Origin of the sequence: Streptomyces lasiicapitis (assembly GCF_014646335.1) — a bacterium.
GTDB lineage: Bacteria > Actinomycetota > Actinomycetes > Streptomycetales > Streptomycetaceae > Streptomyces > Streptomyces lasiicapitis.
The window spans coordinates 478,787-536,325 of the sequence record NZ_BMNG01000001.1 but is presented as its reverse complement, the minus strand read 5'-3'; the positions used below and the strand labels follow the sequence as shown (position 1 = coordinate 536,325).

At 71.8% G+C, this 57,539-nt stretch carries 49 protein-coding genes and 1 pseudogene (1 of these 50 cut by a window edge); 29 read left to right on the top strand and 21 right to left on the bottom strand.

All coding sequences use genetic code 11. The features are described from left to right. Nucleotides 1-18: 18 nt before the first annotated feature. Both IEY91_RS02380 and IEY91_RS02375 read left to right on the top strand, forming a co-directional pair. The gene (locus tag IEY91_RS02380; protein ID WP_164321257.1) at nt 19-405 is read left to right on the top strand and encodes a hypothetical protein; all 387 of its coding nucleotides are present in this window, start codon (nt 19-21) and stop codon (nt 403-405) included. Nucleotides 406-437: 32 nt separating this feature from the next. Continuing rightward, the gene (locus tag IEY91_RS02375) at nt 438-818 is read left to right on the top strand and encodes a hypothetical protein (protein ID WP_189172604.1); all 381 of its coding nucleotides are present in this window, start codon (nt 438-440) and stop codon (nt 816-818) included. A gap of 59 nt (nt 819-877) precedes the next feature. Here IEY91_RS02375 and greA read toward each other — a convergent pair whose 3' ends face one another. Together greA and IEY91_RS02365 are read right to left on the bottom strand one after the other, a co-directional pair. Next, complete coding sequence (gene greA, locus IEY91_RS02370; protein ID WP_164321253.1) at nt 878-1,375, bottom strand: transcription elongation factor GreA; 498 nt, start codon at nt 1,373-1,375, stop codon at nt 878-880. A 211-nt stretch (nt 1,376-1,586) separates the two neighbouring features. Beyond that, a complete protein-coding gene (locus tag IEY91_RS02365) occupies nt 1,587-2,012 on the bottom strand; it encodes a DUF4307 domain-containing protein (protein ID WP_164321251.1) in 426 nt (141 codons plus the stop codon). Between the two features lie 240 nt (nt 2,013-2,252). Here IEY91_RS02365 and mca point away from each other — a divergent pair, with 240 nt between their 5' ends. Continuing rightward, nucleotides 2,253-3,134 (top strand): mycothiol conjugate amidase Mca, encoded by an 882-nt coding sequence (mca, locus tag IEY91_RS02360; protein WP_189172603.1) that lies wholly within the window; start codon nt 2,253-2,255, stop codon nt 3,132-3,134. Next, complete coding sequence (locus IEY91_RS02355; RefSeq protein WP_164321247.1) at nt 3,127-3,414, top strand: hypothetical protein; 288 nt, start codon at nt 3,127-3,129, stop codon at nt 3,412-3,414. Before mca ends, IEY91_RS02355 begins: the two co-directional genes overlap by 8 nt. Nucleotides 3,415-3,534: 120 nt before the next feature. Here IEY91_RS02355 and IEY91_RS02350 read toward each other — a convergent pair whose 3' ends face one another. The 4 genes from IEY91_RS02350 to IEY91_RS02335 all read right to left on the bottom strand — a co-directional run bounded on the left by IEY91_RS02350 (nt 3,535) and on the right by IEY91_RS02335 (nt 11,770). Continuing rightward, on the bottom strand, nt 3,535-4,584 hold the full coding sequence (locus IEY91_RS02350; RefSeq protein WP_229696633.1) for a hypothetical protein: 1,050 nt from the start codon (nt 4,582-4,584) through the stop codon (nt 3,535-3,537). Then, entirely contained in the window at nt 4,581-5,885 is a 1,305-nt protein-coding gene (locus IEY91_RS02345) for a CHAT domain-containing protein (RefSeq protein WP_189172602.1), read from the bottom strand. Before IEY91_RS02345 ends, IEY91_RS02350 begins: the two co-directional genes overlap by 4 nt. Before the next feature lie 5 nt (nt 5,886-5,890). Then, the gene (locus IEY91_RS02340) at nt 5,891-8,431 is read right to left on the bottom strand and encodes a tetratricopeptide repeat protein (RefSeq protein WP_189172601.1); all 2,541 of its coding nucleotides are present in this window, start codon (nt 8,429-8,431) and stop codon (nt 5,891-5,893) included. Between the two features lie 69 nt (nt 8,432-8,500). Continuing rightward, complete coding sequence (locus IEY91_RS02335; protein WP_189172600.1) at nt 8,501-11,770, bottom strand: tetratricopeptide repeat protein; 3,270 nt, start codon at nt 11,768-11,770, stop codon at nt 8,501-8,503. Nucleotides 11,771-11,984: 214 nt separating this feature from the next. Between IEY91_RS02335 and IEY91_RS02330 the strand changes: the two genes are divergently transcribed. Together IEY91_RS02330 and IEY91_RS02325 are read left to right on the top strand one after the other, a co-directional pair. After that, a complete protein-coding gene (locus IEY91_RS02330; protein WP_189172599.1) occupies nt 11,985-14,045 on the top strand; it encodes a thioredoxin domain-containing protein in 2,061 nt (686 codons plus the stop codon). 124 nt (nt 14,046-14,169) lie between these two features. Then, entirely contained in the window at nt 14,170-15,291 is a 1,122-nt protein-coding gene (locus IEY91_RS02325; protein ID WP_189172598.1) for a hypothetical protein, read from the top strand. Nucleotides 15,292-15,387: 96 nt separating this feature from the next. Here the strand turns inward: IEY91_RS02325 and IEY91_RS02320 are convergent, their stop codons facing one another. The 3 genes from IEY91_RS02320 to trhA all read right to left on the bottom strand — a co-directional run bounded on the left by IEY91_RS02320 (nt 15,388) and on the right by trhA (nt 18,502). Continuing rightward, nucleotides 15,388-16,047, bottom strand: a complete 660-nt coding sequence (locus IEY91_RS02320) for a TetR/AcrR family transcriptional regulator (RefSeq protein ID WP_189172597.1) — start codon at nt 16,045-16,047, stop codon at nt 15,388-15,390. A 4-nt stretch (nt 16,048-16,051) separates the two neighbouring features. Next, nucleotides 16,052-17,608: an MFS transporter gene (locus IEY91_RS02315; protein ID WP_189172596.1), complete on the bottom strand. Its 1,557-nt coding sequence runs from the start codon at nt 17,606-17,608 to the stop codon at nt 16,052-16,054. Between the two features lie 159 nt (nt 17,609-17,767). Beyond that, nucleotides 17,768-18,502: a PAQR family membrane homeostasis protein TrhA gene (gene trhA / locus IEY91_RS02310; RefSeq protein ID WP_164321233.1), complete on the bottom strand. Its 735-nt coding sequence runs from the start codon at nt 18,500-18,502 to the stop codon at nt 17,768-17,770. A gap of 294 nt (nt 18,503-18,796) precedes the next feature. On the opposite strand from trhA, the gene IEY91_RS02305 reads away from it, so the two are divergent. After that, nucleotides 18,797-20,647, top strand: coding sequence for a phosphoenolpyruvate carboxykinase (GTP) (locus tag IEY91_RS02305; protein WP_189172595.1), 1,851 nt, complete (start codon nt 18,797-18,799; stop codon nt 20,645-20,647). A gap of 164 nt (nt 20,648-20,811) precedes the next feature. On the opposite strand, the gene IEY91_RS02300 is transcribed toward IEY91_RS02305, so the two are convergent. Together IEY91_RS02300 and IEY91_RS02295 are read right to left on the bottom strand one after the other, a co-directional pair. Beyond that, entirely contained in the window at nt 20,812-21,216 is a 405-nt protein-coding gene (locus IEY91_RS02300) for an SCO4983 family protein (RefSeq protein WP_189172594.1), read from the bottom strand. Nucleotides 21,217-21,310: 94 nt separating this feature from the next. Next, entirely contained in the window at nt 21,311-22,522 is a 1,212-nt protein-coding gene (locus tag IEY91_RS02295) for a pyridoxal phosphate-dependent aminotransferase (protein WP_164321228.1), read from the bottom strand. Between the two features lie 179 nt (nt 22,523-22,701). Between IEY91_RS02295 and IEY91_RS02290 the strand changes: the two genes are divergently transcribed. Further along, on the top strand, nt 22,702-23,571 hold the full coding sequence (locus IEY91_RS02290; protein WP_189172593.1) for a S1 family peptidase: 870 nt from the start codon (nt 22,702-22,704) through the stop codon (nt 23,569-23,571). A 25-nt stretch (nt 23,572-23,596) separates the two neighbouring features. Here IEY91_RS02290 and IEY91_RS02285 read toward each other — a convergent pair whose 3' ends face one another. Both IEY91_RS02285 and IEY91_RS02280 read right to left on the bottom strand, forming a co-directional pair. Beyond that, nucleotides 23,597-25,207, bottom strand: a complete 1,611-nt coding sequence (locus tag IEY91_RS02285; RefSeq protein WP_189172592.1) for an N-acyl-D-amino-acid deacylase family protein — start codon at nt 25,205-25,207, stop codon at nt 23,597-23,599. A 246-nt stretch (nt 25,208-25,453) separates the two neighbouring features. Further along, nucleotides 25,454-26,779 (bottom strand): alanine racemase, encoded by a 1,326-nt coding sequence (locus tag IEY91_RS02280; RefSeq protein ID WP_189172591.1) that lies wholly within the window; start codon nt 26,777-26,779, stop codon nt 25,454-25,456. 243 nt (nt 26,780-27,022) lie between these two features. Between IEY91_RS02280 and IEY91_RS02275 the strand changes: the two genes are divergently transcribed. The 9 genes from IEY91_RS02275 (at nt 27,023) to IEY91_RS02235 (ending at nt 38,885) form a co-directional block, all read left to right on the top strand. Next, a complete protein-coding gene (locus IEY91_RS02275) occupies nt 27,023-28,117 on the top strand; it encodes a sugar kinase (protein ID WP_189172590.1) in 1,095 nt (364 codons plus the stop codon). Next, the gene (locus IEY91_RS02270; RefSeq protein WP_189172589.1) at nt 28,114-28,866 is read left to right on the top strand and encodes an IclR family transcriptional regulator; all 753 of its coding nucleotides are present in this window, start codon (nt 28,114-28,116) and stop codon (nt 28,864-28,866) included. Before IEY91_RS02275 ends, IEY91_RS02270 begins: the two co-directional genes overlap by 4 nt. A gap of 48 nt (nt 28,867-28,914) precedes the next feature. After that, a complete protein-coding gene (locus tag IEY91_RS02265; RefSeq protein WP_164321216.1) occupies nt 28,915-29,325 on the top strand; it encodes a RidA family protein in 411 nt (136 codons plus the stop codon). Nucleotides 29,326-29,527: 202 nt separating this feature from the next. Beyond that, nucleotides 29,528-31,033 (top strand): GntP family permease, encoded by a 1,506-nt coding sequence (locus IEY91_RS02260; RefSeq protein WP_189172588.1) that lies wholly within the window; start codon nt 29,528-29,530, stop codon nt 31,031-31,033. A gap of 204 nt (nt 31,034-31,237) precedes the next feature. Continuing rightward, complete coding sequence (locus IEY91_RS02255; RefSeq protein WP_189172587.1) at nt 31,238-31,738, top strand: hypothetical protein; 501 nt, start codon at nt 31,238-31,240, stop codon at nt 31,736-31,738. Nucleotides 31,739-31,904: 166 nt separating this feature from the next. Further along, complete coding sequence (locus IEY91_RS02250; RefSeq protein ID WP_189172586.1) at nt 31,905-33,050, top strand: macro domain-containing protein; 1,146 nt, start codon at nt 31,905-31,907, stop codon at nt 33,048-33,050. 412 nt (nt 33,051-33,462) lie between these two features. After that, nucleotides 33,463-34,146, top strand: coding sequence for a hypothetical protein (locus tag IEY91_RS02245; protein WP_189172585.1), 684 nt, complete (start codon nt 33,463-33,465; stop codon nt 34,144-34,146). 2 nt (nt 34,147-34,148) lie between these two features. Next, complete coding sequence (locus tag IEY91_RS02240) at nt 34,149-34,802, top strand: RES family NAD+ phosphorylase (RefSeq protein WP_229696632.1); 654 nt, start codon at nt 34,149-34,151, stop codon at nt 34,800-34,802. Nucleotides 34,803-34,889: 87 nt separating this feature from the next. Further along, nucleotides 34,890-38,885: a CHAT domain-containing protein gene (locus IEY91_RS02235; RefSeq protein WP_189172584.1), complete on the top strand. Its 3,996-nt coding sequence runs from the start codon at nt 34,890-34,892 to the stop codon at nt 38,883-38,885. Here the strand turns inward: IEY91_RS02235 and IEY91_RS41505 are convergent. Beyond that, nucleotides 38,879-41,386, bottom strand: a complete 2,508-nt coding sequence (locus tag IEY91_RS41505; protein WP_229696631.1) for a caspase family protein — start codon at nt 41,384-41,386, stop codon at nt 38,879-38,881. The two genes, IEY91_RS02235 and IEY91_RS41505, sit on opposite strands and share 7 nt — an antisense overlap. Nucleotides 41,387-41,644: 258 nt before the next feature. On the opposite strand from IEY91_RS41505, the gene IEY91_RS02225 reads away from it, so the two are divergent. The 6 genes from IEY91_RS02225 (at nt 41,645) to IEY91_RS02200 (ending at nt 47,658) form a co-directional block, all read left to right on the top strand. Then, nucleotides 41,645-42,112, top strand: coding sequence for a hypothetical protein (locus IEY91_RS02225; RefSeq protein ID WP_229696630.1), 468 nt, complete (start codon nt 41,645-41,647; stop codon nt 42,110-42,112). A gap of 91 nt (nt 42,113-42,203) precedes the next feature. Beyond that, nucleotides 42,204-44,003 carry a hypothetical protein gene (locus tag IEY91_RS02220; protein ID WP_189172583.1) on the top strand — a complete coding sequence of 600 codons (1,800 nt, stop codon included), beginning with the start codon at nt 42,204-42,206 and terminating at the stop codon, nt 44,001-44,003. Then, nucleotides 44,000-44,230 (top strand): hypothetical protein, encoded by a 231-nt coding sequence (locus tag IEY91_RS02215; RefSeq protein WP_189172820.1) that lies wholly within the window; start codon nt 44,000-44,002, stop codon nt 44,228-44,230. Before IEY91_RS02220 ends, IEY91_RS02215 begins: the two co-directional genes overlap by 4 nt. Then, nucleotides 44,227-44,889 (top strand): hypothetical protein, encoded by a 663-nt coding sequence (locus IEY91_RS02210; RefSeq protein WP_229696629.1) that lies wholly within the window; start codon nt 44,227-44,229, stop codon nt 44,887-44,889. Before IEY91_RS02215 ends, IEY91_RS02210 begins: the two co-directional genes overlap by 4 nt. 29 nt (nt 44,890-44,918) lie before the next feature. Further along, nucleotides 44,919-46,487, top strand: coding sequence for an AAA family ATPase (locus IEY91_RS02205; RefSeq protein ID WP_189172582.1), 1,569 nt, complete (start codon nt 44,919-44,921; stop codon nt 46,485-46,487). A gap of 112 nt (nt 46,488-46,599) precedes the next feature. After that, the gene (locus tag IEY91_RS02200) at nt 46,600-47,658 is read left to right on the top strand and encodes a vWA domain-containing protein (RefSeq protein ID WP_189172581.1); all 1,059 of its coding nucleotides are present in this window, start codon (nt 46,600-46,602) and stop codon (nt 47,656-47,658) included. 101 nt (nt 47,659-47,759) lie between these two features. Here IEY91_RS02200 and IEY91_RS02195 read toward each other — a convergent pair whose 3' ends face one another. The 7 genes and pseudogenes from IEY91_RS02195 to IEY91_RS02170 form a co-directional block, all read right to left on the bottom strand. Further along, nucleotides 47,760-48,410, bottom strand: coding sequence for a dihydrofolate reductase family protein (locus IEY91_RS02195; protein ID WP_229696628.1), 651 nt, complete (start codon nt 48,408-48,410; stop codon nt 47,760-47,762). 91 nt (nt 48,411-48,501) lie between these two features. Then, the gene (locus IEY91_RS02190; protein WP_164321194.1) at nt 48,502-48,696 is read right to left on the bottom strand and encodes a hypothetical protein; all 195 of its coding nucleotides are present in this window, start codon (nt 48,694-48,696) and stop codon (nt 48,502-48,504) included. A gap of 11 nt (nt 48,697-48,707) precedes the next feature. Then, nucleotides 48,708-48,946, bottom strand: a pseudogene (locus IEY91_RS42570) (Scr1 family TA system antitoxin-like transcriptional regulator); the annotation flags it as partial. A 418-nt stretch (nt 48,947-49,364) separates the two neighbouring features. Next, the gene (locus tag IEY91_RS02185) at nt 49,365-49,874 is read right to left on the bottom strand and encodes a hypothetical protein (protein WP_189172580.1); all 510 of its coding nucleotides are present in this window, start codon (nt 49,872-49,874) and stop codon (nt 49,365-49,367) included. Between the two features lie 4 nt (nt 49,875-49,878). Beyond that, nucleotides 49,879-50,373, bottom strand: a complete 495-nt coding sequence (locus IEY91_RS02180) for a hypothetical protein (protein ID WP_189172579.1) — start codon at nt 50,371-50,373, stop codon at nt 49,879-49,881. Between the two features lie 48 nt (nt 50,374-50,421). After that, entirely contained in the window at nt 50,422-51,702 is a 1,281-nt protein-coding gene (locus IEY91_RS02175) for a hypothetical protein (RefSeq protein WP_189172578.1), read from the bottom strand. Nucleotides 51,703-51,751: 49 nt separating this feature from the next. Next, nucleotides 51,752-52,189: a hypothetical protein gene (locus IEY91_RS02170; RefSeq protein WP_164321186.1), complete on the bottom strand. Its 438-nt coding sequence runs from the start codon at nt 52,187-52,189 to the stop codon at nt 51,752-51,754. 263 nt (nt 52,190-52,452) lie between these two features. Here IEY91_RS02170 and IEY91_RS02165 point away from each other — a divergent pair, with 263 nt between their 5' ends. From IEY91_RS02165 to IEY91_RS02140, 6 genes are all read left to right on the top strand, one after another. Next, nucleotides 52,453-52,926 (top strand): DUF3592 domain-containing protein, encoded by a 474-nt coding sequence (locus tag IEY91_RS02165; RefSeq protein WP_189172577.1) that lies wholly within the window; start codon nt 52,453-52,455, stop codon nt 52,924-52,926. A gap of 379 nt (nt 52,927-53,305) precedes the next feature. Next, nucleotides 53,306-53,773 carry a DUF2563 family protein gene (locus tag IEY91_RS02160; protein ID WP_229696627.1) on the top strand — a complete coding sequence of 156 codons (468 nt, stop codon included), beginning with the start codon at nt 53,306-53,308 and terminating at the stop codon, nt 53,771-53,773. Next, nucleotides 53,773-55,380, top strand: coding sequence for a translation initiation factor IF-2 (locus IEY91_RS02155; protein ID WP_189172576.1), 1,608 nt, complete (start codon nt 53,773-53,775; stop codon nt 55,378-55,380). Before IEY91_RS02160 ends, IEY91_RS02155 begins: the two co-directional genes overlap by 1 nt. 29 nt (nt 55,381-55,409) lie before the next feature. Beyond that, nucleotides 55,410-56,666 carry a type VII secretion-associated serine protease mycosin gene (mycP, locus tag IEY91_RS02150; RefSeq protein ID WP_189172575.1) on the top strand — a complete coding sequence of 419 codons (1,257 nt, stop codon included), beginning with the start codon at nt 55,410-55,412 and terminating at the stop codon, nt 56,664-56,666. Nucleotide 56,667: 1 nt separating this feature from the next. Next, on the top strand, nt 56,668-57,084 hold the full coding sequence (locus IEY91_RS02145) for a hypothetical protein (protein WP_189172574.1): 417 nt from the start codon (nt 56,668-56,670) through the stop codon (nt 57,082-57,084). A gap of 31 nt (nt 57,085-57,115) precedes the next feature. Then, on the top strand, nt 57,116-57,539 hold the beginning of the coding sequence (locus IEY91_RS02140) for an FUSC family protein (protein WP_189172573.1). 1,754 nt of this gene lie beyond the right edge of the window; the window shows 424 of its 2,178 coding nt (coding positions 1-424); the start codon lies at nt 57,116-57,118; its stop codon lies beyond the right edge, outside the window.

The following is a 57,539-nucleotide window of genomic DNA, read 5'->3' as shown; positions in this document are numbered from 1 at the left end:
CCGAACGAGGGGAACACCATGTCCAAGGTGCGAATGGGTGCGGCCGCGGCCGTGATGGCGGCCGGAATGCTGGTGTCGGTGGCGCCGGCGTCGTCGGCGGCCGCGCAGGAGCTGGAGCTGGTCGCGTACCAGCCGAAGGCGCAGAGCGGCAAGGTCTGGGCCTCGGGCTTCTACGAGGGTTACAAGAAGGTCTGCGTCACGCTGCTCCAGGAGAGCTTCGGGACCATCCCGCCGATCCCGGTGACGAGCAAGTGCCAGAACGTGTCCCCCAACTCGCTTGGCAGCATCAGCATCGGCGCCAAGTGTCCCCGGGAGGGCATCTTCCGCACCCTGCTCTCGGGCACCCGGACCAACAACCGCAAGGACATCAAGGACTCGGCGCCGCGCTTCGTCAAGTGCCGCTGACCGCCACGCCGCAGCCGAACGAGGGGAACACCATGTCCAAGGTGCGCATGGGAGCGGCCGCGGCCGTGATGGCGGCCGGAATGCTGGCGGCCACGGTGCCGCAGTCGTCGGCGGCCGCGCAGGAGCTGGAGCTGATCGCGTACACCCCGAAGGTCCAGAGCGGAAAGGTCTGGGGCAACGGGTTCTACGAGGGCTACAAGAAGGTCTGCATCTCGCTGCTCGGGCAGACGCTCTCGGGCTGGGTGCAGCTCACCAACAAGTGCCAGAACGTGTCGCCCAGTTCGCTGGGCAGCATCAACACGTCCGTGAAGTGCCCCACCCGCGGCGCGTTCAAGACCTTTGTGTCGGGCACCAGGACCAACAACAGGGTGGACGTGAAGCAGTCCGGCGGCATCTACCTCGAGTGCCGCTGACGCCAGCCGCACGCACGAGACCCCCGGCGCGACGGCGCCGGGGGTCTTCGCATCCGCTCTCAGGCCCGGTACGGCGTGGCCTCGAGGATCTTGACGGAGGCCAGCTTGCCGTTCGGCAGCTCGTACTGCGCGTCCTCGCCGACCTTCTTGCCGTTGACGCCGCTGCCGAGCGGGGACTGCGGCGAGTACGTCTCGATGTCGTCGCCGGCGTACTCACGGGAGGCGAGCAGGAAGGTCACGGTGTCGTCCTCGTCGCCGTCGAAGGCGATGGTGACGACCATGCCGGGGGCGACGACGCCCGACTCGGCGGGCGCCTCACCGACCTTGGCATGCTCCAGGAGCTGCGTCAGCTGGCGGACGCGGAGCTCCTGCTTGCCCTGCTCCTCCTTGGCCGCGTGGTACCCGCCGTTCTCGCGCAGGTCGCCCTCCTCACGCGCCGCCGCGATCTTGGTTGCGATCTCGGTGCGCGCGGGACCAGACAGGTACTCAAGCTCGGACCGGAGCTTGTCGTACGCCTCCTGGGTCAGCCAGGTGACGTTGTCGCTGGTCTGGGTCACAGGTGCTCCTCGTAGGTACTGGGAATACAAAGCATCGCCCTACCCAGAAGGATGTTCCCTAACGGGTGGGCGAAACCACGAGCCTAACAATTCCGGTGCCGAAGGGGGAGGACGTACGTCATCAGAAAGGCGTTAGCGCAGGTGAACGACTGTGCGCCGGGCGTGGGCGCCGTGCACCACCAGAGAGAGCGCCCCCGGGCCGCGGCGGGCCTCAGTCCTTGTGGCAGCCCACGAGCTCCGCGCTCGTGGCGCGCTTGGTGGTCCGCAGCGTGACGGTCTTGTCGACGCGTCCCTTGTCCTGGTCGAAGCGGAAGTCCGCGCGGCCGACCTCGGCGCCGTTCTCGGCCTGCGAGCGGATCGTGCAGTAGCCGTTCGCGTCCGCGTCCTTGCGCACCTCGAGGTGCACCTCGACGGCCTTGTCCGAGACCACGTCGAACTTGATGATCTCGCCGCTGACCTTGGACCCCGCGATGGAGTCGTAGCCGAACCAGCCGACGACACCGAGCAGCAGCACACCGAGGGCGGCGCCCACGATCTTGAGCTTGCGGTCCGCGCGCTCGTCCGCCGACCGGCCGTAGCGGCCCTCGGGGGCCCGCAGGGCCGTGCCGCCGCTGTCGCCGCCGCTCACCGCGGTCATGATCGTCCTCCACATGGACAGGGGTTCGCAGGCCGCGAGCCGATCGCGGGCCACCTATGGGCCGAGCCGACTACGGGCCGAGACGACCACGAGCCGAGCCGACTCCGAGCCGACCGCGAGACAGTACGGTCCGCCGGAATTTTCCGCCCCCCGGTTCCGTCACTATAGAAGCCCCGCACAACGCCTGATGACCGAGGGCGCCACAGCAGACACAGGCGCCGGACACCTGAGGATCGAGTCTTGACTGAGCAGCTTCGACTGATGGCCGTTCACGCCCACCCCGACGACGAGTCGAGCAAGGGCGCGGCCACCATGGCCAAGTACGTGTCCGAGGGGGTGGACGTGCTCGTCGTGACCTGCACGGGCGGGGAGCGCGGCGACATCCTCAACCCCAAGCTCCAGGGCGACACGTACATCCAGGAGCACATCCACGAGGTGCGCAAGAAGGAGATGGACGAGGCGCGCGAGATCCTCGGCGTCAAGCAGGAGTGGCTCGGCTTCGTCGACTCGGGCCTGCCCGAGGGCGACCCGCTGCCGCCGCTGCCCGAGGGCTGCTTCGCCCTGGAGGACGTCGACAAGGCGGCCGGTGAGCTGGTGCGCCAGATCCGTACGTTCCGTCCGCAGGTGATCACGACGTACGACGAGAACGGCGGCTATCCGCACCCCGACCACATCATGACCCACAAGATCTCGATGGTGGCCTTCGAGGGCGCGGCGGACGCGGAGAAGTACCCGGAGAGCGAGTTCGGCCCGGTCTTCACGCCGCGGAAGCTCTACTACAACCAGGGCTTCAACCGCCCGCGCACCGAGGCCCTGCACCACGCCATGCTGGACCGTGGCATGGAGTCGCCCTACGGGGAGTGGCTGAAGCGCTGGGACGAGTTCGAGCGCGTGGAGCGCACGCTCACCACCCACGTCCCGTGCGCCGACTTCTATGAGATCCGTGACAAGGCGCTGATCGCGCACGCCACGCAGATCGACCCCGACGGCGGCTGGTTCCGGGTCCCGATGGAGCTCCAGAAGGAGGTCTGGCCCACGGAGGAGTACGAGCTCGCGAAGTCTCTCGTCGATACGTCCCTCCCCGAGGACGACCTCTTCGCGGGCATCCGCGACAATGCCTGACATGAGCGGAAGCGCAAGCCTGGCAATGACGCACCTCGCCCCCCTCGCCAAGGAGGTGGACGAGAACAAGGTGACCCCCGGTGTCCTGGGGTTCATCGTGTTCGCGGTGATGGCGCTCGCGGTGTGGCGACTGATGAAGTCCATGAACAAGCACATGGGGAAGGTGGACTTCAAGGAGTCCCCCGACACCCCCGACTCCTCGGGTGCCCCTGAGGACGCCGAGCCCGCGACCTCCGGGGCGGCTCGCGCCTCCGGCGCCGCGGGTGCGAAGGAAGCCTGAGGCTTCTGGTGGGGGCGCCTGGGCAGGTACGCCTGCGCGCCCCTTTCGGGGGCTTCGCCCCCGGACCCCCTTGATCGGCGCTTCGCGCCTCGTCCTCAAACGCCGGACGGGCTGAAGTGGTCACCGTGAGTGGTCGGCGAGCGACAGCAGCAAATGCGCCGACTCCGGGCGCAAGTGGTCCGAGTGCGCGCCCGCCGGGCCGCGGCCGCGCACGAAGATCTCGCCCGCGTCGACGCTGACGAAGCGGTGGTCGAGGGCATCGTGCGGGTACGGCTCGCCGGTGCCCCGCATGCGTATCCCCGACACGGGTGCGGGCGCCGTGCCGATCCCCGCGTACCCGACGCCCGCCCGCCGCTCGGCCCGCAGGTGCCAGAAGCCGGTGGCGCGGTCGTGTTGTGAGTACGTCGCCACGACGGGGCCGCGCAGCGGCGCGCCCGCGAGCGCGGTGAACGTCTCCGCGAAGGCGTCGCGCGGCGCCGCCATCTGCAACAGCAGCATCGAGTCGACGGTGAACGGCCGCCCCGGCGGCGCGGGCGTGCTCCACCCGAGCGTCCCGCCCGCCCCCAGCGTCCCACCCGGCGGCGCGGCGGCCCACTGCACCGCCTCGCACAGGAACCGGCAGCCGAACGAGTGCCCCACGAGGTGCAGGTACTGCCCGCCCCTGTTGGCCAGGACGGGCGCGGCGTGCGGGTCGCCCCGCAGGGTGTCCAGATAGCCCAGGAGCTGGGCGATGACGCGCGCGGCGTGCCCGTGGGTGCCCATGGCGTGGGCGCGGTCGCGGATACGGCGGTAGCCGCCGAGGGAGGGCAGCGAGCGGGAGGGCCAGCGGACGAGGACGGGCCAGGGGGCGAAGGGACGGCCTCCGTTCCGCGCGGATTGCCTCCGCACAAGGCCGGGATACAGCTCCGGCCGCTCCCCGTGCTGCCGCTCGGCAAGATCCATCAGGGTGCGCAGCGCCGACAGCGCCGATGTCTGCGAGGTCTGCCACCCGTGGACGTACACGATGATGTCGGTCGCCCATGCCGGCGGAGTCAGCCGCTCCGCGAGGTGGGCGGAGAGGCCGGGCGCCGGGACGGGACGCGGTCCTTCGCGGGTGGCCCGCAGCGGCCAGCCGGTCGCGTCGAGATCGATGAAAGCGCCGCTGCAGATGTCGCTGTAAGTGTCGCTCACGCCGTCCGCTCCAGTCGGCTGTCCATCCCGCTGTGCAGCGCGTACGCGAAGGCGAGCGGGTTGCGGCAGGTGTCCGCGAAGTGGCGGGCGAGGCCGTGGGCGATGTCGCCCGCCGTCTCACGCCCCGCGAGGTAGCGCGTCACGAAGGCGAGCGCGTACTCGGCCGCGAAGCGCTGCGGCATCTCGATCTGCGGCCCGAGGATCCCGCAGGCGCCCGCGTCGAACAGGGCCCGGCCGAGGTAGGCGAGGTCGGCGTTGCCAGGGAGCCCGGCGTAGCAGGCGTTCAGCAGGACGAAGGGCCGGAAGGGCACGCAGGCGTGCGGGGGCGGGCGGTGGGCGCGCAGCGTGTACGCGTCGATGGCCTGCTGGTCGGTCAACCGCAGTACGAGGTACGGGGGTTCGTCGCCGCCGGCGGTGAAGTGGCCGTGGCACCAGAAGTACATGAGCTGCTCGTCGAGGAGGTGGTCGCGCAGGGCGTGCTCCAGTTCGTCGCGGGTGGTGCGTTCCACGAACGCGTTGCCGTCGGCGAGGGCGGTGGCGACCTCCGTGGCCCTGGTCCGGCCCTCCGCGTCCACGCCGGTGTCGTGGTTGAGACTGACCGCGGGGGACTCGCGGGGCGGGGGATCGCGGTCGTCGGCGACGCGGGCGTAGGCGTCGCCGCCGGTGTGCTCCAGTTGGTGGCGGTAGCCGAGGAAGCGGGCGAACACCGCGTCCAGGCCCTCGCCCGCCGCACCCGCCGTGCCCGCCGCGTCCGGCAGGCACAGCATCGGCCAGGGCAGGAACAGGTCCGAGTGGAAGCGGACGCGCAGCGCCCGGTCCTGGCTCAGTACGTCGGTGAGGAAGCCGCGGAACAGCTTCAGCTCCTCGCTCTCGCCGCCGAGGAGCACGTCGTACAGCAACTGGGCGCCGTTGAGGGCGAGTCGGGAGAGGGCGGCGCGCAGCTCTGCCTCGGGCTCGGCGGTGAGGTCGACGAGGTTCGCGTACGGGAACGGGGTGCGGCCGGGGCTCGGCCGGCCCGAGCCGTCCAGCGGCTGGAGGGCCACAAACTCGTCCTTCCACACCTGCCGCAGCCGCGCGGCGACCGAACGCACCTCGCGGGGGCGGACGTTGAGCGTGACCGTGTGCTCGGAGCCGCTGAGGGAGGGGACGGCGGGGCCGTACATCCGCGCCCGCACGTTCTCGTCCTCGCGGCGCGCGTCGAGGCCGACGACCAGGTCGGGGTGGCGGATCACCCGCCGCGGCAGCCGGGTGAAGCCGAGGCTCGGGTCGTGGGTGATGTGGGTGGGGAGCTCGTGGACCATCTCCGCTAGGCCCTCCGCAGCGCTTCCGGCGACAGGGCGTCGTCGGGGGCGCCGTGTTCGCCGTCGGTGACGTCGATGTACGTCTCGACCTGCTGGAGGACGGTCGCCGTGGCGGAGTCCTCGATGGTGAGGAGGAGGCGGTGGCGGCCTGCCCGGCGGGGGGTGAAGAGGAATTCGGCGCCGTCCGGGTCGGGCGGCGACGGCTTGAGCGTGACGGCGTGGACGGGCTCGATGTCGGCGGCCGTGAGGGGGGTGGCGCGGGCGGTGAGCCAGGGGAGGACGGCGGCGGGGGTGGACCAGGGATGGTCGGGGCCGGGGGTGATGTGGAGGGCGATGCGGGATGCGGTGCCGGTGGTGGCCTTGTCGTTGTCGAGGAGGAGCAGGCGGACGTGGGACTCGGCGGCGGCGGGGGTGCCTCTGCCGACGTGGACGCCCCGCTCGGGGATGGTGTAGCGGGCGGCGAACGGAATGGCTGCGTCCGGGGCCTGGGTGTAGTCCCTGAGCACGTGCGGCGGGTAGAAGTCGCTCAGCTGCCGTGACTTGCGGCGCGGAAAGGCGAGGGACGCCGGGGCGTCGGCGTAGCGCGCCGAGGCGACCCACTGTTCTCCCGCCCGGTCGTCGATGGCTTCGAACTCCACCCGGGCCGCCCCGTACTCCTCGTCGAGGGCCTGCCTCGGGCGGGTCCGCGCGTGCCGCCTGAACTCCGCGAGTTCCAGCGTGCTCCACGCCAGACCGTGCGGGCATCCGAGGGCGTTGAAGTCCGTGTGGGCCCTGCGGAGGAACAGCTCGGCGTTGGACCACGGCGCCTCGCCGCCGAACCACGGCAGGATCCCGAGGAAGTGCTCCGCCCAGGCCGCGCCGAGCAGGTCGGGGATCCCACGGAACTCCATGAACGCCTGGGTGAAGACGTCCTTGGCCCGCTCGGGACGCCCCAGGTCCACCCTCGCCAGGCCGGTGTACAGCAGGGTCCAGGCGGCACCCCGCACGTCCCGGTTGCTCTTGTGCAGGGCGCGGGCCGCCCTGAGCCCTTCGATCGCTTCTTCGCAGGCGCCGCCGAAGAGTTGGACCCGGCCGAGCTCGGTCTTCACCCAGGCCTCGCCCCGCAGGTCACCGATGCCGATGAACATGTGCAGCGCGGTCTCGAGGCGCTTGCGCGCCTCCTCCGGATCGCCGCGCAGCAGCCGCAGCCGCCCGTAGTGGTGGACGGCCCACGCCTCGCCCCGCGGATCACCTTTGACCTGGTGGGCCTCGACGGCGCGCCGCAACAGCCGGTCGGCGCCTTGGAGGTCGCCCATGTCGCAGAGGATCGCGGCCCGCGTGTGCAGCACCCAGCCGTTCGGTACGTCGGCGGGGATCTCGTCGAGCGCGGTGGCGGCGACGGCAAGGCGTCCCGTGTGGTGCTGGGTCACCGCGTCCTCCAGCGCGGCACGGGGGGAGCGCTGCGGCTTCAGCGCGTGGGACGCCTGCAAGGGGTTGCCCGTCTCGCGGGCCGACACGGCGGCGAGGATCCGCACCGGCTCCCAGTCGCCCGTCGCGTGCCACAGGGACTGCTTCAGCCGCAGCAGCCGGAACAGTCCGCGCTTGCCGGTCAGGTGGGGCTCCAGGACGCCCATGAGCGCCGGGGCCTCCGGCGCTCTGCGGCACAGGAGGCGCAGGGCCAGATCGGCGTACGCGTCGGTGCCCTCGCGTACGTCCGCGTGGCCCTCGATGACGGTCCTCGCCAGGGCGGTGTCCAGGGAAGCCGCGGATTCCGCTTCCTGGGAGGCATCGGATTCCGGGTGCGTCTCGGGACGCAGGGCCGGGTGCAGCCGGTACCGGCCTGGCCACGGCTGCTGGAGCAGCCCGTCGATGTGCAGTGACCGCACTGCCTCACGGCAGTCGACCGAGCACAGCGCGGTCGCGACCGGCACTGTGAACTCCTCGCCCTGCCAGCGCCCGAGGGCGTCCAGGAGCGAGCGAGCGGTCCCGCCGCGCCGTGTCCGCGCCTCCTCGTACCGCTCGTCGAACCGCGGTCGGGTCCAGACCCTGTGACTCGTCAGGCGCAGCCCCGGCACCGCATGGCGGCTCCTCGACGTCGCGACGGCCCGGGAGTTCGTACCCTGCAGGGTCCGCGCGACAAGCCGCAGCAGGGCGATTCCGGGCTCCCCCCGCGGAACGCCGTCGAGCACGACGACGGACCGCAGCATCAGTTGCTCGCGACACAGGGCGGTCAGCATGGGGGCCAAGTCGTCGGGTGCGGCCAACAGCATGCCGAACAGCGGCTCCGGCGTGGCGCCCAGGGTTTCGAGCAGGCGCAGCAGCACCAGTTCCGGCGCGGTGTCGCAGCGGAGGACCGGCACCCAGCGGGCGGCGACCCGCCCCTTCCTGTCCGCGGCACGGACCACCTTGGCCGCCGCCAGCGAATTCCCGGCGCCGGAAGGGCCGTACAGCTCCAGGATGGGGCGCCCGACGTGCTCCTTGAGCAGCCACTTCGTGTCGCGCGGCAGCGTGTGCCGCCAGTGGGGATCGACGAAGAACATCGGCTCATCCGGCAGCCGGTCGGTCATCGGCGCGTCACCCCCGTCCGAGCGTCAACCACCCACTATCCCGGCCGAGTTGGAAGTCCGCCATCGATCTCACTGAGAAGCCCCCACCGTCACCCCCATGACCTCCCGAGCATGCCGATTGGGCGTCATGCCCAGCCGCCACGCCTGCCACCCCGCGTCCAGCTCCGCCCCCCGCTCCAGCAACAGCAGATACGCCTCCACGTACTCGTCGAGCTTGCCGTCCCGCAAGGGGTGGGCGACGCGGGCCAGTTGGACGAGTTCCTCCTGGGCGACCGCCGTGCCGATCTCCCAGCCACCGGGGGATGCGTAGGGGAGGAGGGTGGCGCGCAGGAAGTGGGCCCAGTCCTCGCCGCGGCGGTCGCCGTAGGAGGCGAACAGGGCGATGGCCTCGTCGCAGAGGGAGAGGGCCGCCTGCGTGCGGGCGTTCCCCGCGTCCACGACGGCCAGTTCCAGGCACGTCCAGGCCTCGCCGTGGGCCACCCCGATGCGGCTGAAGTCGGCGCGGGCGTCCATCAGGAGCTGGCGGGCGAAGCCGGAGTTGCGCAGGGAGCCGGTCTGCGCGGCGCGCTGGTCGCGGGTGACGCGGGCGGAGTGGTGGCGGGCGCAGGCGAGGCCGTAGACGTCCCGCATGCGGGAGAACATCGTGCGGGCCCGCTCCAGGTCGCGCACGGCCTGTTCGAGGTTGCCGGTCTCCTCCAGGGCCTGGCCCAGGTAGTACAGGGACCAGGCCTCCCCGCGGGCGTCCTCGTTGTCGCGGTGGCGCGAGACGGCCTGGCGCAGACCGTCGACGGCGGGCGCCGGGTCGCCCGCGACGAGCCGGGCGCGGGACAGCTGGGTGAGCGCCCACGCCTCCCCGCGGGCGTCACGGGTGGTCGAGTACAGATCGAGGGCACGGCGCAGCTCCTCCTCCGCGCGCGGCACCTCGCCCATGCGCAGGCACACCTGCCCGAGCTGGAAGTGGGCCCACGCCTCGCCGTGCACGGACTCGCTCTCGCGGTGCAGGACGAGGGCGGTGCGCAGCATGTCCTGGGCCTCGCCGAGGCGGGAGCGGTCGCGTTCGACGGCGGCCAGGGCGTGCAGCGTCCAGGCGCGGTCGCCCGCGAGCTGCTCGGACACCTGGAGGTCGAGCGCCTCGCGCAGGCGGGCGGCGGCCTCGGACAGGTTGCCCTGGTGGTGCAGGGTGATGCCGAGGGAGCCGAGCGCGCGGGCCGCGCCCGCGTCCTGGTGGGCCTCGAAGTACAGGTCGACGACGGAGGACAGGGTGGAGCGTGCCTGGTCCAGGTCGCCGATCTGGCGGGCCGCTATGCCGGTGCGCCACTGCACGCTGCGCTCCATCCGGCCCTGCCCGGACCGGCCCCCGGCACTGGCCCCGCCCTTCTCCAGGGACTGCGCGAACTCGCTGATCTCGCCCAGGCGGTAGAGGTCGCCGCGCAGCAGGCAGTAGTCGCACAGGGCGCCGAGCAGATTGAGGACGGCCTGCGGGTCCACGCCCTCGGCGTGCCGCAGCGCCGCCGTGATGAAGCTGGACTCGTCGTCCAGCCAGCGCAGGGCGGAGTCCAGGGACGTGAAGCCGTGCTGGCCGAAGTGGTCGGCGCGGGTGGAGGTCTTGCCGTCGACCAGGCGGATCACGGAGTCGGCGAGCTCGCCGTAGCTGACGATGAGACGTTCCTGCGCGGCGGTGCGCTCGGCGGGCTCCTCCTCGTCGGCGAGCCGGGCCTGCGCGAAGGAGCGGACGAGGTCGTGCAGCCGGTAGCGGCTGCCCCGGACGTGGTCGACGAGGCCCGCCCGCGACAGCGCGGTGAGCTGCCGGCCCGCCTCGGCCTCGTCCGTGGCGAGCAGCGCGGCGGCGGCCGCCGCGCCCAGCGAGGCCCGCCCGGCGAGCGCGAGCCGCCGCAACAGCCGCCGCGCGGGCTCCGCCTGGTCGGCGTAGCGCAGCGAGAGCGCCCGCTCGACCGGGGCCACGGCGTCCACGGGACCGTACGCGGACAGATCGGCGACCAGTTGCAGTGGCGTACGCGGCCCGAGTGAGGAACCGGCCGCACGCAGCGCCAGCGGAAGCCCGCCGCACAGCTCGCCCACGGACTCCAGTGACGCCGCGTCGTAGGGGCCCGTCAGCTCCTCGGCCGACTCGCGCAGCAACTGCTCGGCGCCCGCCGCGTCCAGCGCCTCCACCGGGAGCTGGTGCACCCACGCGGGCAGGTCCTCGGGCAGGTCGAGGGGCTTGCGGGCGGTGACGAGGACGAGGCTGTCGGAGCGCTCGGGGATCAGCGTGCGCACCTGGTCGGCATCGCAGGCGTCGTCGAGCACGACGACCACCTCAAGGCCCGTCAGATGCTGGTGGTACAGCTCGCTGAGCCGTTTGACCTGCTGTTCCTGGGTGGAGCGCTCCCGGTGCAGGAGCTGTTCGCGGGGTGCGCCCAGGCGGTTGAGGAGGTGCAGGAGGGCGTCGCGGGTCGACAGGGGCGGGGTGTCGGGGCTCTCGCCGCGCAGGTCCACCAGGCACGCCCCGCGGAACTGGTCCTTCACGTCGAGCGCCGCCCGCACCGCGAGCGAGGACCGGCCCGCCCCTGCCGCGCCGTGCAGCACGACGACGGTCGGCTTCGTCTGCGTGCTCGCGCGCCCCGCGTGCACCCACTGCGCGATCCCCGCCAGCTCGGCCCGCCGCCCGGCGAACTTCCGCTCCGAACGCGGCAGTTGACCGAACGACTGTTCCAGAACGGTACGCCGCCGCGCGGCCGCGCTCTTGTCGGTGCGGCGCAACTGCGGTGCCGCCTTCTTCTGCCCGCCCGACCCGCCCGACACACCGCCGCCCGACGCGGCCGTGAGCACCCGCTGCTGGTCAAGGAACGGCCGGATCCCGCGCACCTCAAGCGCCGTCAGCCATTGCAGCCGCAACTGCTCGGGCCCGCCCGGCTGGCTCACCGCGCCCGCGTGCCGCTGCGCCGCGGGGACGTGCGACGCCGTCACCTTCGCCACCGTCGCCGCCGCGCCCGCCACCGCGACGGCCGCGGCCGTGACGAGCGCCGTGCCGCCGCCCGTGCCGAGCGCGAGGTCGGCCGCCGTGGCCGCGACGGCCGCGACACCCGCGACCAGCAGCGGAGTTCCGGCGCCTTCCTTCGCGTACCGCTGCGCGAACGTCAGCTGCCCGGCCGCCGCCTCGTCCAGGGCCCGGGTGTACGCCTCGTACTCCTCGCCCGCCGTCCGCGCCATGGCGTCGAGCGCGCCGCGCGCCCGCGAGAGCAGCACCCCGCCGTCCGCGCGCCCACCCGTGCGCCGGACCTCCTCCTCGACCGCCCGTGCCAACAGCCGCTCGGCTTCGGCCCGATGGCTGTCCCGCATGTGGTCCCCCTCCGAGAGCGGCACGTGCCGACGACACGTGTCCGTGCGTGAGCCCCGTACCCACATACGGCTGCCCCGTACACGGGTACGTCTGCCCCATACCTCTACATGTACGTGTCAGTGTCCTGCGTACGAGGCGCCGACGCGAGGGAGTCGGCGGATCAGGGGCCCGTGTGCGCGCGGATCGGGGACCCCTGTGCGCGAGGATGGGACCATGCCGAACCGACTGGCCCATGAGACGTCCCCCTACCTCCTCCAGCACGCCGACAACCCGGTCGACTGGTGGCCGTGGTCGGCCGAGGCGTTCACCGCCGCCCGTGAACGCGGCGTGCCCGTGCTGCTCTCCGTCGGGTATTCGAGCTGCCACTGGTGTCACGTCATGGCTCACGAATCGTTCGAGGACGGCGCGACGGCCGCGCTCATGAACGAGCACTTCGTGAACATCAAGGTCGACCGGGAGGAGCGGCCCGACGTCGACGCCGTGTACATGGAGGCCGTGCAGGCCGCGACCGGGCAGGGCGGGTGGCCCATGACGGTCTTCCTCACCGCCGACGCCGAGCCCTTCTACTTCGGCACGTACTTCCCGCCCGAGCCGCGCCAGGGCCTTCCGTCGTTCCCGCAGGTGCTCGACGGGGTGCGGCGGGCGTGGACGGAGCGGCGCGACGAGGTCGGCGAGGTCGCCGCGAAGATCGTGCAGGACCTGTCGGAGCGTCAGCTGGCCGCCGGGGACGGGCAGCGGCCCGGCGAGGAGGAGCTGGCGGCCGCGCTGCTCGGGCTGACCAGGGACTACGACGAGAAGCACGGCGGCTTCGGCGGCGCGCCCAAGTTCCCGCCGTCCATGGTGGTCGAGTTCCTGCTGCGCACGTACGCCCGCACCGGCTCCGAGGGCGCCCTGCAGATGGCCGCCGACACCTGCGAGCGGATGGCGCGCGGCGGCATCTACGACCAGCTCGGCGGCGGCTTCGCCCGCTACTCCGTCGACCGCGAGTGGGTCGTGCCGCACTTCGAGAAGATGCTGTACGACAACGCGCTGCTGTGCCGCGTGTACGCCCACCTGTGGCGGACCACGGGCTCGGATCTGGCCCGCCGCGTCGCCCTGGAGACGGCCGACTTCATGGTGCGGGAACTGCGCACCAACGAGGGCGGGTTCGCCTCCGCCCTGGACGCCGACAGCCTCGACAGCTCCGACGCGAACGGCAAGCTCGTCGAGGGCGCGTACTACGTATGGACGGCCGCGCAACTGCGCGAGGTCCTGGGCGAGGCCGACGGCGACCTCGCGGCCGCGTACTTCGGCGTCACCGAGGAGGGCACCTTCGAGGAGGGCGCCTCCGTCCTCCAGCTCCCGCACCGCGACGGCGACGGCGACAGCGGCATCGTCGGCGGCGTCGTCGATGAATCCCGCATCGCCGGCATCCGCGCACGCCTCCTCGCCGCCCGCGCCGAGCGCCCCGCGCCCGGCCGCGACGACAAGGTGGTCGCCGCGTGGAACGGCCTCGCGATCGCCGCGCTCGCCGAGACCGGCGCCCTCTTCGACCGGCCCGACCTGGTCACGGCCGCCGTGGGGGCCGCGGATCTTCTCGTACGACTCCACATGGACGACCGCGCGCGGCTCGCCCGCACCTCCAAGGACGGGCACGTGGGCGCCAACGCCGGGGTCCTGGAGGACTACGCCGACGTCGCCGAGGGCTTCCTCGCGCTCGCCTCCGTGACGGGCGAGGGCGTGTGGCTGGAGTTCGCCGGGTTCCTGCTCGACCACGTGCTCGCGCAGTTCGTGGACCCCGAGTCGGGGGCGCTGTACGACACGGCCTCCGACGGGGAGCAACTGATCCGGCGGCCCCAGGACCCCACCGACAACGCCGCCCCCTCCGGGTGGACGGCCGCCGCGGGCGCGCTGCTCTCGTACGCCGCGCACACCGGGGCCGCGCCGCACCGGGAGGCGGCCGAGCGGGCGCTCGGCGTCGTCAAGGCGCTGGGGCCGCGGGTGCCGCGGTTCATCGGGCACGGGCTCGCCGTCGCGGAGGCGGCGGTGGACGGGCCGCGGGAGGTGGCGGTCGCCGGGGAGATCGGCGGCGCGCTGCACCGGGTGGCGCTCCTCGGCACGGCGCCCGGAGCGGTCGTCGCCGCGGGGCCGCCGGACGGCGAACTTCCGCTGCTCGCGGGGCGGTCCCTGGTGGACGGCAAGGAGACCGCGTACGTGTGCCGGGGGTTCGTGTGCGACCGGCCGACCACGGACGCGCAGGAGTTGGCGGAGGCTCTGGGGGCGGCCGCCCGATAGCCGACGCCCCTCCGTCAGCGGACCGTCAGCGCACTGCCGAAAGGATCGGCATCGTCACGAAGGCGATCCCGGACGGCACTCGAGCTGGTTTCGCCTGCCATCAGCACACCTTTCTGGAGGTCTCATGGCAGTCAGCCGGCGAAACCTGCTGCGCTCCGCCGCGGCCGTCGTACCCGCGCTCGCGCTCGGCAGCGCCCTGCCGGGCGGCGCGTCCGCCGCGGGCGGCGCCTTGCCGGAGTGGCGGGTCTTCCCGTTCACCACGTCGAGCGACTGGTACGGGTTCAAGCGGCTCGCCTTCGCCCCCGGCGGCGGTGCCATGGCGGCCGGCTCCCATTACCACTGGGACGAGATCGTCAAGGAGGAACCGGCTGCCTTCGCGTTCGACGGCACGGACTGGAAGTCGTACGAGTTCAGCAAGTTCCCCAAGGACACCAGACCCCTGACGGGGATCTCGGTGGGCGCCGCCGACGACGTCTGGGCCGTGGGCGAGAGGATCAACCGGCCGACGATGCTCGACGAGGCCCAGATCCTGCACTGGGACGGCACGGCCTGGTCGGACCGGACGGGGGCGGCGGGCTCCGCCATCGGACGGCCCGAGCAGATCGACGGCACCGGCGGTGCCCTCTGGGTGGTCGGCAACGCGAAGTACCCGGCCACCGGGGCGGTCGCGCTGCGCCGCAGCGGCTCCGCCTGGACGTCGGTGCCCCTGCCCGCCACGCTCGGCGCCCACTCGGGGCTGCTCACCGTCCGGGTCGTGGCGGCCGACGACGTCTGGGTCGGCGGCTATACGGCCACCGAGGCGCGCGGGACGAGGACGCCCCTGGTCATGCACTGGAACGGGACGGCCTGGAAGGTGCTGCCCACGCCGTTCGGTTCGGCGCTGGGACAGGTGTCCGCGTTGCTGGTGCGCGACGGGGTCTGCTGGGCCGGCGGGGCCGCGGGTGCTCGCGCCGCCGTCGCCACCTGGTCGGGGGGCGCGTGGTCGCTGCGGTCCCCGGAGGGCCAGGACGCCTCCGAGGTCACGCAGTTGGCTGCGTACGGAGCGGAGGTGTGGTCCGTCGGCACCCGTGTGGCGCTGCAGCGCTGGACCGGCGCGTCGTGGTCCGCCGCGCCGAGCCCCACGTCCGCGCCGCTGACCTCGGGCGCGCTGGCCAACGGGCCGGACGGCTCGCTGTGGCTGGCGGGCAGCACGAGCGCGGCCGGTGGCGTCCCCGCCTTCTTCGCCCAGCTCCCGGCGGCCGCCTGACCGGGGTCCTTATGGGGGCTGCGCCCCCTCTCCCCCCGCCTTTCGGCCCTTCGGGCCTCGTCCTCAATCGCCGGACGGGCTTGAAGCGGGCCGCCTCTAGGCCCTGAATCCCGCCGACAGCATGTCCAGCGTGCGGTCCACCAAGTCGCCCAAGTCGTCCTCGTGGTCGTGTTCGGCCCAGTAGGCCGAGGCCTCTGTGAGGGCGCCGATGAGGGCCATGGAGAACGTCCTGACCTCCAGGTCGTCCGCGTCTCGGCCCGTGCGTTCCGCGATGACGCGGCACAGCATCCGGCCGGTGACGGACATGCTCTCCAGCATGCGGGAGCGCACCGCGGGGACCTCGACCATGAGTGTGGTGCGCAGCCGGGAGACTTCCGGTTCCTCCGTGAAGCCGAGGCGGACGGCCCGGCGGAGGACGTGCCGCAGGGACTCGACGATCGGCTCGTCGGCGGGGCGGGCGCGCAGTTCTACCTCAAGGAGCGGGTCGTACTCGTCGGTGAGGACGATGTCCTCCTTGGTCGGGAAGTAGCGGAACACGGTCGACGGCGAGACCTCCGCCGCCTCCGCGATCTGCTCGACCGTCGTCGCCTCGTACCCCTGCTCGCGGATCAGCCGGTACGTCGCGTCCCTGATCGCGACGCGCGTCTTGAGCTTCTTGCGCTCGCGCAGCCCCATCCGGGCGGGGACGGCCGGACCGGCTGCCGGGTCCGTCGGGGCGGCGGCGGGCTCTGGGGTCTTGGTGCGTGCGGCCGTCATGACGTCATTGTCGGACATCGGCGGGCGCCGGAGCCATGTCGGCGCCGGACGCCGTGCCGCGCCCCGACCGCGGCAGGAACGCCGCCACGAGCAGCGCGGCCACCAGCGCCGCGACGCCGCCGACCAGCAGGACGACGTCCATGCCGTGCGCGTACGCGGAGTTCGCGGACTCCACGAGGCCGGGCGCGCCCGTCCGCTCGGCCACCAGGTGCGCGGCCACCACCGAGTCGCTCGCCGCGTCGGCCGCGGGGCCCGGCAGGCCGCCGGTGTCGAGGCGGTCCGCGTACACGCCGGACAGGAGCGAGCCGAGCAGCGCGATGCCGACGGCGCTGCCCACCTGACGTACCGTCATCAAAAGCCCGGAGCCCGACCCGGCCCGGTCCACCGGCAGTGCGCCGAGCGCCGCGTCCATCGCGGGCACGACCGCGAAGCCGAAGCCGAGCCCGGCGATCGAGAGCCACAGCGCGACGAAGCCGTAGCCGGAGCCGGCCGTCGTGCGGCTGCCGAGGATGGCGGCGAAGGCGAGCACCGTCAGGCCCGCGCTGATCACGGCGGGCGCGCCGAAGCGGCGTACGAGCGGCTCGGTGCCCCTGGCCGCGACGACGAGCCCGCCCATCATCGGCAGCAGCCGCAGCCCGGTGCCGAGCGCGTCGTTGCCCTGCACGGCCTGGAGGTAGGGCGGAAGGACGAACATCAGCCCGGAGAGCACGAACATCACCAGCGTCGCCGCGAGCGTGTTCAGCAGGAAGCCGCGGTGCGCGAGGAGCGACAGATCGAGCATGGGGCGTACGAGGCGGCGCTCGCGCAGCACCAGCGCGCCGATCAGGACCACGGAGGCGGAAAGCGCGCCGACCACCAGCGGGTCGGACCAGCCGCGGCCCGGCGCCTCGATGATCCCGTAGACGAGCGCGGCGAGGCCGGTCGCGGTGAGCGCCGTGGAGAGCGCGTCGACCTTCGGCGCGGACGGGTCGCGGGTCTCGGGGAGCAGCAGCACGCACGCGGTGATGCCGATGGCGACCATCGGCACGTTGATCAGGAAGATCGAGCCCCACCAGAAGTGGTCGAGCAGGAAGCCGCCGACGATCGGTCCGAGCGGCAGGCCGAGCGCGGAGGCCGCCGAGACGATGCCTATCGCCTTCGTACGCTCGCCAGGACCGAACAGCGCGGGCAGCACGGACATCGCAAGGGGCATCACGAGCGCGGCGCCCAGGCCCATGACGGCACGCGCCGCGACGACCAGCGCGACGGAGCCGACGAGCGCGCCGATCAGCGAGCCGACGAGGAAGATCCCGAGCCCGGTGATCAGCATGCGACGGCGCCCGAACCGATCGCCGAGCAGCCCGGTGGGCAGCATCAGCGCCGCGAACACGACGACGTACGCGTCCGCCATCCACTGTTGCTCGCCGGTGCTCGCGTCGAGCTGGTCGGCCATCGTCGGCAGCGCGACGTTGAGGATCGTCATGTCGAAGCCGAGCACGAGCATGCTCGTGACCAGGGCGCCGAGCGCCCACCAGCGCCGGGGGTCCGGCGCGACGCTCTTCTCTGAAGTGACAGCAGCCATGAAATGAGAGTAACTGTCAAAAGGTGGTGACTGTCAATGTGGCGGCCGGTGTCTGCGGGCATGGCAAGTCGGTGTCCGCGGGCATGAAAAAGGGCCGCGGCACTGAGCCGCGGCCCCGAAGGCCTGTCTTGAGGGAGTGAGTCCGCCCCCTCGGGGGCGTCAGGCGTGTTGGTACGCCACCAGCGAGATCCCCACGTAGTGCACCGCGAACGCCGCGAGCGTGAAGGAGTGGAAGACCTCGTGGAAGCCGAACCAGCGGGGGGAGGGGTTGGGGCGTTTGAAGCCGTAGACCACGCCGCCCGCGCTGTAGAGGAGGCCGCCTACGACGACCAGGACGAGGACCGCGATGCCGCCCGTGCGCAGGAAGTCGGGGAGGAAGAAGACGGCGGCCCAGCCCATCGCGAGGTAGCACGGGGTGTAGAGCCAGCGGGGGGCGCCGACCCAGAAGACGCGGAAGATTATGCCCGCGGCGGCGGCCGCCCAGATGCCCCACATCAGCCACTGACCCTTGGCGTCGGGCAGGAGCAGCAGGGTCAGCGGGGTGTACGTGCCCGCGATGATCAGGAAGATGTTGGCGTGGTCGAGTCTGCGGAGCACTCCGTCGGCGCGGGGGCTCCAGTTGCCGCGGTGGTAGAGCGCGCTCACGCCGAACAGCAGGCAGGCCGTGAGGACGTAGATCCCGCAGGCTATGCGGCCGCGCGTGGAGTCCGCGAGGGCGGTGAGGAACACGCCTGAGATCACCACCGCCGGGAACATGCCGGCGTGCAGCCAGCCCCGCAGCTTGGGCTTCGCGGGGAGCGCGGGCAGGGGCGCGGGCCCGGACGCTTCGGCCGCGGCCGGATCCGGGACACCTGCGGGGGAGTTCGCGATCGCGTCGGGGACGGGTGCGGTCATGCCTGGCATCGTACCTACGGAACCGTAAGTTAAGTGTCAAAGGCGACGTCCCAGAAGGTTACAAGTGGTGAGGCTCACGGTCACGGGTGTGAGCGGGCCCGGATGTGGGAACAGCGAGTGGCAATGCTCACGCCGCTCAGGTGTGAGGCACTCTGGACAGATGCGCAAACGCGTCGGATGATCAAATGAGTGCGGTCGGCACCGGATGAGCGCCAAGAGGTTCGAAGCAGTGAAGCATCCGGGTCGCAGCCCCCACGGGGCCCCAACCACAAAAACCCTCGTATAGGAGCAATCGTGGCGCGCGATATCGCGGCTCCCCTGTCAGTGAAGTCCGTGGGCACCGTTCCCACCGAGCACCAGGAGCTCGTCTCCTGGGTGAACGAGATCGCCGAACTGACACAGCCGGACAGTGTGGTCTGGTGTGACGGCTCCGAGGCCGAGTACGAGCGCCTGTGCGAGGAGCTCGTGGCCAAGGGCACCTTCAAGAAGCTGGACCCGATCAAGCGGCCCAACTCCTACTACGCGGCCTCCGACCCGACCGACGTCGCGCGCGTCGAGGACCGCACGTTCATCTGCTCCGAGAAGGAGGCGGACGCCGGGCCCACCAACCACTGGAAGGCCCCCGCGGAGATGCGGAAGATCTTCGCCGGCGAGGGCGGCGAGGGTGGTGTCTTCCGCGGGTCGATGCGCGGCCGGACCATGTACGTCGTGCCGTTCTGCATGGGCCCGCTGGGCTCGCCGCTGTCCGCGATCGGCGTCGAGATCACCGACTCCGCGTATGTCGCCGTGTCCATGCGCACCATGACCCGCATGGGGCAGCCGGTCCTGGACGAGCTCGGCTCCGACGGCTTCTTCGTGAAGGCCGTGCACACCCTCGGCGCCCCGCTGGAGGCAGGCCAGGCGGACGTGCCGTGGCCGTGCAACTCCACGAAGTACATCTCGCACTTCCCGGAGTCCCGCGAGATCTGGTCGTACGGATCCGGCTACGGCGGCAACGCCCTGCTCGGCAAGAAGTGCTACGCCCTGCGCATCGCGTCCGTCATGGCGCGCGACGAGGGCTGGCTCGCCGAGCACATGCTGATCCTCAAGCTGACGCCGCCCACCGGTGAGTCGAAGTACGTCGCCGCCGCGTTCCCGTCGGCCTGCGGCAAGACCAACCTCGCCATGCTGGAGCCCACGATCTCCGGCTGGACCGTCGAGACCATCGGCGACGACATCGCCTGGATGCGGTTCGGCGAGGACGGCCGCCTCTACGCGATCAACCCCGAGGCGGGCTTCTTCGGCGTCGCGCCCGGCACCGGCGAGCACACCAACGCCAACGCGATGAAGACGCTCTGGGGCAACTCCGTCTTCACCAACGTCGCGCTGACGGACGACGGTGACGTCTGGTGGGAGGGCATGACGGAGGAGACTCCGAAGCACCTCACCGACTGGAAGGGCAACGACTGGACCCCGGACTCAGGCGTCCCGGCCGCGCACCCCAACGCCCGCTTCACCACCCCGGCCGCGCAGTGCCCGATCATCGCGCCCGAGTGGGAGGACCCCAAGGGCGTGCCGATCTCCGCGATCCTCTTCGGCGGCCGCCGCGCCTCCGCGGTGCCGCTGGTCACGGAGTCCCTCACCTGGAACCACGGCGTCTTCCTCGGCGCGAACGTCGCCTCCGAGAAGACGGCTGCCGCCGAGGGCAAGGTCGGCGAGCTCCGCCGGGACCCGTTCGCGATGCTGCCGTTCTGCGGCTACAACATGGGCGATTACATGGCCCACTGGGTCAAGGTCGGGGCGGACAAGGACCAGTCCAAGCTGCCGAAGATCTACTACGTGAACTGGTTCCGCAAGAACGCGGACGGCAAGTTCGTGTGGCCCGGGTTCGGTGAGAACTCCCGCGTCCTGAAGTGGATCGTCGACCGGCTCGACGGCCGCGCGGACGGCGTCGAGACCCCCATCGGCATCCTGCCGACGCCCGAGTCCCTCGACACCAACGGCCTCGAACTGCCCGCCGCCGACCTGGAGTTCCTCCTCACGGTCGACAAGGAGGTCTGGCGCGAGGAGGCCTCGCTCGTCCCGGACCACCTCAACACCTTCGGGGACCACACCCCGAAGGAACTGTGGGACGAGTACCACGCGCTGGTGGAGCGCCTGGGCTAGCCCTTCGCACCTCAAGGCCGGGCCCCGCACAAAGGCGTGCGGGGCCCGGCCTTTTTCGTTCGGCGGGAGTGAATCAGCCCGTCCGGCGTTTGAGGACGAGGCCCGGAGGGCCGAAAGGCGGGGGAGAGGGGCGCAGCCCCATAGGCGGGGGCGCCGCCCAAGGACTACGCGGCGCCGACGAATTGGGCGGCCGCGTGCGCGTCCATGCGCTGAGCGGCCAAGATCGCCGCAGCCGTATCCGCGCGGGACGCGGCCACCACCAGGGCTCGGCCCGCCAGGGCGTGCGCGCGCTGGTGCAGAGCGGACAGGTGCGGCTCGTGAATGGCAGTGACCACGGACGCCCTGGCCGGCGCCAGGCCTCGTAGTCGGGTCACCTGGGCGGCAAGCTGCTCTGCGGCAGCGCCAAGGCCCGGGTCGGCGGAGAGCACTCGCAACTCATCCGTCACGGCGAGCAGCGCGGCGAGATGCCCCGCGAGCTGGATGTCCAGCTCCTCCTCGCGGGAGCGGTGCGGAAAGTCGCCCGGGTCGGCCAGAGCGTGGACCGACTTGGTGCGGATCGGCTCGTACATGGGATGGCCTCCAAGCGGGTTACTTGAAAGCCATCCTAGCTTAGATTCTGTCTAAAGTTGAGTCGAGCGGGGCCGCGGCGGCGCCAAGAAGGCGTTACGGCTGGCTGTAGCCGTCGAGGAAGGTCCCGATCCGGGTCACCGCGTCCGTGAGGTCCGTCGCGGTGGGCAGCGTGACGATGCGGAAGTGGTCGGGCTCCGGCCAGTTGAAGCCGGTGCCGTGGACGACCATGATCTTCTCCGCGCGGAGCAGGTCGAGGACGAGCTGCCGGTCGTCCTTGACCTTGAAGACCTTGGGGTCCAGGCGCGGGAAGAGGTACAGGGAGCCTTTGGGCTTGACGCAGGTCACGCCGGGGATCTGGGTCAGTACGTCGTACGCCGCGTCGCGCTGCTCAAGGAGCCGCCCGCCCGGCAGCACCAGATCACCGATGGTCTGCCGCCCGCTGAGCGCGGCGACGACCCCGTGCTGCCCCGGCATGTTCGCGCACAGGCGCATGTTCGCCAGGATCGTCAGGCCCTCGATGTACGAGGAGGCGTGGGCCTTCGGCCCGGAGACCGACATCCAGCCGACGCGGTAACCGGCCACGCGGTACGCCTTCGACATGCCGTTGAAGGTGAGCGTGAGCAGGTCAGGGGCGACGGCGGCGGTCGGCGTGTGCGTCGCGCCGTCGTACAGGATCTTGTCGTAGATCTCGTCCGAGCAGACCAGGAGGTTGTGGCGGCGGGCGATGTCGGTCAGACCGCGGACCATCGCCTCGTCGTAGACCGCGCCGGTCGGGTTGTTCGGGTTGATGATCACCATCGCCTTGGTGCGGTCGGTGATCTTGCGCTCGATGTCGGCGAGGTCCGGCATCCAGTCGGCCTGCTCGTCGCAGCGGTAGTGCACGGCGGTGCCGCCGGAGAGGGAGACCGCGGCGGTCCACAGCGGGTAGTCCGGCGCGGGTACGAGCACCTCGTCGCCGTCGTCGAGCAGGCCCTGCATGGCCATCACGATCAGCTCGGAGACGCCGTTGCCGATGAAGACGTGCTCGACGTCGGTCTCGATGCCGAGGGTCTGGTTGTGCATGACGACCGCGCGGCGCGCCGCCAGCAGGCCCTTCGCGTCGCCGTAGCCGTGCGCGGCGCCGACGTTGCGGAGGATGTCCTCCAGGATCTCGGGCGGGCACTCGAAGCCGAAGGCCGCGGGGTTGCCGGTGTTGAGCTTGAGGATGCGGTGGCCCGCGGCCTCCAGCCGCATCGCCTCCTCGAGTACCGGGCCCCGGATCTCGTAACAGACGTTGGCGAGCTTGGTCGACTGGATCACCTGCATGCCCGCGAGCTTACTCGGGCGGGGGTGCCTTGAGCGGGAGAGCTCGGTCACCCGCGCCGTCCGACGGGGGTGCGTTCTTGGCTGTACGCGGTCTTGTGGTGGGGCCCGGTGACCCCAACAATGCGCATGACAAAACCGAAGGACCTTCGGTCACACAGTCATCCAGAGGGGACCCCCACATGAACAAGCCTCTCGTCGGAGCCGCACTCACCGCCGTACTCCTCGGCGCGGCGAGTGTGCCCGCGGCGGCCGTCAGCAATGACGCGCCGTCGTCCGACAAGCGGACTGCGGCCGCCGTCAAGGCACCGGCCGCCAAGGCCGTGAGCTTCGCCGGCACCGTGGCGCTCAGCAACTGTTCCGGCTCCGTCGTCCGCGTACCGTCCTCGCAGCCGACCGACCCCGCGCTCGTGATGTCCAACGGCCACTGCCTGGAGACCGGCTTCCCGGCGCCCGGCCAGGTCATCGTCGACCGCGCGTCGACCCGCAGCTTCACGCTCCTGAACGCGAGCGGCGGCAACGCGGGCACCGTCCGCGCCAGCAAGATCGCGTACGGCACGATGACCGACACCGACGTCTCGCTCTACCAGCTCACCAGCACGTACAAGGACATCGAGACCCGCTACGGCATCAAGGCGCTGGAACTGGACTCCGCGCGTCCGGCGCAGGGCAAGGCCATCACGGTCGTGTCCGGCTACTGGAAGCGGATGTACAAGTGCAACGTCGACGGCTTCGCGTACCGGCTGAAGGAAGGCCGCTGGACCTGGAAGGACTCGGTCCGCTACACCTCCGCGTGCCAGACGATCGGCGGCACGTCGGGCTCGCCGGTGGTCGACGACGCGACCGGCAAGGTCGTCGCCGTCAACAACACGGGCAACGAGAACGGCGAGCGGTGCACCGACAACAACCCGTGCGAGGTCGACGAGAACGGCAAGGTGACCGTGCGCGAGGGCATCAACTACGGCCAGCAGACGTACAACATCGTCCCGTGCGTCGGCGCGGGCAACAAGATCGACCTGAACCGTCCCGGCTGCACGCTGCCCAAGCCCTGACCCCGGACCTTTTGAGTACCGGGACCTAGGCGGTCCGGCGCACGGCACGTCCCGCGAGGACGTCCGTGCGCCGGCCGCCCTCGATCACCGGCTTGCCGTCGATGAGGACGTGCGGCATGCCGACGGGGAGCGTGCGCGGCGCCTCGAAGGTGGAGCCCGCCGCGACCGTGTCCGGGTCGAAGAGGACGAGGTCGGCGCGGTAGCCCTCGCGGACGAGGCCGCGGTCGGGCAGGCGCAGGCGGGCGGCGGGCCGCGAGGTGAGGTGCGCGACGCACTCCTCCAGGGACAGCACCCCCAACTCCCGTACGTACTTGCCCAGATACTGCGGGAACGTGCCGTACGCACGCGGGTGCGGCTTGAAGCCCTGCAGGATGCCGTCGCTGCCACCCGTGTGGACGGGGTGGCGCATGATCGCCCGGACGTTCTCCTCGTGGCCCACGTGCTGGAGGATCGTCGAGCCCAGGCGGTCGTTGATCAGCAGTCGGCGTGCCGTCACCCACGGCTCCTCGCCGCGCATGTCGGCCGACTGCTGGATCGTCTTGCCCACGCAGGAGGCGAGGCCCGGGTCGGAGACGCCGGAGATCTCGATGGTGTCCCACTCGATGGGCACGCCGTGGCAGCCGTCCGCGCCGATGACCTCCATGTGGTGCCGGATCCGCGCGGCCGTCCCGTCGTCCTGGAGCCGGGCGAGGATCGCGTCCGGGCCGCCCTCGCTCGCCCAACTCGGCAGCATCGCCACGAGGGTGGTGCAGCCGGGTGTGTACGGGTACGTGTCGAGGGTGATGTCCGCGCCGTCGGCAAGCGCGGTGTCCAGGAGCGCGAGGAGGTCCGGGGCCTTGCCCTTGTTCACGCCGAAGTTCATGGTGGCGTGGGCGAGATGGAGGGGGCAGTTCGCGGAGCGCGTCAGCTCCACCATCTCCTCGTACGCCTCCAGCGCGCCCGCGCCGTAACTGCGGTGGTGGGGGCAGTAGTAGCCGTCGTACGACGCCACCACCCGGCACAGCTCGGTCAGTTCGGCGTCCTTCGCGTACATGCCCGGGGTGTACGTCAGACCCGACGACATGCCGACGGCGCCCTGCTCCATGCCCTCGGCCACCAGCCGCTTCATCCGCTCCAGCTCGGCCCCGGTCGCCTCCCGGTCGTCCCAGCCCACCGCGTACATCCGGACCGTGCCCTGCGGGATCAGGTACGCCGCGTTCACCGCGATGCCGTGGCCGCCGTGGGCCCCGTCCAGGCGGTCCAGGTACTCGCCGACCGTGCGCCAGTCGAAGTCGATGTCGCTGCCGTCTCCGTTCCAGCCCGTGATGGCCTGGCGGACCTGGGTGAGGGTGCGGTCGTCGACCGGGGCGTAGGAGAGGCCGTCCTGGCCGATGACCTCCAGGGTTACGCCCTGGGCTGCCTTCGCACTGTGGTCGGGGTCCCTGAGGAGGGCCAGGTCGCTGTGGGCGTGCATGTCGATGAAGCCGGGAGTGAGGGCGAGGCCGTCGGCCTCGATGGTCCTCGCCCCTGTGGGGCGGGTGCCCGTGCCCTCCCGGCGGATCTCGGCGATGCGGCCGTCTTGTACGGCGACGTCGGCGTTGTACGAGGTGTCGCCGCTGCCGTCGATGACGCGGGCGCCGCGGATGACCAGGTCCATGGGGTGGGTTCCTCTCTGCGGGTGGGTGGGGCCTCGCGGTGCGCCCCAGTCCCGCCCCTGGACCCCGCTTGTCGCCGCTCCGCGGCTCGTCCTCAAACGCCGGACGGGCTGAAATTGTGCTGGTTGCGGCAGGTATCCAGCCCGTCCGGCGTTTGAGGACGAGGCCGTTCAGGCCGATCGGGGGTCCAGGGGGCGGAGCCCCCTGGTTACGGGAAGGGGCGGGGTTGGGGAGGGCTCAGCGCAGGGTCAGAAGTACGTGCGGATGTAGTCCGTGACCGTCCCGTCCGCCTCGACGAGAGGGATCAGCTGCCACTTGTCGAAGGACGTGCAGGGGTGGGAGAGGCCGAGGCCCACCCAGTCGCCGACCTCAAGGTCGGCGCCCGGGGCGGTCCGAAGCCACCCGTGCTGATCGGAGAGCCCGGTCACGGTCACCCCGTCGGCGGCCACCTCCGTACCGTCGGCACGGCGGACGACCTGCGCGGCCGGCAGATCGAGGTCGTACGCCGCGTCCCGCTTCCCGGCGTTCACGAACGCCTGCTCGGCGGTGGGCCGCGACACGACCTGCGTCCACAGCCGGAAGGCGGGGTGAAGGGCCCCCTCCTCGGGGACGCGGTTGAAGGGCGTGAGGTGCTTGTAGTGCCCGTCGTCGTGCGAGACGTACGCACCGGAACGGAGCAATTTCAGGACGGGGAGCGACAGTTGGGGGATTGCGGCGAACTCGTCCGCCACCGCGTCGAACCACGCCGAACCCCCGGCGCTGACCACGATCTCGTCCAGCGCCCCGGGAACACCGTCCCCCTTGAACCGCCCCGCCGCGTCGAACTCCGCCGCAAGAGCGATGAGCCGCCGCAGCCACGCGTGCACCCGCTCGGGCGTCGCGTCCGGCACCTCCCCCTCGTACCCCGCGACACCGACAAGCCGCAGCGTCCCCGCCGAGGCCACCGCGTCGGCGACGGCCGCGCAGTCGGCCTCGGTGCGCGCACCGGTACGGGCCCCGTCACCCGCGGCGAGCTCGACGACGACGTCCACGGCACGGCGCGCGCCGGCCGAGCGGAGGGCCGCGTCCATGAGCTCCACGCCGCGTACCGAGTCGACGTAACAGATGAAGTGGAAATCGGGGTCGGAGTCGAGCTCCGAGGACAGCCAGCGCAGCGCCGCCGCGTCGACGAGCTCATTGGCGAGGAAGATCCGGGCGACGCCGAACTCGCGGGCCACGCGCACCTGGTGGGGGACGGCGAGGGTGATGCCCCAGGCGCCGTGGGCGAGTTGACGCTCGAAGAGCTGGGGCGCCATGGACGTCTTGCCGTGCGGCGCGAAGGCGAGGGAGTGGCGGGTCGCGTACTCCTCCATGAGCGCGAGGTTGTGCTCCAGGCGCTCGGCGGACAGGGCGAGGACGGGCGTGGTGAAGCCGCCGGTGAAGAGGTTGCGGCGCTCCGCCGCCAGCTCGCCGACGGTCAGTCCGTCCGCGTCCGGCGGGAGCGCCTTGAAGCGGTGGTCGATCCGCTCGTCGGCAAGGCGCGCGAGGGCGCTCGCACGGCGGTCGGCGGGGGCGGCGGGCTTGTCGGCGGCCATGAGGCGCCTCCTCGGCTCTTCGGCTCTACGGCTGTTCTGCACTTCGGCTGTCCGGCTCCACGGCTGTGCGGCTCCACGACGCGTCAGCGTGGCTCCACAACACCCCTCACCAGGGCGTTGCAGAATATGCAACGTTCATTGCGTATGTCGCTTACTGCTGTCTAACATCCGAGCCAACGCCGGGTCAACGGATCCGGAGAGCGAGTGAAGCGGCTGAGAAGCGACTGAGGGGCTGACCCGAACGTGACCCGAGCAGGCGGCGGCGGAGACACGAACTCCCTGGACACCGACGTGGTGGCCCTCGGCGAGTCCATGGTGACCTTCCTGCCGTCGCGTCCGGGCCGGCTCGCCGACGTGCCGTCCTTCGAGCGCGGCATCGGCGGCGCCGAGTCCAACGTGGCCTGCGCCCTCGCCGCCGCCGGGCACCGCACCCGCTGGGTCGGCCGCGTCGGCGCCGACGGGTTCGGCGACCACCTGGTCGAGGCGATCGCGCGGTACGGCGTGGACACCTCCGCCGTCGGCCGCGACCCGCACCGCCCCACCGGCATCTACTTCCGCACCGCCGACGACCGCGGCACCGACGCCCACGAGGTCGTCTACTACCGCGCGGGCTCCGCCGCCTCCGCGATGTCGCCCGCGACCATGCCGTACGACGCCCTGTGGTCGGGCCGCGTCCTGCACCTCTCCGGCATCACGCCCGCGCTGTCCGCCGACTGCCTCGCCCTGGTCCGCGACCTGTGCGACCGCAAGCCCGGCCGCCGCTCCCTGGTCTCCTTCGACGTCAACCACCGCCCCGGCCTCTGGCGCGACAGCGGTGACGGCGACAGTGCCGACGTACTGCTCGACCTCGCGCGCGGCGCCGACCTCGTCTTCGTCGGCGAGGACGAGGCCGCGAACGCCTGGGGCGTCACCGGCGGCCCCGCCGCGATCCGCGCCGCGCTGCCCGAGCCCGCCGTGCTCGTCGTCAAGCAGGGCGCGCACGGCGCCACGGTCTTCGCCGCCGACCACGCCACAGGCCGCGACACCATCACCTTCGTGCCCGCCCTGCGCGTCGACGTCGTCGCGCCCGTCGGCGCCGGCGACGCCTTCGCCGCCGGGTTCCTCTCGGCGACCCTGCGCGGCCTGTCCGCCGAGCGCCGCCTGCGCCACGGCCACCTCATGGCCGCCGCCGCCCTCACCGTCCCCGGCGACCTCGCCACCCCGCCGTCCCGCGACCACGCCGACGCGCTCGCCGCCGTGGACGCCCCCGCCTGGGAGAGGCTGCGCCTTCGCCCCGGCTGGACGGCCGACCCTGCCCGGAACACCGCCGCGGCCTCCGAGGGGGTACGTACGTCATGAGCCAGACCGTCGACCGCGCCCTTTCCATCCTGCCGCTGCTCGCCGAGGGCCCCGCCGACCTCGGCCAGGTCGCAGAGCGCCTCGGCGTGCACAAGTCCACGGCCCTGCGCCTCCTGCGCACCCTGCACGAACACGGCCTGGTCTTCCGCCAGTCCGACCAGCGCTACCGCCTGGGCGCCCGGCTCTTCGCGCTCGCGCAGGAAGCCGTCGAGAACCTCGACGTACGCGAGATCGCGCACCCCCACCTCCTCGCGCTCAACGAGAAGTGCGGCCACACCGTCCACCTCGCGGTGTACGAGGAGCAGGAGGTCCTCTACATCGACAAGGTGGAGAGCCGCTACCCGGTCCGGATGTACTCGCGCATCGGGAAACCGGTGGCCATCACCGTCGCCGCCGTCGCGAAACTCCTCCTCGCCGACTTCCCCGAGTCCGAGCGGCGCGCCTTCGCGGAGAAGCTCGACTATCCCGCGTACACGTCCCGTTCGACACCCAACGCCGCCGCCTTCCTCAAGGAACTGACGCTGGTGCGCGAACAGGGCTGGGCCACCGACCTCGGCGGCCACGAGGAGTCCATCAACTGCGTCGGCGCGCCCATCCGGGGAGCGGACGGCCGGGTCGTCGCCGCCATGTCGGTGTCCGCGCCGAACGTCGTCGTCACCGCCGAGGAACTCCTCCGGCTCCTTCCGCTCGTGCGGCGTACGGCGGAGGCCATCAGCAGGGAGTACTCGGGCCACGCCCCGGAGAAGTAGTACTCCGGTACTCCTGTGTCGTAACACCCCTACGAAGAAGGCAAGTTCATGAGCGAGAAGACCGCCATCACCCCCGCCACGCACACCGCCCCGCCCGCGAAGTTCTCGCACGGCGTCAAGAAGGGCAACATCCTCCAGGTCGCGGGCCAGGTCGGCTTCCTGCCCGCCGAGGAGGGCAAGGCGCCGACCCCGGCCGGGCCCACCCTGCGCGAGCAGACCCTGCAGACCTTCGCCAACGTCAAGGCGATCCTCGAAGAGGGCGGCGCCACCTGGGACGACGTGATGATGATGCGCGTCTACCTCACGGACGTGGACCACTTCGCGGAGATGAACGCCCTCTACAACCAGTACTTCGAGGAGCAGGGCCTCAAGGCCCCGGCGTCCGCCCGCACCACGGTGTACGTCGGCCTGCCCAAGGGCCTGCTCATCGAGATCGACGCGCTGGCCGTACTCGGCTGACCGTCGTGGCCGGCTGAGGAGGAGGCCGCACCCGGCCTCCTCACCCGCCGCACCCCCTCCCGTACGCAAGCCACACCGTCGTCACGGCGTGGCGCCCGCCCCCAAGCTCTCGACTTCGCTCGAGCAGGGGGGACCCCCTTCCCGGGGCGCCACGCCGTGATCCCCCCTGCCCAGAAAGCCCCATGCACTTACGAGGTCAAAGATGTCCCCGTCCCCTTCGTCCCCCCTGACCGCGACACTCGCGGCCACCGCCCCACCAGCGGAGACGCCGCCCCACACCGGCGGCCTGATGGCCCTCATCGACGGCACGGCGGGCCTGCTGACCGTCGCGGCCCTCGGCATCCTGCTGCTGCTCTTCCTGATCATCAAGGTCAGGCTCCAGCCGTTCGTGGCCCTCCTGGCGGTCTCCATAGCCGTCGGCCTGGCGGCGGGCCTCTCCGTCACCGAACTCTTCGGCACCGTCCAGAAGTCGGACGCGGTCTCGCTCATCGAGTCCGGCATGGGCGGCATCCTCGGCCATGTGGCGATCATCATCGGCCTGGGCACCATGCTCGGCGCGATCCTGGAGGTCTCCGGGGGCGCCGAGGTCCTTGCCTCCCGCCTCCTTGGCCTCTTCGGCGAGAAGCGCGCGCCCCTGGCCATGGGCCTGACAGGCCTGATCTTCGGTGTCCCGGTCTTCTTCGACGTCGGCATCTTCGTCCTCGCGCCGATCGTGTACGCCGCCGCCAAGCGCAGCGGCAAGTCCATCCTGATCTACTGCCTGCCGCTGCTCGCGGGCCTGTCGATGACGCACGCGTTCCTGCCCCCGCACCCCGGCCCCGTCGCGGCGGCGGGCCTGCTGAACGTCGACCTCGGCTGGGTCATCCTCATGGGCATCGTCTGCGGCATCCCGGCCGTCATCGCGGCCTGGGCCTACTCGGCCTGGATCGGCAAGCGCATCTTCGTGGCCGTGCCGCAGGACATGGTCGAGGCGGCGGACGAGGCGAAGGCGGCGGTGGCCGCCGAGCAGCGGGCCGCGGGCCGTGAGCCCCAGGAGAAGCCGGTCCCGCTCTCCACGGTCTTCCTGATCATCGGCACGCCCCTGGTCCTGATCCTCCTCGCCACCTTCTCCTCCATCGCCTTCGACCCCTCGACCCTCCGCTCGGTCATCGAGTTCTTCGGCAACCCCTTCGTCGCCCTGACGATCGCCCTGATGATGGCGTACTACCTGCTCGGCATCCGCCGCGGCTGGTCCCGCAAGTCCCTGGAAACGGTGTCGACTTCGTCCCTGAAGCCGGTCGGCAACATCCTCCTGGTGGTCGGCGCGGGCGGCATCTTCGGCGCCGTCCTCAAGGGCAGCGGTGTCGCCCAGGCCCTCTCCGACACCTTCCACGACGTCGGCCTGCCGATCATCGTCCTCGCCTACCTCATCTCCCTCGTCCTGCGCGTGGCCCAGGGCTCGGCGACGGTCGCGATCGTCACGACCGCGAGCATCGTCGCCCCCCTCCTCGCCGAGGGCGACTACTCCAACGCCTTCACGGCCCTGGTCATCATGGCCATCTCCGCGGGCTCCATCTTCGCCTCGCACGTCAACGACGGCGGCTTCTGGATGGTCGCGAAGTACTTCGGCATCTCCGAACGCGACACCCTCAAGACCTGGACGGTCCTGGAGTCGGTGCTCTCGCTGGCGGGGTTCGCTGTGGCGGCTTTGGTGAGCTTGTTCGTGTAGCAGCGGGATTCGTCACTCGTACGTCGTTGGGGCACCCGGCAGCACTTGACTGCCGCCGGGTGCCCCAACTGCCGTATACGGTAGGTGGATTGGACGTACTGGGCGAATTGGGGGCGGGGCGCCGTGTCGCTGGGACGACGACCGAGGAGTTCGCCGGGTGGGCTGGTTCCGGGGGCGGCCGCCGTTGCCGCCGCCCTGCTGTGCGTGCCGCTGCTGACGGCGTGCACCGGGGACGGAGGGGAGAGGCTCTCGCGGGCGGAGACGGCACGCCTTACGGCCATCGCCGACGCGTACCTCCAGCTCCGCGCCGACGCGGTCACGGCGACCGCCCGCGACGCCCACCCGCTCCCGCGGCCCGCCCGCCTGACCCCCGCCTTCGCCCGCCGGACCGCCGACGACCTCGGCCAATTGACGAAGACCGGGCGGGAAGTTCAGCGGCTCGACGGGGGCTACGGCCGCGCGCAGGTCGACACGGACCCGCAGACGGCGACCCGGCGGGGCGACACCGTCACCCTCGAAGCCATGGAGCACGCGAAACTCCACCCTCCCGCCGACCAGCCCGACGCTCCGGTGGAGGAGTACGCCGTGTCCCACATCCTCACCTTCACCCGGAGCGCCTCCGGCGAATGGCTGCTGGACGGTGACCGGCCCGAGGACTGCGGCTGGCTGGCGCCGGTCACCCAGGTCTGCGGCGACCCGGCCTGACGCGGGGCCGACTCCACCCAGGGCGACCGGAGTTCGCCCGGTCCGCGACCGGGAAGCACCCTTCGACGCCCCGTCCTCGACCAGGCCCTCGTGTGCAATGGAAGGCCGGGGGGAGCCGGGTGGGCGGGGCTTGTGGCGGGTGTGACGCGGTGCGATCCTTGCCGCCATGCCGGTCACTCCCCGTCCACCCGATCACGGATCGGTTCTCGCGGAGGTGAGGAGAGTGCGGCGTGCGGGACTCCTCAGGCTGCGTGAGCTGGAGACACCCGAACTGATACGCATAGCGCGCGAGTTACCGTCGGGGCCGACGTCCTCGACGGACAGCGGAGCCGTCGAACGGCTGCTGCGCACCGCCGTCTCCGCCGTCGGCGGCGGCTCGCTCCAGGAGGCCGCCGAGTTCACCCTCGGGCTCGCCCAGGGCACCCGGGACTGGCCCGCCTCCTCCCGGCGCAGGCGCGCCGCGCAGGTGTACGGCGTCAGCGTCGAACGCTTCCGCAAGCACCACGAGCTGATGGTGCTCGGGCAGATAGCGGAGCGGATCGTGGACATCGCGGCCCCGCCGCGGCAGCCGCCGTCGCCCGCGGCGGCACCGGCGCTTGGCCGTCCGGGTGTCGAAGTCCCCACATCCGCAGACAGGTTGACCCTGCCACCCGCGCATCGCACCGTGCCGGTCCGCCTCGCCCACCGCACCGTCCGCGTGACCGTGCACGTCCACTCCGTGGACCTGCTCCGGGACATCGACGTCGTCGTGTCGCCCTCCAACACGTACTTCTCGTTGCCCGCCGCCTACAAGTCGTCGGTGGCCGCGACCCTGCGCCGGGCCGGGGCCCGCAGGGACGCCTCGGGAGGGCTCGTCGAGGACCAGGTGCACGACGAGCTGGCGGCGTGGGCGTCGCGGCACGGGGCGCCGGGGCGGCAGGCGCTGCCGGGCACGGTCGCCGCCACCTCGCCGGGGGCGCTCGGCGCGCAGGGCATCCGGCGGATCTACCACGTCGCCGTGGCCGTCCCCAGACCCGGCACCAACGACTACGACGTCCAGCCCGCCGACGTGACCCGCGGCGTCGCCCGCGCGCTGACGCTCCTCGCGGAGGAGAAGGCGGACCCGCCGCTCACCTCCATCTGCCTGCCGCTCCTGGGCGCGGGCCGAGGAGGCCTCTCGCCGCTGGAGAGCTTCTCGGCGCTGTGGGCGGCCGTGGAGGCGGAACTCGTCCGCGGCGCCGCCCTCGACGTCCACTTCGTGGTCCGCAGGCACGCCCGCGGAGACCTCGTCCAACGGCTCCTCGCCGGGCTCGGCGGAACGGACGGCGCATGAGGCGCGGGGCGACGGGGCGTCGAGGTACGCCCGCGAATCCCGGGGCGACGGGGCGTCGGCGTGCGCCCGCGAATCCCCGGGCGACACGGCATCGACGTGCGCCCATGAAATCCGTGGCGGCGACGCCGCATCGACGTGCGCCTGCGAATCGCGGGGCGATGCGGGATCGACGTACGCCCGCGAACCCTGGGGCGACACGGCATCGACGTGCGCCCGTGAAGCCCGTGGCGGCGACGCCGCATCGACGTGCACCCGCGAATCCCGGGGCGACACGCCATCGACGTGCGCCCGTGAAGCCCGTGGCGGCGACACCGCATCGACGTGCACCCGCGAATCCCGGGGCGACACGCCATCGACGTACGCCCATGAACCCCGGGGCCCCGACACCGCATCGACGACCGCGAGGAGACCAGTGAATCCGTACGTAGTGCTGGCCGCGGCCGCGGCGGCCTGGGACCGTTTCGCCGCCCGGCTCACCGGGCCGCCCCGTGACCGGCTCGCCGAGCTGCTGGCCGTCGTACGCCGTCGGGGCGCGGCCGAGACCGAGCGGCGGGAGGCGGCCGAGCGGGCCGCGGAGCTGTTGCGGGAGCGGTTCCCGGAGGAGTTCGGCGGCGGGCCGGACGCGCGGCTCGCCGGCGGGCTTCTCGACGTCGTCGCCGACACGGACCCGCACCCCGCCTACCGGGGCTTCTCCGCCGAGGACTTCGCCGTCCTGCTGATGGACGGGCACCGCATGGTGGGGCCGGTGCTCGGGCCCGTACGCGAACGGCTGCTCGCCGAGCCCGCGTGGGACGCCGACGCGCTGGCCCGGCAGGGCGGCGACCCCGAACTGCCCGCCCTCATCAGGCTTCCCGGGGAAGGCGGACGGCGGCGGCTGCCCCGCTTCCAGTTCGACCTCGACGGCGACGAGGCGGCGGCCCGGCCTGTCGTCCTTGAGGTCAACGCGTACCTCGCCGCCGACCGGGACCCATGGGGCGCCGCCGACTGGTGGCTGTCCGACAACGCCTGGCTCGGCACCCGCCCCGCCCGGCTCCTCGGCGCCGGCAAGGACCGGCAACTGGCCGACACGGCGCGGCTGTTGATGGAGGAGGGCTAGTCGTGCCGAACTACCGTCCGCCGACGCGGATGACGGGCACGCCCGGCAAGGCCACGCTGCCCGGCGGTACGACCCTGTACCGCGTGCACTCCGCGCACCGGGGCGCCGCCGACTTCAACCCGCGCCCCTCCCACTGCCTGTACGGCGGCGGCCGGTTCGACGGGACGTCCTGCGATCCGTACCCCTACCTCTACGCCGGACTCGGCACGGCCGCCGCCGTCTGCGAGACGCTGCTGCGGTCGCTGCCCTTCGACGCGGACGGCGGCCCGCGGCTGCTGCCGCGCGTCAGCGTCGAGCACCGCCGCCTGAGCACCCTGCGGCTCACCGCCGACCTCGACGTCGTGTCCCTCATGACCGCGCGCGACCTGGCCGCCGTGCACCAGGACGGCTGGCTGGTGCACACCGAGGCGAACGAGTACGCGTTCACGCGCGACTGGGCGCACTGGATCCGCGGCCACACCGAGCCCTGGGCTCGGGGGCTCGTCTGGGCCTCCAAGCGGGAGCCGGGCGACCGGGCGGTGGTCCTCTTCGGCGACCGGTGCCCGCCCGGGACCGTCGAGGTCGTCGAGGAAGCCGTCGTGGACTTCGGCACGGACGAGGGCCGGGAGTGGCTCGACGCCCTGCTGGAGCCGTACTACGTCCGCATCGCGCCCTGAGTCCCGATCCCTCTCCTTCCTCCTCCTTCCTCTCTCCCTCTCGTCCTGTGCAGGCCCCGCCCCTTCTCATCCCGTGAAGGCCGCCCCGTGACCACTGAAAAGAACACAGCCACCTCCCAGGCCATCGACCTCCGCGCCCAGCGCAACGCACTCCTCGACACCCTCTCCGGCCTCGCCGCCGACGACCCTGACGCACCCGAACTGTGCGCCCGCATCGGGTTCGTCAGCTACCTCGCCTTCCTGGAGGAGGAGAACCCGGACGACCTGCGCCAGGCGGCCAAGGCCTTCGACGCGGCCTTCCGGACGCCGGGCGACTCGGCGGACTGGGACCTGTGGCGGGCCGGGTACGCCCAGGTCGCGCTGCTCGGCTACCAGGCCGATCAGCGGCTCGAACTCCTCGACGCGGCGCTGCGCCTGCACGAGGAGGCCGCCCGATGTGAGGAGATGGACGAGGCCGTCTTCGTCGAACTCCGCACCAATCAGGGGTACTTGCTCCTCCAGCGGTCGCTGTGGCACGGCGGTACCGCCGCCGACGCCGAGGCCGCCGCCGCGCACTACCGTGCTGTCCTCGACGCCGCCCACTCCTCCAGCGATCTGCCCGGGGTGCGGTACAGCAGAGGAGCCGCGCTGCTGCAGCACGGGCTCGGAACCGTCGACCGGGCCGTACTCGAAGAGGCCGCCGCGGAGCTGGACCGCGCGCTGCGCGAGGCGCGGCAGCGGTCCGGGGACGAGCCGCCCTGGGCGCGCGACGCGGCGATCCGCGCGGCCTACGCCCGTGGCGCCGTCTGGAGCAACTGGCCGGACGAGGAGCTGGCCGCGGCCCTCGAGGGGGAAGTGCTGCGCCTGCTCGACGACCCTTCGAGCGAAGCACTGCTCGGTCCGGCCCACTTCGACGGCTTCGGGAAGATCCTCTACGAGGTGGCGACGCTCCGCGGCGACACCGAGGGCCGTGAGCGGGCCATCGCCCTGATCCGGCGCGCGATCGCGGAATGGCGGCCCGAGCGGGAGGGCAGCGTCGCCAGGACGGCGCTGTGTCTGGCCACCTTCCTCCAGGCGCGCTACTACGATGACCGAGACGTACGCCGTGTCCACGAGATCGCCGAGGCCGCGCGTCTGATCCTCGCCGAGGGCCGGGCCGAGGACCGGGTGTCCCGCACCGTGTACGCGGGCGGGCAGCTGATGGCCGGCTGGGCCCAGTTCGTCCTCCACGAACGCGGGCTCGTTTCCGCCTCCGACGAGGCCACCTCCGCCGCCGTCCAAGGGGTGATGGACGCCGTGGACGAGGGGTACCTCTATTTCGACCACAGCGGCGGTGTCGAGGGAATGCCCGGCTGGTCCGCCGGCGCCACGGCGGCGGACGAGCTGATCCCCCGCTTCGACCGGGCGTTCGCGGCCTGGAGCGGCACGGAGTCCGAGGAACGGCGCGCGGACGCGGCCCTGGAAGTCCTGCGGTACCTGCCGCACATGCCGATGTTCCTCGACCGGGCGAAGGAGAAGGACGCGCTGATCGCCTGCGTCCTCGCCTTCCGCCCCGCCGACCCCGACTGGCAGCGCCGGGCCCACGCCGCCGTCGGCAACGTACGGCTGCGGGACGCCATGGCGGGACGCGACAACCGGCTCGACGACGTCGTCGACCACTTCACGCGGGCCGGAGCCAGTCCGTCCACGACGGCACCGGTCACCTCCGGGGACGAGGACGACGCCCCCGCCGGGACGGACGCCGAGCGGCAGCAGTGGTACGACGCGGAGTTCGGCCACATCCAGGCACTGGGCGCGCGCTGGCAGCACGTCGCGACCGGCGACGACCGGGACGCCGCCAGGTCGAAGTGGGCGTGGCTGCGCCGGAGCCCGCTGGTCACCGAGCACAACAGACGCCTCACGGACGCCCAGTTCGCCGCCTTCGACGCCCAGGAGGCCGTGGCGCGCGGCGACGTGGCCGCGGCCGACCGGCACATCCGCGTCGTGACCGAGGCCCGCGACGGGCTCGCGGACGACCACCCGGCACGAGCCGAACTCGGCGTCCTTGTGGAGGAACTGCTCCTCGCCCGCGACCGGCTCGCCCGCACCCTCGGACTCCCGGCCGCACCGCCGCAGGCAGGCCGGCCCACCGCGGACCGACTGCGCGCCCAGGCCCGCCGCCTGCCGCGCGACCACCAGGCCCGGGTGCTCGGCGACAACGGCGCCGTGCGCATCGCGCGCGCCTGCGACCCCTGGAACCCGGCGGAGTTCCAGGAGGCCATGGAGCTGCTGCAAGAGGCGTACGACCTGGCCGAGCGGGGCAGCGACGACAGCCTGCGGTACGCCACGGTCCTCGGCGGGGGCCACCGCACCCTCGCCGAGGCGGAGCGCGACCCCGCCGCCCGCGCCCGTCACCTCGCGCGCGGCGTCGACCTCCTGGAGACGGCGCTGCGCGGCTGCGGCGGCCCCGAGCACCGCCTCTACGCCGACGCGGGCCTCACGCTCGCCGGCGCCCACCGCCTCTGCGGCGACCGCGACTCCGCCCGCCGCACCGGCCTCGACGCCCTCCGCGGCCACGCCTGGGCCGCGCTGCTGCAGTCCGGCACCGGCCACGCCGCGCAGGCCGCCGCGAGCGCCACGTACACGGCGCTCGAAGTCGCCGCCTGGTGCCTGAGCGACAACGCCCTCGCCGAAGCGGTGCAGGCGCTCGACGCCTGTCGCGGCCTGGTGCTGCACGCGGCCACCACGTCGAGCACCGTGCCCGAGCGGCTCGTCGCCGCGGGGCGCCAGGACCTCGCCGAGGAGTGGCGGGCGGCCGCCCTGGACGCCGCCCCGGACCCGTCGGGGGCGCCGCCGACCGTGCCCAGCTCGCTGCGCCGCCGCGTTCTCGCGGCCCTCACCGGCGCCGAAGGACCGCAGGACCGGCTCCTCGACCCGCCCACGACCGCCGAGATCGCGGACGCCCTGCGCGCCACGCGCAAGGACGCGCTCGTCTACCTCGTGCCCGCGTCCGAGAGCGCGGGCGGCACCGCCGTCGTCGTCACGTCGAGCGGCGACGTGCACTCCGTACCGCTGCCGCTCCTGACGCGGGACGCGGCGCCGCTGCGGGAGTACGACCCCGCCGCCACGGCCGCCCGCGACCTCGGCCCGGTACCGGGCGCGGCCCCCGGCCGCCGCCCGCCGCCGCCCCTGCGCGCCCAGTTGGACCGGCTGTGCGGCTGGGCCTGGTACGCCGGTGTCCGGCCCCTGCTCGACGCCTTCGACGCCCGCGCGGGACGCGGCCCGCGCCTGGTCCTCGTACCGATGGACACCCTCGGCCAGGTGCCCTGGCACGCCGCGTGGACCGACGGGCCCGACGGCCGCCGCCGGTACGCGCTGCAGGAGGCGGAGATCTCGTACGCCGCCTCGGCGCGGCTGCTGTGCGAGGTGGCCGCGCGCCCGGCCGCCGCGCACACCGGCGCGGCCCTCGTCGTCGGCGACCCGACCGGCGATCTGCGGTACGCGGGCGAGGAGGCGGACGCGGTGCAGCGCGTGTTCTACCCCCGCGGCCAGTTCCTCGGCCGCCGCGCGGCCGGAGGCGGCGACGGGCCCGGGACCCCGCGCGAGGTGGTGTCCTGGCTGACCCGCGACGGCGGCGACGACGGCGCCGTGCTGCACCTCGCCTGCCACGCCACCGTCGTCGCCGGCGCCCGCCGCAGCTCCTATCTACGCCTGTACGACGGCGAGTTGGCGGCCGAGGAACTCACCGAGGCGGTGAGCGGGGGCCGCCGCGGACGGCTCGGCCTCGTCCTCCTCGCCGCCTGCCGCAGCCACGTCTCCGGACACGGCCACAACGAGGCGTACAGCCTCGCGACCGCGTTCCTGGTGGCGGGCGCGCGGTCCGTCGTCGGGACGCTGTGGCCGGTGCCGGACGACGCCACGTCGGTCCTGATGTTCATGGCCCACCACTACCTGCGCGCGGAGGGCGAGCCGCCCGCGCGGGCGCTGCGCCGCGCCCAGTCGTGGATGCTCGACCCGGACCGGGTCCTGCCGCCCGCGCTGCCCGTGTCGCTCGCCCACCGGGCCCGCCGGATCGACCCGGACGACCTGAGCGCGTGGGCGGGGTTCACGCACCTGGGTCAGTAGCCGTCCGCCCGCTGTCCGCCGGATCCGCCCGGCACGACGGTGCGCAGACTGATCGTGCGGGTCGCCCAGTGGCCGGGGGAGCCCGCGGTGACTCCGCCCAAGTCCCTGCTCCCGGCGGGGAGTTCGGGGGCGTCGAACCGCAGCACACCCGGATCGTACGAAGCGTCCGGCGCGTCGGAGCGGGCCGTCGCGGCGGTCGCGTCCCACGCGGGCAGGTGGAACGGCACCGTGTTCAGCTCGCCCTCGGCGACGATCAGCTTCAGCCAGTCCCGCGCGTACGCGCCCGGCGCGGCGGGACGGGACGCGGGCAGCGACAACTGCACCGGATCGCCGTCAAGGGCGTGGCCGGTGCGGCCGGGGCCGATGAAGTGACCGGGGAACAGCGCGCTGTGGCTCGCGTAGCTGTCGGTGAGGTCGAGCAGCACGCACCACAGCGTGCGCCCGGGGGAGCGGTTGTGCAGCCGGACGGACACCCACGGCTCCCGCGGCTCCGCCCCTTCCGGGCCGTACGCGCAGACGATCTCACCGCTGCCGTTCGGTACGAGTGCCTCACCTGGCGGGGCGCCCCACGGCGCGATCTCCACCTGGACGAGGTTGTCGAGCACCGAGGGCCGCGCGGCGAGGTCGCGGATCCCGTGCCAGCGGGTCAGGTGCGCAAGGCAGTCCGTGATCCGTCGTACGTCGTCGGGGCCGGTGAGCGGCAGCGGCGCGGTGTACGGGGTGCCGTCGCGCCGCAGCACGTGGGCGAGGCCGTCCCCGGCCCGGACGCGGAAGTGGAGGTCGCCTCGTTCGTCGGGGGAGGGGGCGGGGCGGAGGAGGGGGGAGGGGGTGCGGGCGGGGCCGGAGGTGTGGAGGGCTTGGGTCAGGTGGTGTTCGGTGAGGTGGAACTGGGGGTGGGGGGTGCGGTGTTGGGGCGTGGTGGCGGGGGTGGCGGGGGTGGCAGGGGTGGCGGCGGTGGCGGTAGTGGCGGCCGTGGCGGTGCTTTCGGTGGTCGGGTCGGTCTGCGGCCTCGGTGGCGGTGGCGGTGGCGCCGGTGTGTGCGGTTCCGGTGCGGGCGGAGCTGTCGCGGCCTGCGGCGCGGGAGCGTAGGGGGCGGCGGGCGCCTCGGCCGGAGCGAGGGGAGTGGCGGGAGCCTCGGCCGGAGTGGTGGGTGCCTCGGCGGGGGCGGGCTCGAAGCTCACGGTGGCGGGCGGGAGGGCGAGGGCCGACAGGACGACCGGATACACCCGCCCGCCGTCGGGCTCCCACTCCACCGGGTCCACCAGCGTGCGCGCGGTGTGTACGCGCCGGGCCCGCGCACGCCGCGCCCGCCCGCCCGCGGCATCGGGCGCTGCGGGGCCGCAGCCCGGCGGTGCGCCTCCGCCGTCCCGTTCGTCGCCGGGCCCGCTTGCGCCTGCCTCGCTCTCGCCGTCGCGTTCACCGCCGGGCCCGCTTGCGCCTGCCCGTCTCGCGCCTGCCTCGCTCTCGCCGTCGCGTTCACCGCCGGGCCCGCTTGCGCCTGCCTCGCTCCCGCTGTCGCGTTCACCGCTCAGCCCGCTCCCGCCGTCCCGTTCACCGCCCAGCCCGCTCTCGCCCTCTCCCTCACCCTCCACGACGCGGAACTCCGTCCCCCGCGCCTCCGCCCCGTCCGGCAGCCCGTGCCCCGTCCCGCAGTCCACCTCCCACCCCTGGACACCGAGACGCAGCAGGTGCGGACCCGGCGCCCGCGCCACCGCACCGCCCAGGAACGGCAGGTCCGCCGCCCCGCCCGGCGAGGCCGGGTACAGCACCGGCTGCTGGCCGACGCCGCCACGCTGCACGCGTGCGTCCGCAGCCGCGAGTAGGTCGCGGTACGTCGCGTCCGGCCCCGCGTCCCGGACCGCGCCGAGCAGCGCGTGCGTGAACGCGCCGTGCGGGCGGCCGCCGAAGCTCCCCTCGTACGACAGCTGGTCGAGCCTGCTCGCCGCGAGCAGTACGTGCCGGGCGGCGTCCTCGCGTACCGGTACGTCCCGGCTTCCCATCGAGGGCGAGGGCGGGGGCGTCTCGGCGGTCGGCGGTGCGAAGCGGGCCGTGAGGCCGTCCTGAGCGCGGGTGGCGCCGCCCGAGAAGCAGCAGTCGAGGACGGCGGCGACGTGGGCGCCGCGCGCGGCCACCGCGTCGAGCAGCGCGCCGAGCCGCTTGTCCGGCAGCGGCCCGTCCGCGCACAGCAGGGCCTGGTTGCGGCCGGTCGCCTCGATCAGCAGGTCGGCGCCCGTGGCCCAGGTGTGCGTGCCGTGCCCGGAGAACCAGAACAGCGCGGTGTCACCGGACCCGGCCGCGCCCAGGAAGCGGCGGATGCCGTCCTCGACCACCGCCACCGTCGCCTCGCCGTCGAGCGCCACGGCGGTCCTGGCCGCGCCGTTCGTGCGCCGGGTGAGCAGTTCGCACGCGGCCGTCACGTCGTTGACGCAGCCGTGCAGGGGCCGGGCGAGCCGGGGAGCGTAGGCGTTGATGCCCGCGAGGAACGCGAAGATCGATCCCATGCCGGGAGTCTGGCAGGCGGGTGACGCGGAGGGAACGGTCCACCTGGGCGTCAACTGGCTGAGTTCCGGGTCAAGTCGGGTCGGCCATACGCCAAGTCCCGTGATTCGCCGCATGATTGACGGGACATCACTAGGCTGCACGTCTTGCGGGCGGGCTAGACGACGGGTTCGACACCGTACGGCGCCGTCCGCGGCCAGTGGTGGGCGTCATCAAGCCATGTCACAGCCAGCAACCGTCGGGGGACAACAGTGGGCCATGTGGAGCGGCCTCGGCGCATCGTGCAGACCGGCCTCGGCCCTGCCCCGGGCCTGACGCCCGGCCGGAGCGGCGTGCCCGCCGCGAGGCCGTCGCCGCGCGAACGGTACCGGCCGCGCGGGCAGCGGCTGCGGGACGCCGTGGCGCGCCTGGACGCAGGCCTCGACGAGCACGCCTGTCGGCAGCTCGCGCGCAGCATCGGGGAGGAGTACGAAGCCGAGCACGGCGCGGCCCCGCTCGGCTTCTTCGCCCGCTGCCGCCTGGGCCCGCCCTACGTGGACCATCAGCTCGACCTCTTCGGCGTGGTCGTACGGCACTTCGCCCGCTCCGACGGCGTGCCGGAGCCGTTCGCGGGCGCGCGCACGCTGGTGCGCTCCGGCGGCTACGCGTACGTGGAGGTCTACTCCGACGGCCTGCTGATCCCGGTCCTCGACGACGGCACCGCCGTCCGCTCCGGCACGCCCGACTGAACCCCCGTCCCCTCCGGCACACCCCGGCCGAACCGGCGGCCGGGGCTCCGCCGCCCCGCCGCCCCGCCACCTTCGCGATCGGAGAAGCCGCATGACCGACCGGGACTACGCCCTGCACCGCAAGGTGCAGGAAGTCACCAACCTCGTGGTGGGCCTGAGCGAGAAGGTCAGCTCGGTGTCCGGTCAGGTGCGGACCGTCGAGGACAACCAGCAGCGCACCCGCACCGAACTCAGCGACCTGCGCGACGAGTTCCTGGCCTTCGTCACGAGCGCCCGGCTCGCGGCCAACGTGCAGCGCGCCGAGACCCGGATCGGCGTCATCCAGGACCAGGTGGACCACGAGTTCGGCCACCACAAGACGGTGCGGCGCACCGCGGTCGGCATGCTTCAGGCCTTCGATCTCGGCCTGGTGTCGCAGGAGACCGTACGCACGGTCGGCGACGAGCTGATGATCCAGACCCCGCGGTACTGGCTGGCGCCCGCCCTGGTGGCGCTCGCCTCCTGGTCGGCCGACGACCGCGAGCTGTGCGAACGCGCCGTGGACGAGGCGTTCCGGCGCGCCCCGGACCGTACGTCCCTCTTCTTCGCGCTGGTGCTCCGCCGCCAGGGCAGGGAGGCGTCGGCGGTGCGGTGGCTGCGGCACTATCTGCTCGCCCAGGACCCGGCCGCGCTGGGGCGCGAGTTCGCCGTCATCCTGGAGTCGATCGCCCAGGGCGCCTTCGGCCTGGCGGGCCGTGAACTCCTCGCCCGCACCCTCACCGCCTGGCGCAGCCGGCTCCTCGACCAGGAGGAGATCCAGCGCAAGCAGGTCAAGCGGTGGCTCGACGAGATCGACTCGCTGCGCGGACCCGCCACCGCCGACGAGTTCCCGCGCCTGTCCCTGCTCACCCCGCAGTGGCCGCAGCTCGACGCGGCGCTGCGCGCGGCACGTACGCAGCAGACCCTGCTCGACAAGTACCGGGCCATCCTTGACCAGGAGTTCCGGCCTTCGCAGCGCATCGAGGACGCCGTCGACGACATCCTCGACCGGCTCGTCTCGGAGTACGACGACGAGGAACTGCCGCTCCGCCGCGACCTCGCCTTCAACCGCGCGGTAGTCGACCAGGAGGGCGACGTGGGCGCCGCCCGCAAGGACGCCGACGCGGACGCCGCCTCGTACGACGAGACCCTCGACTACCTGACGGTGCAGACCACCGCCGCCCTCAACCCGGCCGCCATCGGCACCTCGGCGGCCACCCAGCGGCTCGCGGTGGCGAGCTGCCACGAGTGGTTCCTGCAGGCGCACACCGGATTCACGCGGGACTACCGGAGCAAGGTGCCCGACGACGTGCAGGCCCGCTACCAGAACGCGCTGACCGTCGCTGGGAAGCAGTTCCGGCTGCCCGCGTGGACCGTCTCCTTCAACCGGAACCTGCCCGAGCTCGAGCAGTCGCTCGGCGACCACTGGGACCGGCACATCGACCCCTTCATCGCGTCGCTCGCCTACCCGACGGGGGAGAAGGTGACGCCGCTCGTGATCGTCCTGGTCGGCATCCTGGTGCTCGTCGGGTCCTTCCACATCGGCGCCGCGCTGGGGACGGCCCTGGTGACCGGGGCCGTGTGGGGCCTTTTCATCCGCAACGGGCTGCGGGCCGCGCGGCGGGTCCAGGACGGGGCCCGCGAGCACCTGGGCCGGAACAAGCAGCAGTCCGTGCTCCAACTGCGTACGGCAGCCGCGGAACTGACCGACTGGAACGAGAAGTTCCGCGCCGCCGACGCCGTGGAGGCCCGCGGCCGGGACCTGATCAAGTCCCTGGAGAACGAGGTCCACGGCGGCGGCTCACCGTTCGAGGGCCGCACCGTGCGGGCCGGGACGAAGCAGGCCAAGGCCAAGGAGGAATCCGCTTCATGAGTGCCACCAACGGCGCCGCGCCGCCGCCCGAGTCGGCCCCGACCTCCGCGTGGGGCGCCGCCGCGGGCCCCGGCAACGAGTCCCCGTGGGCCACCGCCGCGGCACGCCCGGCGGGCGGCGAACGCGTCACGAAGAGACAGCGCCGCGTCGTGGAAGGACTGCCCGACTGGGAGCCGCTCCCGCCGGGCGAGACGCTGGTGCGCCGGCACGGCGACCACAGCCCATGAGGTTCCGCCGGAAGCCCTCTCGTACGGACCCCTCCGCCCCGCGCCCCCTTCCGCCGCCCGAGTCGTACTGGGGCCACGGCGGCGATTACCACACCTGGGTCGACTTCCTGCGGCGCTGGTCGACGGGAGAGGACGGAGAGGACGCCGACCTCGACGCGCGGGCGCTGCCGCCGCTCGCCGAGAGCCAGTTCCTCGGCGAGACCTGGGAGCGGCTCACGGCCCACCTCACCGGCGCCGTCGACGTCCGCCTCCGCGCCTGGGCGGAGCGCCTCGTGCGGGCCCTGGCGGCGGCGCCCGACGAGTTCGGCTACGGCCGCGAGCTGGCGCAGGCCAGGACGGGCCTGCGCGAGGTGCGGTCCGTCGCGGGGCATTCGGGGCTGCCCGCGGGCCTGCGTACGTCGCTGACCGAACTCGTGGACCGCCATATCGCCGAAATACAGCAGCAGTTGGAGCGGGCGCTCGACGACTACGCGCGGGCGGGCGGAGACCTGGCCCAGGCGGAGCGCCGCCGCCGCACGCTGCGGGACAACCCGCTGACGGCGGCTACCTCGTCGCCGGCCCCGGGCGCACGCTCCTCCGCCGCTCCGCCGCACGGAACCGACCCCTGGCAGTCGACGGACCCGGGGGCGCGACCGCGCCGCCGAGTCATCACCGACTGACCCCCACGCGACCGAAGGCCGGAACCCCTATGTCGAACTACGCCGAGAGCCTGCGCCACCTAGAGGGCTACATCTCCGCGCGCGTCCCGGTGATCGGCATGCGCACCATCGAGCAGCGCCGCGCCCTGCGGCTCCTCGGGCAGGCCGCGCGGCAGCCGCGCCGCGCCGGCATGCCGTTCTGGATCTACACGCGGGCCACGGGACTGCGGGACCTGCGCACCAACGCCCCGGTCCACGACGACCGTTCACTGACGGGCGCGATGGACTTCGCGGCGGGCCAGTTCAGCGGCAGACCCAACGCCACCGTCGTCTTCGTCGACCCCGACCACCTGGAGGGCGACACCCCCGTCACCCGCCACATCGCCGAACTCGCCCGGCTCGCCGACGACAACATGGGCAGCATCGTCCTGGTCACCGACTCCCCGATCTGGAGCGGGCTGCAGCGTCTCGGCATGAGCCTGCACCTCGACCTGCCGGACGCCGAGGAGATGCACGAGACGCTCACCGGCTTCCTCCAGGACCACCAGGGCCACATCCCCATCGAGTGGACGCAGGACGACGCGCGCCGCGCGGCCGAGTTCCTGCGCGGGGTCACGGAGGCGGAGTGCGTCAACCTCATGGCGACGATCGCGGCGAAGGGCTCCATCCAGCGGGCCGACGTCCTCGGCCTCGCCCAGGCCAAGGACCGCATCTTCAGCAACCTCACCGGCCTGGAACGCGTACCGCTCACCGAGGGCGAGTACGCCGTCGGCGGGCTCACCAGCCTGCGCGAATGGCTGCGCCGCAAACACCGGTTGATGCACGCGGACCTGCGCGGCACGGCGCTGCGCCCGCCGCGGGGCGTGCTCCTGGTCGGCGTGCCCGGCTGCGGCAAGTCCCTGTCGGCCAAGGCCATCGCGGACGAGTGGCAACTTCCTCTGTACCGCCTGGACATGGCCAGCATCCACGGCAAGTACCTGGGCGAGTCCGAGAGCCGCTTCCGGGAGGCGCTCGCGATGGCCGACCGGGTGGCGCCCTGCGTGCTGTGGATCGACGAGATCGAGAAGGGCCTCGCGGGCCGCGACGACATGTCCGGCGTGCCCCAGCGCATCATCGGCCAGTTCCTGTTCTGGCTCCAGGAGTCGCGCTCGCGCGCCTTCGTCGTCGCGACCGCCAACGACGTACGCAGCCTGCCCCCGGAACTGCTGCGCAAGGGCCGCTTCGACGAACTCTTCTTCGTGGACCTGCCGGACAGCGGCGACCGCAAGGAGATCATCGAGCTCTACCACCGCCGCTACCTGCACTCCGCCCCCGAGGCCGCGGCCCTGGACCGCCTCGTGGACCTCTCCGAGGGCTTCGCGGGCTCCGACATCGAGGCGGCCCTCCACGAGGCGGGCGCGGAAGCCCTCCTGAACGGTGGCCCCGAGAACCTGAAACCGTCGTTCCTGGCGGACATCCTCGTCAACACCGTCCCGCTGAGCCGGGTCAACCCCGAGCAGATCGAGGAGATCAGGGCGTGGGGCCGCGAGCGGGCCGTACCGGCGGGACGCACGGCGACGGGCTCGGCCACCGGCGGGGCCGCCGCACCGTCCCGGCGCATCGTGTTCATGGACGACTGAGCCCGGCACAGCGCTGGACGACGGCAGTTGATCGCACGTCGAACGGCGTTGTCAGTGCCTCCTCATAGAGTGAACACATCACTCGGGGAACTTCCGGAGGGGGAGCAGAATCGTGTCCGCAAACAGGATCCAGCACAAGGTTAATCACGTCGCGCTGGTGGTGGACTGTTCGGGTTCCATGTATCCGCACCAGAGCCAACTCGTCCGCGTCGTGGACGAATTCGTGGCGGGGCTGAAGTCCGAATCGGACAGCCTCGGCCACGAGACCCGGATCAGCCTCTATTCCTTCGACCACAAGGTGGAGAACCTGGTCTGGGACATGGACGTGAAGCATCTGCCGTCCATGCGAGGGCTGTACCGGGTCAACAATGGAGCCACGGCCCTCATTGAGGCTTCTCTGAAGTCCCTGGACGACCTGGGCCACATCTGGGAGGAGTACGGCGAGCACAGCTTCCTCCAGATCGTGGTGACGGACGGCGAGGAGAACGCCTCCGGCGGCGACCGGCGGCACGACGGCGACATGGCCGTCCTCGGCCCCTGGCTGGAGCGGATCACGGCGAAGATGGGCGGGCTTCCGGGCCACTGGACATCCGCGATCCTCGTTCCGAACTCCCTGGCCAAGCGGACCGCGCAGAACTACGGCTTCCCGGCGGGGAACATCGCCATCTGGGACGCGGATTCCCAGAAGGGCGTCGAGGACGCGATCGGCACCGTGCGCGCCGCCGCCACCAGCTTCCTGAGGGGGCGGGAACAGGGCGTGCGCGGCACGAGGAACCTGTTCGCCGTCGGCCAGGACATATCGGTCGACGAGGTGCGGGCGAACCTCGAACCGATTCCGGCCGACAGGTACCGGCTCCTGAAGGTCGACAAGGAGGTCGAGATCCGGCCCTTCGTCGACTCGCATCCGGGCGTGACGTACGAACGTGGCTCGTGTTACTACCAATTGGGCGCCCGCGCCCAGGTTCAGCAGAACAAGGAAGTCATCGTGGTCGAGAAGGACACCGACCGCGCATACACGGGCGACGCGGCACGCAGCCTTCTCTTCGGCACGGGAATTCAGGGAACCGTGTCCGTGAAGGCGGGGAACAATCCCAAGTTGGAGGTGTACGTGCAGAGCCGTTCGGTGAACAGGAAACTCAAGCCGAATACACGTCTCCTCATCATGCTCTGAAGCACGCGCTGAATCACGCGCTGAATCAGGCTCTGAAATGGATGGCCCGCCCGCATGGGGCAATACCGAAACCCCTGAGCGGGCCGTCGCGTCACCTTCTCTCACCTTCTCCAGAACAGGTGGTGTGTCACGCCGCTCGGGCTGGGCACGACGTCGAGATGGAACCGGTCGAGCAACTCGTCCGGGGACTCCCAGAGTCGTAGTCCAGCCCCGAGCTTCAGCGGCGAGACCGCCACATGCATGGTGTCGACGAGGTCGGCGTCGAGGAACTCCCGGATGGTGGTGACCCCGCCGCCGAGCCGTACGTCCTTACCCGCAGCCGCCTCCCGCGCCTGCGCCAGGACGGCGGCCGGGTCGCCGTCCACGAAGTGGAACGTGGTGTCGGACAGCGTGAACGACGGACGCTTGTGGTGCGTCATGACGAACACCGGGGTCCGGAACGGGGGCTCGTCCCCCCACCAGCCGCGCCACTCATGGTCGTTCCAGGGCCCGCGCTGCGGCCCGAACTTGTTGCGGCCCATGATCTCGGCACCGATGTTGCGCGCGTAGTCCCGCGTGAGGTAGTCGTCCAGGCCCCGGCTCCCCCCGGGGTCGGTACGCATGGGCCAGCTCGCGGTGGCACCCGCCCAGGCGAACAGCCTCCCTGGATCGACGGCGAGGCCGAACGGATTCTCCAGGCTCTGGTCCTCGCCGGCACCGATCCCGTCGCTCGAGACGTTGAAGTTCTGGACCCTCAGTAGCTGCTGAGCCACGTGTTCCTCCTGTGTCGTCGTGGTCGACATCGGTGGTGAGACTGCCCGGGCCGGGGAAACTCATCGCTGCGCTCACTGGGGGAGGCTGCGCTCACTGGAGGAGATGGTCCGCCTTGCCCGCCTTGATGTCGCGGATGAGGGTGCGGAGCGCTTCGCGCGTGTCGGTCAGGTAGGTGTCCTCTTGGCCGGCTATGGCGATGTAGGCGTTGCCTTGGGGGTCGGTGCCGAGGCGGAAGCAGCTGGCTCCCTCGCCGCAGAACGGTTCTTCCCACGTAATGTCGGACATAGGGGTTCTCCTCACAGGGCGTGGGCGATGCCGCGGATGAAGTCGCGGGACGCCGTGGGCGGTAGGGCGATGCGCTCCATCCAGTCCAGGTGTGCCCAGTGTTTCGACAACTGGGCCTCGCCGCCGAGGAGTTCCAGCCGCGCGAACTGTCGACCTGCACGGTGTCGAGCTGGGGCACCGGTCCGTGCAGGTAGTTGACCGTCTGGCCGGACCCCGGGAACGTACCCGCCGAGAACGGAATGACCAGCACGTCACCCGTACGATCTGCCCCACCCGCAGAGCCCACTCCGCGCCCGCTCCCGACGATCTCGCCTACAGCCTCACGTTCCCCTCCGCCCTCACGTCCCCGGCGATCGCCCGCGTGGCAACCCGAACCGTGCTGACCGCGCACGGGCTCGCGGCGCTGGCGGACCCGGCGACGCAGGCGGTCGCCGAACTGACGGCCACGGCATGCCAGTTCACTGCCACGTCGGACGTCTACCTCTCCCTGCGGTACCGCGACGGCGCCCTCCGGTTGATCGCGTACGACGACCACCCGAGGCACACGCACCCCCGCCTGGCCGCCGCCTGCGACGCCCGCCGCCGCGCGGCACCGTACTCGCCTGGTGGCGGCAGCTTGGGCGGCCGGCCAGTGCGCATCCGGCCATGTTCAGCCGTCCGATTGCCAGTCACACCTTGCCGAACAACACCCCACGCCACACCCAACCCGCCCGCAGCACCGTGTTCCGCAGGGGATCCTTGAAGTCCGCAGTGTCGTACAAGGTTGTCCCCGCGGATCGAACACGGCCGTTGCCTCCCCGGCCGATGGATCCTTGCCGGTACACCGTCCTTGACGGTCCTCGGCCGTACTCACTCGCCGAGGGCATAGGCGGGTTACCGACCCACGTGATCTTCCACTGCTCCTCCAGGGCACGGACCTCGTGGCTGTTCGCTGCCAGGCGCATCGTGACGCGCAGTTTGAGGCTCAGTTGGCGCCTGACGAAGAAGTCCCGCCATGCGGGCTCCATCAGCCGCCACTCCGCCACCAGGACTGTTCGATCGGGTTCGCCCTCGCGTACGACCCACGGGATGTTCGGCCTGTTCAGGCCGAGTAGCGCAGTCCGGACGTCCTCGACGGGACGGGGCGTGACGTTACCGATGGGACGTTTCGTGCCGGTCAGTTTGTCGAAGAGGCCCATCGGGTCACACCATCCCAGTGTCAGGGCGAACGCTGCGTATGAACTGCTGGAAGTCGCCAAGTACGCTGCTGTGTTGGGCCGTTGTGGTGGTCAGGGTCAGTCTGATCACCGCGCGTTCACTCGGATCGTTGATGTCGAGCATGGCCAGATAGATCTGGGTCTGCGCGAGGTCACGGCGTACGCCGTCGGTGACCGCGGAGAAGGACAGCACCTGTGTCAGGGCGGGCGCGTCGGCGGACCCTACCTCGTGGCGCTCGTCCACCGTCACCGAGTCGGCGACCTCGCACATGCTCCGTACGGACTCGTCGGCGATTTCTGCCAGCGTCGCGCCGTCCGGCCGGTACTCGCCGTCGACGGTGATGTTGGAGGTGAACCCGGCGTCGGGCGGCGGACGCAGTGCGACGAAGGCCACGTCCGGAGCGCCGACCTGGCCAGGGGAAGCCGGGTGCCAGCCCTCCGGCAGTCGGCCTTCCATCGGCACGGGCAGTGTCGCGGCCATCTCAGGTCTTCCCTCCATGGGCACGCTGCATCGGAAGCAACTCGTACATCAGAGCAGGCCGCCAATGCCGTCCTTGACCGAACCGACGAACCTCTTGCCTGCGTCGACTCCGTCGCCCAGGGCATCGGCCGCACCGCCCGCGGCGTCGGCCACCTTGTCGGGATCGACGGTGAACTCGAAGCCCACCGCGCCCCCGATAATGGGGGAGACGCCGACTTTGGCGCCGAAATGGTACTTGCCGTCATCGTCCTTGGAGAACAAGCCGACCTCCGCGCCAGGGCCAACCCATCCCTCGGCCGTCACACCGAAGCCGACCCCAGCTGTCTCTGTACCTTTGGTCACGCTGCCCTTCGCCCCGCCGAATGCCTCCCCGCCGATACCGACTCCGTCCGAGCCGACGCCGGCGTTGACCCCGGCCTCGCCACCGGCGAACCCCGTCGCACGGCCGTACGGACTGAAGGGTCCGAATCCGACACGGCCTTCGGCCAGCCCCCGAGCTCCTCCGGACACCTCGGCGGTGCCGGAGATCCCCGAGTCTCCTATGCCGGCGCTCGCGGAGGCCCTGCCGCCAGCGTAAGAGTCGCCGATCCCGGAGAGCTTCAGCGGTCCGTAAGCCACTGATCCTTCCTTGGTCGCATGGCCGACGTCGACATAGGCCTTGGCCATGCCCTGCTTGCCGTAGCCGACCCCGGTAGCGGACGCGCCGACGTCCGGCCTCCACCCGTTGGATCGCGTGCCGGTATCGGCGGCCGTCTCCGGCTTGACCTTGTCCAAGTCGCCCTCGGCGCGCGCGTTGAAGCCGACGCCGTCGTGCACGTTGGAGTCCACGACTGCCGTTTCGAGAGCGATCTTGACGCGATTATCGGCTTCCGTGACCGCCTTGACCACCCGGTCGATGGCTTCGGCCCACTCGCCCACTCTGGCAGCGACGGCCTGCTGGTAGCTGCGGTCGTGGGCGTACGCGTTGCGCTCGCTGTCGTTGAGTTTGTCGAAGTCGAAGGTGACGATGCCCCGGCCGGAGACCTTCAGGCCCTGGTCGACCGCCGCATCCCGGGTGGTCTTGAGTCGGTCACGGAGGTCGGCGAACACGTCGTAGGCGTCGCGCAACAGGGAGGCGACGGCCTTCGCCTCCGTCTGGGCCGCCTGGTACTCGCGCCGCGTGGCGTCGAACCGCTTGCCGGCCGCCTGTGCGCTCAGGCCGACCCAACTCGGACGCACCGTGAGACCGTGGACGTCCTTCTTGTACTGCCTTTCCAGACGGTCGAACTTGGCCGCCATGGCGTCCCACGCATTCGCGACCGTGGTCAGCTGCGACAGATCCGTGGTCATGATCTCGTTGTACGTCGGCACAGGGCCCCCGGGTTGATGCGAGCGCTGATCAGTACTGATCGAGGGGGGACGGCCGGCGGATCTGCGAGCCGGTCGCGAGGTCGCTGCTGCGGAGGGTCGTCGCGGTGGCGCGCAGCGCAGCCTTGTCGCTCGCCAGCCGTCTCATCAGCGCGGCGACCTGGTCCTCCCAGGCCGTATGAGCCTTCTTCAAGGCGCGGGAGGTGGCCCAGCCGTGGCCGTCCTTGGCGTTGAACTCCTTGACCGCGGTGCCGGTTCGGTCCTCGGCCGAGCTGCCGGCCTTCTTGGTGTCGGGCTCCAGATGCAGCTCTATGGCGTTGGCCGCGGCCCTCTTCTCCGACGGAACCGACGCCAGGTCCGGTGTGCCGCCTCGGCCTCCGTCAATAGGAGGAACCTTGTTGAGCCGCATACCTGCGGGCTCCGTGGTGGGAGCGCCCTCCGCGCTCCGCGCCCCCTCGTTCCCAGTCATGCGGACCCTCGTCCATCCCCTTGAGTACCTGCTGTCTCCAGCGCAAGGTACGCAACCGTATTCGCATTGCGAAAGGGATCTTTGAGACTTCGATCGGCGTGATGCCTTCGGTCCGCGGTGCACACAGTCCGAGTCCTCAAGCAACTGGGCGGGGCGAACGGTTCCTGAACGGCGGTCCGTTGCCCAATCGCCTGGGGCGGAAGCAAGGCGACCGGGATATCTGGGATAGCGTCCCTGGCACTCCGGACGGCTGAGGGGGCGGCGTGCAGGTGCAGGTGCGTGGGAGGGGTGTCCGCTGGTGGGTCACTTTCGGGACGATCGTGTTCGGGACGCTGTTCTTGGTCATCGGGCTGATCCTGGCGGGGGTGTCGGTCTCGTTCTTGGCAAATGCGGACCGTGCCCGGGGCACGGTGGTGGCCCTGGAGTGGCGGAGCGACGACGACAGCGGTGCATCTCGCAAGAGGCGGGTGAACGACGAGTCCGCGGCATACCCGGTGGTCGAGTTCACGTCGGCGGATGGCCAGCGGAGGACGTTCCGGGACTCCACGGGTTCCAAACCACCGGCGTACGAGGAGGGTGAGCGGGTCGAGGTGCTCTACCGCTCGGATTCCCCCGAAGACGCGCGGATCAATGGGTTCGCCTCGCTGTGGCTGCTGCCGCTGATCTTCGGTGGGATCGGCCTGGTTTTCGCGGGGATCGGGACGGCAGTTGCATTGGTGACGCGGCGACGGTCCTAGGCCGTTTGTTCCATGCAGATGAACGCTTCAAGCAGCAGGACGCCATCCATCGCGTGGACGCGTTCGCGGCGCTGCCGCACTCACTCAAGTGGGCGACTGCTCACCGACGTTGAGCCCAGGCCACGCCGACCGGCGAAGGAGCCGGGCTTTGTCTCAAAGGGGCCGGTCGCGGGTGTGCGGGCAGCCGTACGCAGAGCTCCGCTGGGCCCACGGCACCAAGTCCTGGCCTGAACCTGATCGTATGGGTGATCACCTGGCTGCGAACTGTCATATCCCGTGGCTAGAGTTGCGCAGTAGTTCGCGATAGCTACGCAGTCAGGCTTTGGTCACTCCAGGGGTGGGATTGGTGGCGTCAGAGAAGTCAGGCGATTCGTCGTGGATGCCGGATGTGCTCGGCAGCGCGCGGGAGGCCGCCGCCGATGTGGCCACGGAGTTCTCGTCCTTCGTCAGGTTCCAGCAGCGCGTCGACGATCTGATCCGGGACCTCAAAGGGTCACCGGCCGGCCCGGCCGAGGTGGGTCAAGAGCAGCTCGCACGCGCCCAGTTCGGCGGCGGGGACGGGGCCTGGGCCGAGGCCGCCGGGCTCTTCGGCGCGTACGAAACGGTGATCACCGAACTCGAGACCCTGTCCAAGCTGCTGTCCGACTCCATAGAGGGCATGGGCATCGCGGTCCTCGCCTCGCACAAGGGCTATCGGAACGTCGACGAGGACATTCGCGATCGCATGGCGGAGATCAGCGCGGGGATCTCTGAGCGATACGGGATTGCCGGGGGCGGGGAGAAGCCGGGCCGGGCGGACCGTGGACCGGCGGATCGGGCGGCGGGCGACGCGGGAGGGACGATCTGATGGGCGACGGAGGGGGCACCTCGTTCGAGTCCATGAGCCACGAGCAGATGCTGGCGTGGCTGGACCAGGCGAACGGCGGCGTCGTCCAGGCGGCCGCCGACCGGCTCGTCGCCGCGGCCACGGAGATCCGCAAGATCGCGGACGAGCTGAAGGTGCGCCCGCAGTGGGTGCGGTGGAAGGGCGAGGGCGCGAACGCGTTCCGCACCTGGAGCGGTCAACTGGCCAACACCACACACCGCCTGGGGGACTTCAGCGAGGACTCCGCGAAGTGGCTCGCCCGTGCTTCGGAGGCGATCGCCACAGCCCAGGCGTCGATCCCGCGCGACAAGGCCGGCGCGGAGGGCAACTTGAAGGCGGCCCAGTCCGCGCCCAATGACCCGGACGCGCGGGTGGTCGGCGCCAAGTCGGCGGATGAGCTGGCGCGGATCGCGGAGGGCAAGGAGAAGGTGCGGCAGGAGGCCGCGGCGGAGATGCGCAAGCTGGGGCAGGCGTATCAGTTGTCGGCGCAGCAGTTGGAGGGGTTGGAGAGGCCTCGGTTTCGGCCGTTGCCGGAGGCGGTTCAGCCGGGGCCGCAGCATTTTCGCCAGTCCGAAGCGCCCTCATCCGAATGGCGTGGTGCCGCGCTGTCGCCGTCGTCGCCTGCCGCCGTCGCGGCGGGAGGGCCGTCCGCGGTCGGGTTGCCGCCGTCATCGGCCGAGAACGTGGCCCCTTCCGGAGGGATGGGCGGTGGGCCCGATGGGCCGGGCACGGCTCAGCGGACCTCCGTGCCCCAGGCCCCGGGCCCCGGGGGCGTCGGGCCTGTGGCTGTCGAGCCCGTGGGCGTCGAGATCGACGGGACATCGACGCTGCCTCAGGCACCGTCGGCGCCTCCGGCCAACCCCGGCGGCCCGCCGAGCAGCGGTAGGCCTGACGGCGGCACAGCCCAGCCGACGGGCGTATTCCCGCCGACTTTGGGCGGCCCGCGGCTGCCCGTGAATCCCGCGATGCCGCCGGGCCCGGGGCGCGCGATGCCGACCGGTGGGCGTCCCCCGACACAGCCGGGCCCGGGACCGACCGGGCCTGTTCCCGGACGCGCCCCGGCCGGTGGCCCACCTGTGCCTCCGAATTCGCCCGGTCCGACACGGCCCGTGGTCGGCGGCACGCCGACGTTGCCTCCCGGCCGGGCGGGCGGGGCACCGCCCGGGCCTTCGGCGGGCCGCGACGGGATCGTCGGCGGCCGACCCGCACCCTCGACGCCCGGCGGGCTGCCACGAGGTTCGGCCATCGGCGGCCCCAACGCGGGTACCGGCGCGAGAGGACCGGTAGTTGGACGAGGCCCAATGGGCCCGGGCAGTGGTGTTGTAGGCGGACAGCCGCGGCAGCAAGGGCGTGCGGGCGATGCACGAGGGTTCACATCGGGTGGCTCAGGCCTCGGGCAGGGCAGGAACCCCGCAGGCGGCGGGTCCGCTTCCAGCCCCACCGGGCGCAACGGCATGCCGTTGAGTACCCCTCGGCCGTCAGCCACGCGACGTGACGACGAGCGGCGTGACAGACCCGACTACCTCACCGAGGACCAGGAGGTCTGGCGGCAGGACGGTCGCCGGGTTGTGCCTCCAGTCATCGACTGACCCTGTAGCGAGAAACCCAGAGGAAACAGATGCGTGCCAGCACGATGTGGAGTGATCGGTCCGGAACCATGATCTCCGGCACCGTTGGCCTGTTGCTGGTCGGCGTTGCCGCCGCTCCCGCGCACGCGGAGTCCATCCGCGAGAAGCAGTGGCATCTCAACGCCATGAAGGCCGAGCAGATGTGGCAGACCAGCACGGGCAAAGGCGTCACAGTAGCCGTCATTGACACGGGCGTTGATGACAGCCTGCCCGACCTCCGGGGCCGGGTGCTCCCCGGACGGGACCTGGCTCCGAGGTCTGCGGGGGACGAACACACCGACTACGAGGGGCATGGGACCACCATGGCCCTGTTGATCGCGGGTACGGGCCGGGGAGGTGGAGGCACCGGCACCCTTGGCCTTGCGCCTGACTCCAAAATTCTGCCCATCCGAACGTCGGACCATGGGCTGGACGCCAACCGGTACACGAGGGAGGCCAACGCGGAGTTCAGCCACGGAATCCGCTATGCGGCCGACTCCGGCGCCCAGGTCATCAACATCTCGATGGGCGTCTTCAAGGGGTCGAAACAACTCACAGCCGCTGTGAAGTACGCCCACGACAAGGGCTCGCTCGTCCTTGCCGCCACTGGCAACAAGGGAACGTCCAGTCTCAACTATCCAGCCGGAACCCCCGGCGTAGTCGGAGTCGGCGCCATCGGCAAGAACCTCCGCAAGACCAAGGAATCCCAGTACGGCCCACAGGTGGACATCGCCGCACCCGGCGATGAGACCTACACAGCGTGCCCGAACGGCAACGGCACCTGCAAAGGCCACGGCACCAGCGACGCCACCGCCCTCGCCTCCGCCAGCGCAGCCCTCATCTGGTCCAAGCACCCGGACTGGACGAACAACCAGGTCCTGCGGGTCATGCTGAACACCATCGGCGGCCCCACGGACGGCGCCAAGCGCAACGACTCCATCGGCTACGGCATCATCCGCCCCCGCGTCGCCCTGCAGAACCCCGGCGACCCGGGCCCGGCCGACGTCTACCCCCTGCCGGACCTGAAGCAGGCCGCGTCCACGTCGCCCGCCCCTTCGCCATCCGAATCCGAAGCGGCGAGACCTGACGACGAAAAGACCTCAGCCGCAGCCCCGGCGGTCACCGAAGGCAGCGACGGCGGAACAAGCACAACAACGTGGATCGTGACGGGTGTCGGCGCCGCGGCGTTGATCGGTGGGGCGGCTGCCGTCATGGCCGTCCGCAAGCGCAGGTCCGCCGCGTACGCGCGCGTCACAGGGAGGCCATGAGATGACATGGGACGAGTGGGAGCAACTGAAGGCCGCCGTCGCACAAGGGCATGCGGACCGCACCCGGCTCAACAGCGTGACGGGGCCGAGCACGGCTGCGGACCTGGTCGTCCATGACGACGAGCTGGGCGCGCTCGGCGGTATCGCCTACAGGCTTCGCGATCGTCTCCGGAAGGACTCCGACCACGCGCGGGAGAGCACATTCGGAGCCGCAGTCGAACTGTCCAATGAAGGACTCGACATGGGCTCCGCCCTCACCGAACTGCACGACGCCTGGAACTCCAAGTCCAGGACCCTCGTGGACGCGTGCGGCCACATCTCCAACCACCTCGACTTCACACGCGCACAGCACAAGAAGGACGACGACAAGGTCGCCACGTCCGTCTCCGTGTCGGTCATCGACAAGTACATGAAGTGACGGAGCCGGAGAGGGACACGAGGGCGAGGGCATGCTGACCGTTCAGGACCTTCTTGGGCTGAGGCTGGGCAAACTGGCGTCGGCCGTGGACGACTGGGAGGTGATGACGCGGCGTCTGAGTGAGCTGGCCACCGGCGGGGGCGGCGGCGACAGCGCGGCCCTTCTCAAGCGCAAGGCGGAGCTCGCCGACTGGAAGGGCGTGAACGCCACGGTGGGCAAGGCGTTCGTGGTCAGGACGGCGTCCGAGTTCGACGACGCCGTCACGTCGGCACAGAGCGTCCTCGCGGTGCTTCAGGGTGCGCTCAAGGCGTTCGCCCGGCACAAGGAGGAGATGCAGAGTGTGGCGGACAGCGCCGCGAAGCGCGACATCCGCATCACTGCGGAGGGCGGGGCGGAGGCTCGCTCTCCGCGGGACGCCGCCAAGGACGGCGTTCCCACGCAGATGGATCTGATCG

Bases quoted from the DNA above. Each gene is read 5' to 3' on its own strand.
- IEY91_RS02185 (WP_189172580.1), bottom strand. From the start codon at position 49,874: ATGGGCCTCTTCGACAAACTGACCGGCACGAAACGTCCCATCGGTAAC.
- IEY91_RS02280 (WP_189172591.1), bottom strand. From the start codon at position 26,779: ATGGCCGCCGACAAGCCCGCCGCCCCCGCCGACCGCCGTGCGAGCGCC.
- IEY91_RS02215 (WP_189172820.1), top strand. From the start codon at position 44,000: ATGAGTGCCACCAACGGCGCCGCGCCGCCGCCCGAGTCGGCCCCGACC.
- IEY91_RS02335 (WP_189172600.1), bottom strand. From the start codon at position 11,770: ATGCGGGACAGCCATCGGGCCGAAGCCGAGCGGCTGTTGGCACGGGCG.
- trhA (WP_164321233.1), bottom strand. From the start codon at position 18,502: ATGACCGCACCCGTCCCCGACGCGATCGCGAACTCCCCCGCAGGTGTC.
- IEY91_RS02285 (WP_189172592.1), bottom strand. From the start codon at position 25,207: ATGGACCTGGTCATCCGCGGCGCCCGCGTCATCGACGGCAGCGGCGAC.
- IEY91_RS02365 (WP_164321251.1), bottom strand. From the start codon at position 2,012: ATGACCGCGGTGAGCGGCGGCGACAGCGGCGGCACGGCCCTGCGGGCC.
- IEY91_RS02290 (WP_189172593.1), top strand. From the start codon at position 22,702: ATGAACAAGCCTCTCGTCGGAGCCGCACTCACCGCCGTACTCCTCGGC.
- IEY91_RS02180 (WP_189172579.1), bottom strand. From the start codon at position 50,373: ATGGCCGCGACACTGCCCGTGCCGATGGAAGGCCGACTGCCGGAGGGC.
- IEY91_RS02210 (WP_229696629.1), top strand. From the start codon at position 44,227: ATGAGGTTCCGCCGGAAGCCCTCTCGTACGGACCCCTCCGCCCCGCGC.
- IEY91_RS02155 (WP_189172576.1), top strand. From the start codon at position 53,773: ATGGGCGACGGAGGGGGCACCTCGTTCGAGTCCATGAGCCACGAGCAG.
- IEY91_RS02300 (WP_189172594.1), bottom strand. From the start codon at position 21,216: ATGTACGAGCCGATCCGCACCAAGTCGGTCCACGCTCTGGCCGACCCG.
- IEY91_RS41505 (WP_229696631.1), bottom strand. From the start codon at position 41,386: ATGGGATCGATCTTCGCGTTCCTCGCGGGCATCAACGCCTACGCTCCC.
- IEY91_RS02160 (WP_229696627.1), top strand. From the start codon at position 53,306: ATGCCGGATGTGCTCGGCAGCGCGCGGGAGGCCGCCGCCGATGTGGCC.
- IEY91_RS02220 (WP_189172583.1), top strand. From the start codon at position 42,204: ATGACCGACCGGGACTACGCCCTGCACCGCAAGGTGCAGGAAGTCACC.
- IEY91_RS02315 (WP_189172596.1), bottom strand. From the start codon at position 17,608: ATGGCTGCTGTCACTTCAGAGAAGAGCGTCGCGCCGGACCCCCGGCGC.
- IEY91_RS02355 (WP_164321247.1), top strand. From the start codon at position 3,127: ATGCCTGACATGAGCGGAAGCGCAAGCCTGGCAATGACGCACCTCGCC.
- IEY91_RS02205 (WP_189172582.1), top strand. From the start codon at position 44,919: ATGTCGAACTACGCCGAGAGCCTGCGCCACCTAGAGGGCTACATCTCC.
- IEY91_RS02325 (WP_189172598.1), top strand. From the start codon at position 14,170: ATGGCAGTCAGCCGGCGAAACCTGCTGCGCTCCGCCGCGGCCGTCGTA.
- IEY91_RS02170 (WP_164321186.1), bottom strand. From the start codon at position 52,189: ATGACTGGGAACGAGGGGGCGCGGAGCGCGGAGGGCGCTCCCACCACG.
- IEY91_RS02175 (WP_189172578.1), bottom strand. From the start codon at position 51,702: ATGACCACGGATCTGTCGCAGCTGACCACGGTCGCGAATGCGTGGGAC.
- IEY91_RS02340 (WP_189172601.1), bottom strand. From the start codon at position 8,431: ATGACCGACCGGCTGCCGGATGAGCCGATGTTCTTCGTCGATCCCCAC.
- IEY91_RS02375 (WP_189172604.1), top strand. From the start codon at position 438: ATGTCCAAGGTGCGCATGGGAGCGGCCGCGGCCGTGATGGCGGCCGGA.
- IEY91_RS02345 (WP_189172602.1), bottom strand. From the start codon at position 5,885: ATGGTCCACGAGCTCCCCACCCACATCACCCACGACCCGAGCCTCGGC.
- IEY91_RS02265 (WP_164321216.1), top strand. From the start codon at position 28,915: ATGAGCGAGAAGACCGCCATCACCCCCGCCACGCACACCGCCCCGCCC.
- IEY91_RS02145 (WP_189172574.1), top strand. From the start codon at position 56,668: ATGACATGGGACGAGTGGGAGCAACTGAAGGCCGCCGTCGCACAAGGG.
- IEY91_RS02250 (WP_189172586.1), top strand. From the start codon at position 31,905: ATGCCGGTCACTCCCCGTCCACCCGATCACGGATCGGTTCTCGCGGAG.
- mycP (WP_189172575.1), top strand. From the start codon at position 55,410: ATGCGTGCCAGCACGATGTGGAGTGATCGGTCCGGAACCATGATCTCC.
- IEY91_RS02295 (WP_164321228.1), bottom strand. From the start codon at position 22,522: ATGCAGGTGATCCAGTCGACCAAGCTCGCCAACGTCTGTTACGAGATC.
- IEY91_RS02190 (WP_164321194.1), bottom strand. From the start codon at position 48,696: ATGTCCGACATTACGTGGGAAGAACCGTTCTGCGGCGAGGGAGCCAGC.
- IEY91_RS02380 (WP_164321257.1), top strand. From the start codon at position 19: ATGTCCAAGGTGCGAATGGGTGCGGCCGCGGCCGTGATGGCGGCCGGA.
- IEY91_RS02330 (WP_189172599.1), top strand. From the start codon at position 11,985: ATGCCGAACCGACTGGCCCATGAGACGTCCCCCTACCTCCTCCAGCAC.
- IEY91_RS02260 (WP_189172588.1), top strand. From the start codon at position 29,528: ATGTCCCCGTCCCCTTCGTCCCCCCTGACCGCGACACTCGCGGCCACC.
- IEY91_RS02270 (WP_189172589.1), top strand. From the start codon at position 28,114: ATGAGCCAGACCGTCGACCGCGCCCTTTCCATCCTGCCGCTGCTCGCC.
- IEY91_RS02320 (WP_189172597.1), bottom strand. From the start codon at position 16,047: ATGACGGCCGCACGCACCAAGACCCCAGAGCCCGCCGCCGCCCCGACG.